Here is a 40,710-nt window from a genome sequence, read left to right as displayed (position 1 = left end):
CCGGCCCCCGCCCCCGCGCCCCCCGCCCCGCCGATCTAGGGCAGATCGTCGTGTTTGGAGATCAACTAGCGACGATAGTCCCTAGATCGGCGGGGCCGGCGGGGCCGGCGGGGCCGGCGGGGCCGGCGGGGCCGGCGGGGCCGGTCGGTGTTTAGACCTCGGTCAGGGTGGACAGTCGGCGCTCGACCACTGGGAGGACGTCGGCGACGGTGATCGGGCGGTTCAGCTCGGCGGTTAGCGAGGTGACGCCGGCGTCCCGGATGCCACACGGCACGATCCGGTCGAAGGACGTCAGGTCGCAGTCGCAGTTGATCGAGAAGCCGTGCAGGGTGACGCCCCGGGCCACCCGGATGCCGATGGCGGCTACCTTGCGGGCCGGCCCCCGGTCGTCTGCGGGCACCCAGACCCCGCTGCGCCCCTCGACCCGGCCGGCGGCCAGCCCGAACTCGGCGCACACGTCGATCAGGAGCTCTTCGGTGCGGCGGACGTAGGCGACCACGTCCACCGGGTCGGGCAGCCGCAGGATCGGGTAGCCGACGAGCTGCCCCGGCCCGTGCCAGGTGATCTTGCCGCCACGGTCGACGTCGACGACCGGGGTGCCGTCTGTCGGCCGGTCCCACGGCTCGGTGCGTTTGCCCGCGGTGTAGACGCTCGGGTGCTCCAGCAGCAGCACGGTGTCGCCGCGCTCGCCAGCCACCACCGACTCGTGCAGGCGCCGCTGCTCGTCCCAGGCGGCCTGGTAGTTGAGCAGGCCGGCACGGACGGCCGTCAGGCCGGAGGTCCTCGTCGTCACGTCCTTCAGCGTAGTCCCGTGACCGGCGAAGATCGCTGGTGAGCCGCCTCACCAGGGTGTGGCCACCCCTGGTCGTGGGGCCCGCTGTCGGCGGGCGTCAGGCCGCGGGGTCGGGCGTCAGGCCGGGGTCCGCGTTGGCGGCGGAACCGCGCCGGTGCCGACGGCGGACGAGCAGGGCGATGGCGAGCAGCGTCGGCACGGCCAGCGCGAGGTAGAGCCAGAGCGGGGCGGCGAACGGTGACGGACGGGGCTCCGGACCACCGAACGCGGCCCGGGTCAGCAGGTCACCCGGCACCGCCAGGTCGGTCGACCCGGCCGGTGCGGTCACCAGCACCTCTCGGCGGCCACCGGGCAGCAGCGCGGCGAGGATGGCCTGCCGGTCTGTGTCGGCCTCCGTCCCGCTGACCTCCTGCACCACCGGGTCGTGGCCGCGCCAACCGACGATCTTGTTGGTCGAGGCGGCGACCGGCAGTGGCTGGCCGACGGCTCGGCCGGTAGTGGCGTCCAGGAACTCGATCCGCATGGTCCGCGCCACCGTCTGCTCCGTCGTGCACCTGGGCCCCGCACAGCCGTCGAAGGCAAGGAGCGCGATCCGCCGGCCGTCCGGGTGCCAGGCGGCCGGGCCGGCCAGCATCCGCCGATCGCCCAGGTCGACCTGCCAGCGAATGCCGCCGCCGACCGGGTCGATGACGACCAGCCGCTGTCGTTCGGCTAGCGACGCGGTCACGTCGGGGGGACCGGTCACCGCCACGACGTCGCCACCGGGCGACCAGGCCGCCGCGTGGTGGGCGGCGAAGGTGCCGGCCGCGACGACCTGCTCGGTGCCCTGGTACGGGTCGATGACGAGCAGGTCGTCGGGCTTTTCCGGGTTGTTGAGCTGTTGGTTGTCCGGTCCGTAGGTGATCACTGTGTCGTCGTTGTCACGGGTGCCGAGCACGCGCCGCCCGTCCGGCGACCACGCCAGTGGGCCCACCCCGGGGCTCATGGTGCGGCGCTGCCGGCCGGTGGTGAGGTCCAGCAACTCGCCGGAGCGTGGCCGCAGGTAGTGCCGCCCGTCGGGGGATAGCAGCCCATGCCCCTCGCCGATGTGCAGCGGGATCAGCCGGTATGCGCCGTCCCGGTCGACCAGCGCCCCGGTCGACTCGAAGTAGCGGGTGCGGTCGGTGAAGAACACGAGCGCGGCCGGGCCGGCAGGCCGCTGCCCGACGGTGGCCTGCCACAGCCACGGATCGTGCACCCGGGACGGCACCGCGCCGGTCGTGTCACCGCTGGCCGCGCTGTCGGAGGCCGCGCCGTTGGAGGCGGTGGCGGCTGGCGCACTGAGCGCCACGAGCGCCAGCGCGACGCCGACGGCAGCGCCGCGCCACAGTCGCCTGCCGGTCTCTCGCATCACCCGATTAAACGCGACGAGGGCGGGTCCCGATGCCCCGGTCGGTCGCGCCGCCGCCTATCGGTCTGCCGGCGGGATGCGCCAGACCCAGACGTCGTCGACCCGCTGCGGCTCGCCGAACAGGGCGGTGGCGGTACGCCGGAGCGCCTCCTCGTCGACCTCGAACTTCGCGCCGTGCACCTGGTCGGTGAGCACCACCGTCTCGATCTGCCAGTGCTGCAGGTCGGAGCGGACCTCCCGGATGGTCCCGTCGGTGACGATCGGCACCATCCCGGTACGGCCGGCCTGGTCCATCAACGCGCTCAGGGTGCGCGGCACCGGGCCGATCCGGCCGCGCCCGTCCGGCCCGCCGGGGCCGAGGAAGAAGCCGCCCGGAATGGCGAACTCGCCCTGCCGGTGCGACAACGCGTACGCCTGCCAGCGCTGGCCGTCCGGGTAGATGTCCACGGGCAGCGGCAACGGGGTGAGCACCCCGCCCGGTGAGACGTAATCACGCCAGGTGCCGGAGGTGATGAACCGCGGGATGGGCTCCCGCTCGTCGGTGAGCAGCGGGGTGGGCAGCAGCGGAACCAGGGCGATCACGAACCCGAGTGCCCAGGCCAGCTCCGTGGAGCGGTGCCGGGGCGGCGCGGCGCGGAGCTGATCGACGGTGTACGCCAGCAACAGCCCGATCACCGGCGCGACCACCAGGGCCAGCCGGGCCGGCAGCGCGGCGTTCACCACCGGTAGTTGTGCGAGTAGGTCGAACGGCATGGGCAGATCGGTGCGTCGCCCGTCGACCTTGGCGACCGGGCCGAAGGAGAGCACCGTGAAGATCAGCGCGAGGGCGCCCAGCGCCCAGAGGGTGGCCCGGCGGCTCGCGTCGGCCTTCCGCCAGAGCGCGACGAAGCAGACGACGGTGAGCACCAGCAGGGGGATGCCGAAGAACGAGTTCTCCTCGGTCGGGTTCGGCGCCAGTGCGGTGCCCAGCCCGGCCTCGCCGGCCAGCGAACGGCGCGGGAAGGCGGCGAACGCCGCGATGTCCTCGGAGTGGACCAGCGGGTCGAAGCCGGTGCCGTGGAACCGTTGTGGCCCGGCGAAGTGCAACCACAGGGGGTACGACAGCAGCACGCCGGCCACCACGGCGGTCACCCCGAGCCCGCGCAGGAAGGTGGGCAGTGCGGCGCGTGCCTCGGCCCGGTTGACCGGGTGCAGTGCCCAGATGGCGACGAACAACCCGAGCGCCACCGCGGCGAAGAAGAGCCCTTCGGCGGCGATCGAGAAGGCCACCGCCACCAGTACGCCGAGGATCACTCCGTCGCGAAGCCAGTGCCCTGGACGGCGCAGCGCGAACAGCCGCCAGATCAGCAGCGGCACCAGCCAGCCGGCGGTCCAGTTCAGGTGAGCGTTGGCGTGCGAGACCATGCCGGGGGAGTAGGCGATGAACAGGGCGCCGATCCCAGCAGCCAGCCGGCTGCGGACCAGGTGCCGGGAGAGCAGCCAGTACCAGGTCAGCGCGGTGGCGAGCAGGTTCAGGGTGAGGATCACCAGGAACGTCGCCGGTGGCCCGATCAGGTACGTGAGCGGGGCGAAGACCACCGCGTACACCGTGATCGAGGTATTGACCGCGAGGTTCACGCCGTCCGGGACGTTGATCAGGTTCGTGAAGAGCGGGTTCTCCCCGTGGGTGACCGCGTGCCCGCCGAAGGCCAGCAGCCACTCGAAGAGCGCCTGGTCGCTGGAGTTGACGGTGATGGTCCGGGTGTTCGGGTCCCGCCACAGCCCACTGGTCACCCAGAGGGCGAGCGCGAGCGCCACCAGCGCGACGATCAGGTCGGCGCGGCGGTCCCGGGCGACGCGCGGCGGTGAGCCGGGTGCGGGCTCGGTGGCCAGAGATGGGGAGGACGGCACGCAGCGGACGTTACCAACCGGACCTGGGCGGGCCGGTCATACATGCAAGGAGGGGACCCCTGTTATCGCCTGAGGTAGAGGAGGGCACCTGCTTGACAGTCGATGGTCTGACGTACACAACGGTGGTCGTAAATGTGTGACTGTGCCCCATGTCATAGCGGCGACACATCGTCGTAACGTCACGGCAATTCGACCGTGACCCAGTTCACAGTCCGCCCCTCAGGAGGCCGTCCGTGCGCCGCTCCTCGTCCACTCTCACCCGGCTGATCGGTGCGGTCGCCGGGCTCGTCCTCGCCGCAGCGGGCGCGGTCGCCATCGCCGCACCCGCCCAGGCGGCCACCCTCACCCAGGTCACCGGGTTCGGCTCCAACCCGGGCAACCTCGCCATGTACGCCTACCGACCGGACAGCCTGCCGGCCAACTCCCCGGCGGTCGTGCTGCTGCACGGGTGCACCCAGAACGCCTCCGGCTACTTCGCCAACTCCGGGTGGCAGAAGTACGCCGACCAGTGGAAGTTCGCCCTGATCGTCGCCCAGCAGCCCTCCGGCAACAACGCCAACTCCTGCTTCAACTTCTTCGAGGCCGGAGACACCGCCCGGGGTCAGGGCGAGGCGCTGTCGATCAAGCAGATGGTCGACCACGCCAAAACGAACTTCGGGGTGAACGGATCCCGGGTCTTCGTCAGCGGTCTCTCCGCGGGTGGGGCGATGAGCGCGGTCATGCTGGCCACCTACCCGGACGTCTTCGCCGCTGGATCGATCATCGCGGGCATCCCGTACCGCTGCGCCACCAGCATGGTCAACGCGTTCAGCTGCATGAACCCGGGCTCGGACAAGACCCCGGCGGCCTGGGGCGACCTGGTCCGTGGCGCGTACTCCGGCTACAGCGGCCCCCGGCCCCGGGTGGCCATCTGGCACGGCACCTCGGACACGACGGTCACCCCGCTCAACGGCACCGAGTCCCGCGACCAGTGGACCAACGTGCGGGGGGTCTCGCAGACCCCGAGCAGCACCTCGTCGCTGCCCGGCAACACCAGCCTGGAGGTGTACGGCAACGACGACGTGCGGCTCTACCGGGTCTCCGGGATGGGCCACGGCACCCCGGTCGACCCGGGCTCCGGGGCCGAGCAGTGTGGCACCGCCGCCGCCTACTTCCTGGACACGATCTGCTCGACGTACCGCGACGCGCTCTTCTTCGGCCTGAACAGCGGCGGCACCACCCCCACCCCCACCCCGACCGCAACCCCGACGGCCACGCCCACCCCAACCCCCACCCCAACGGCCACCCCGACGCCGACCCCAACCCCGACCACGCCGCCGGTCTGCGTGACCGCCAGCAACTACGCACACGTCATCGCCGGCCGGGCGTACCAGTCGGGCGGCTACGCCTACGCGAACGGCTCCAACCAGCGGATGGGCCTCTACAACACCTTCTACACCAGCGCCCTCAAGCAGACCGCCCCCAACTACTGGGTAATCGGCTGCTAACCCACCCACCTCTGAGCCTGTTGATCAAGAGGTTTGCGTCATCCTGAAGCCGGATTCTGACGCAAACCTCTTGATCAACAAGGCTGTCAGGGGTTGAGGGCCGCCTGGAGGGCGCTGGGTAGGTTGGGGTGGCGGTAGGGGTAGGCGGCCCGGGTCAGGACGCCGGGCAGGACTCGGGTGCTGGTGAGGGCCTCGTGGGCGAAGCCGCCGAGGGCCACCTTGAGCGCCAGCGCGGGGATCGGGACGATCGCCGGCCGGTGCAACTGCCGGGCCAGCTCCCGGGTGAACTCGGCGTTGGTCACCGGGTTCGGTCCCACCACGTTGACCGGGCCGGCGATGTCGTCGCGGTCCAGCAGGAAGCGGATCGCCTCCAGCCAGTCGGCCATCGAGATCCACGGCAGCCACTGCCGGCCGCTGCCCAACCGGCCGGCGATGCCCAGCTTGAACGGCAGCAGCTGCGGCTTGAGCAGCCCGCCGTCGCGGTGCAGCGGTAGGCCGGTGCGTAGACGTACCACCCGTACCCCGGCGTCCTCGGCCGGTCGGGTCGCGGCCTCCCACACCCGGCAGACGTCGGCCAGGAAACCCTCGCCGGCCGGCGCGTCCTCCTCGACCACCCGGTCGCCGGTGTTGCCGTACCAACCCACGGCCGACGAGTTGAGCAGCACCCGGGGGCGCTCGGCGGCGGGAAGCCCGGCGAGGGTGGTCGCCAGCGTGGTGGTGCTGTCCACCCGGCTGGTGCGGATCAACCGCCGGTAGCCGTCGTTCCAGCGCTTGTCGCCGACGCCCGCGCCGGCCAGGTTGACCACCGCGTCCGCCTCGGCGACCGCGGCCGGGTCGAGCTGCCCGGCGGCGGGGTCCCACCGTCGCTCCTGCGGCGCGCGCGGCGCGCGACGAACCAACCGGGTGACCTGGTGCCCGTCAGCCGTGAGCCGGTCGGCCAGCCGGGTGCCGAGGAAGCCGGACGCGCCGGCCAGAAGGATCCGCATGCCCACATCTTCGCCCAGAACGCCGCCCACGGACGCGCCCCGGCCCACTCCTCGCCGATCTTGCACTTCGTGTCGCCGTTCTGCCCAGGTAAATCCGTTCTGTTGGGACAGCAACTGCAAGATCGGCGGGGTTGGGTGGGGGTTAGGCCGTGTGGGCCGGGCGTAGATCGGCTAGTAGTCGTTCCACCTCGGCGTATGACTCGGGGCTCAGCGGGCCTTGCTGCAGGGTTGTCAGGTTCTCCTCGGCCTGGGCCACGGTGCGCAGGCCGGGGATCGGGACGGTACGCGGGCTGCGGGCCAGCAGCCAGCCCAGCGCGCCCTGCGCGAGGGTTCGCCCGTCGGCGGTGAGTGCCGTCCGGACCTGATCGACCCGGGCCGCCCAGCGCGGCGTCGGGCGGCCGTCGGTGAACCACTCCAGCCACTCGGGCGCCCGGCCGCGCACGTCGTCCGCGCCGACCGCCCGGGTCGACCCGGTGAGCAGACCCATCGCCAGCGGCCCGCGGTTGAGGCTGGCCAGGTCATAGCCGTCGCAGACCGCCAGCACCGCCGCGTTGTCGCGCAGCACCGACTCGTCGTGCTGAATGGCGGCGCAGTGCGGGCCGGCAGCCGCGAACGCCTCCGCCGAGGCGGGGTCGTCGGTGCTCCAGCCGTACGCGCGAATCTTGCCCTGGGCGACCAGGTCCTCCAGGGTGCCGACCAGATCGAGCGCGGCGGGCACCGGCAGGTCGTTGATGTGCAGTTGGTAGAGGTCCACGTGGTCGGTGCCGAGCCGGCGCAGCGAATCCTCCAGGCTGCGCACCGCGAAGGCGGGGCTGGCGTCGGTGCCGAGTGCCCGCCGGGTGGCCTCCTCACTGACGTTGCCGAACTTGGTGGCGATCACCGCGCTGTCCCGCCGGCCGGCCAGGGCCCGGCCGAGGATCTGCTCGCTGTGCCCGGCGCCGTAGTTGCTGGCCGTGTCGAACAGGGTCACCCCGAGGTCGAGCGCCCGGTGGATGGTGCGGATCGACTCGTCGTCGTCCACCTCGCCCCAGCCGAACGGTTGCCCGTCGTCGCCCCAGAGCGGGCCGCCGATCGCCCAGCACCCCATCCCGATCGCGCTCACCTCGATGCCGCTGCGTCCCAGCGTCCGTGTCGTCGTCATGGTGACCAGCCTCCAACCTGGAGTGCGCTCCAGGTCAAGCACTATCATCTCGGGACATGAGCGGTTACGCCCCCTCGGAGGCCGCCCGCCGCAGCGGCTTCAGCCTCGACACCCTGCGGTACTACGAGAAGATCGGTCTGCTCGCCGACGTGGGACGCACGGCGGGCGGGCAGCGGGTCTTCACCGACGATGACCTGAGCTGGCTGCTGCTGTTCCGCTGCCTGCGCGACACCGGGATGCCGATCGCCCACATGTGCCGCTACGCGTCTCTGGCCCGCGAGGGCGAGCACACCGCCGACGAGCGGCGCGAGCTGCTGCAACACCACGCGGCGCGGGTCGAGGACCAGATGCGCCTGCTCCAGCGCCAGTACGACCACCTCCGGGAGAAGATCCGCTTCTACGAGCGGCTGCCCAGCCAGGAGCGGGAGGCCGAGCAGGCCACGGAAGCCACCCGTCCCGGGGTCTGAACGGGACAGCCGTCAGCCGGCGCCGTGCGGCGGCGCGGTCAGGCCGAGGAGTTCCTCGGCCGTTCCGGGTCGACCGGTGAGCGCGTTCAGCGCGGTGACCAGTCGCTTCTCCTCGTAGCGGAAGTGCGACTCCAGCAGCGCGGCCAACCCGTCCAGCTCGGCGCGCACCCGAGCGAGCGGCACTGGCGTGTCGCCGGCCAGCAGCGCCTCGACCCGCTCCAGGATCCCCGCCACCACCTCGTGGTCGACGATCAGGTTCGCGATGACCGGGCGCAGCTCGGGGATCTGGTCGGCCAGTAGCCGGAACGCGCCGCCGTCCTCACCGGTGTGGTGTCGGCCGAGGGCGGCGCAGAAGGTCAGGCAGTGCGCCCGCAGGTCCCGGGACGGGCGTGCGTCGCCCGTGGTGTCGAGGCTTTCCCTGAGACGGGCCAGTTCCGCGCTGAGCCAGAGGTGGATCTCGATCATCTGATTGCCGACGGCGGCGAGCCGACCGGCCGGTGAATCGGTTGGGTGCACGTTTGTCCCATGCTGTCCCCGCGCCTCCATGCCCACGGCGGCCTTCGTGCCGGGTGCACCGCGACGCTGCGCCGGAGTCTATCCCGACGGGGTTACGGCGTGGTCGGCTCGTCGGGCTCCCGCACGTCGTGCCAGCGCGCACGCCAGGCGGCCTCGTGGGCTTCGTGGGTGGTCCGCTCCTGAAAGACGGCGGCCCGCAGCGCGTGCCGGGAATTCGACATCACCAGCACCTCGACGGCCACCAGCCCCACGCAGATCACGGTCGCGAGGATGAGCGTGCCCAGCGCCGGCAGGTGCTGACCGATCGGGAGGGCCACCGCGAGCACCACGACGACGCCGACGCGGGTCCAGCTGACGGTGTGCAGGGTACGTAGTTGGAACAGCATGTTGACGGTGAAGTAGCAGATCAGCCCACCGAAGAGCATCGGCACGGCCGGTCCCTCGACCCGTTCGGTGATTCCGCCAGCCGGGTCGGTGACCTTGTGCAGGATCTCCTCGTTGCCGATCGAGAAGAGGATCACCCCGGCGATCATCGGCAGGTAGAGGTACGCGTACGCGTCGCGAGCCATCGCCACCCGGGGCTCACCCTCCGCCGCGTGCAGGGCGATCCGGGCGGCTGGCCCGATGAAGTCGAAGTGCGCCCACCACAGGGCGGCGGTGACCACGATGCCGAGCGTGGCAGCCGCCACCGCGGGCCAGGTGACCGGCTTGCCGAGCAGGTTGCCGCCCACGCCCGTGGAGATCACGGACTCGCCCAGCGCGATGATCAGGATGAGGTCGTAGCGCTCCGTCCAGTGCTCAGCGCTGGTCACCCCCCAGCCCCAGGTGCCGACGATGAAGCCGGTGGCGTACTGCACCACCACCACGGCGATCCACAGCCCGTCGCGGACCATGGCGGCGTCGTCCGGGTTGGTGATCTGCGGCGGGATCAGCGCGGCAGCCAGCAGAAGCACGATGCTCACCCCCAACTCCGGGGCGAACCGCCGCAGTTGCCGGCGCTCCTGCGGGCTGTCCCGCACCACATGCTGATAGAGGATCATGTGGACGGCCCGGACCACGACGTAGCTGACGGCCACCAGCATCGGGCCGCCGGCGCTCCCCTTCGGGTCGCTGAACGCCTGCGGCAGCGCCAGCGCGAACGCGAACAGGGCGGCCATCGCGATCACCATGAGCACCGGGACATAGCCCTCGCCGAGCCGGACCCGGGTGGCGACCAGGCTGTGCACCACCCAGATCCACCAGAGCACGGCGAGCACCAGGCCGGCGTGCAGCAGTTGCCGTCCGGAGATGTTCGCGGCGGTCGCCCGGGTGATGATGAAGAACGAGAAGACGAAGACCAGGTCGAAGAAAACCTCGAACTTGTCCACCCGGGCACCGGGAGCGATCGGGACGGCCGGTCCCAGCTGTCCACCCCGCCGGTAGCCGCCCACCGTCCCACTCTGGCAGCGTCCGGCCTGGTCGGAGGCCCGAACGGCGATGGCGATGCTGCCGAGCGTTACCACCGGCCCGAGGCGGGAAAACACCGAGACTGCGGCCTCCAGCAGCGGGCCGGTCGGTCCGCCTCACCCCGGACAAGGATGGACAATGACGACGAGCAACCCGATCATCACACCGTTCACGCACGAATCCACCGCCATGGACGTGGTCCAGGGCGTGGACCTCGGCGGCCGGCGGGTGATCGTCACCGGCGGGTCGTCCGGCATCGGCGTGGAGACCGCCCGCGCCCTCGCCAGCGCCGGCGCGGAGGTGACCCTGGCCGTCCGCAACACCGACGCCGGCCAGAAGGCCGCCGACGACATCACCGGCACCACCGGCAACGATCGCATCCTGGTAGCCCCGCTCGATCTCGCCGACCAGGACTCGGTCGCCGACTTCGTGGCCAACTGGGACGGCCCGCTGCACGTCCTGGTCAACAACGCCGGCATCATGGCCGCACCCCTGACCCGGACCCCGCAGGGCTGGGAGATGCAGTTCGCCACCAACCACCTGGGACACTTCGCGCTCGCCACCGGGCTGCGCCCGTCGCTCGCCGCCGGCGACGGGGCCCGGATCGTCTCGGTCAGCTCCGCCGCCCACCTGCGCTCACCGGTGGTCTTCGAGGACATCCAGTACGACAGCCGGGAGTACGAGCCGTGGCAGGCGTACGGGCAGTCCAAGACGGCCAACGTGCTGTTCGCCGTGGAGGCGACCCGGCGCTGGGCCGACGACGGCATCACGGCCAACGCGCTGATGCCCGGCGCGATCCAGACCAACCTGCAGCGCTATGTCAGCGAGGAGGAGCTGAACCGGCTCCGCGCGGGCAACGCGGCGGCGTGGAAGACCGTCGAGCAGGGTGCCTCGACCTCGGTCCTGGTCGCCGCCTCGCCGCTGCTCGACGGGGTGGGTGGTCGGTACTTCGAGGACAACCAGGAAGCCGGCCTGGTCCAGCCCGGCGAGCGGAAGGGCGTCGCACCGTACGCGCTGGACCCGGAGGCCGCCGAGCAGCTCTGGCAGGTCTCGACCACGCTGTTGAAGAGCTGAGAATCGCAGACGACAGGGCGCCCCGGTCGACGACCGGGGCGCCCTTCGGCGTTGGTGCAGATCAGGCCAGGCCCAGCTCCGACTCGAAGTTGCCGGCCTCCAGCCGCTCCTTGACCGCAGACAGGAAGCGGGCCGCGTCGGCGCCGTCGATCAGGCGGTGGTCGTAGGACATAGCCAGGTAGACCATCGACCGGACCGCGACGACCTCGCCCAGCTCCGGATCGTTGACCACGACCGGCCGCTTGACCACGGCACCCGTGCCGAGCATCGCCGACTGCGGCGACGGCACGATCGGGGTGTCGAAGAGCGCACCCCGGCTGCCCGTGTTGGTCAGCGTGAAGGTCGCCCCGGCGAGCTCGTCCGGGCTGACCTTGTTGGTGCGGGTCCGCTCCGCCAGGTCGGCAACCCGCTTGGCGATGCCGCCCAGGTTGAGGTCACCGGCGTTGTGGATGACCGGCGTCAACAGCCCACGCTCGGTGTCCACGGCGATGCCGAGGTGCTCCGCGTCCGGGTAGGTGATCGTCCCCTCGGTCAGATCCATCCGGGCGTTGACGACCGGGTACGTCTGGAGCGCCTCGACCGCGGCGAGGGCGAAGAACGGCAGGAACGACAGCTTCACGCCGTGCCGCTGCTGGAAGGAGTCCTTCGCCTGCGCCCGCAGCTTGGCGACCCGGGTGACGTCCACCTCGACCACCGTGGTGAGCTGCGCCATTTCGTGCAGCGACTCGTGCAGCCGCTTGGCGATGGCCTTGCGGATGCGGGGGAGCTTCTCGGTGGTGCCCCGCTTGCCACTCGGCTGCGGCTTTGCGGCCGGCTTGGCCGGAGCCGCCGACGGCGCGGCAGCAGGCTGCGGAGCGGCGGGAGCGGCCTGGGCCGCCTTCGCCTTCTCGGCAGCCTCCAGCACGTCCTGCTTGCGGATCCGGCCACCCACGCCGGTGCCGTTGAGCGTGGACAGGTCGACGCCGTGCTCGCTGGCCAGCTTGCGCACCAGCGGAGTGACGTACCCAGCGGCCTCCTCGCCGCCACCCTGAGCCGGGGCGGACGGGCGCGGCGGCGTCGCGGCCGGCGCGGCCGGCTGCGAGGCCTGCTCGGTCTTCACCGGCTGCGACGAGCTCTCGGTCTCGGCGGCCGGCTCGTTGTACGACATGCCCGGCGTCGGCTCCTCGGCCTTCGGCGCAGGCTTCGGCTCGGGCTTGGGCGCCGGCTTGGCCTCCGCCTTCGGCTCGGGCTTCGGCTCGGGCTCCGCCTGGGCGGGAGCCCCGCCAGCGGCACCGATGATCGCCAGGTCGGCGCCGACCGCGGCGGTCTCGTCCTCGGCGACCTTGATCTCCAGCACCGTGCCGGCGACCGGAGACGGAATCTCGGTGTCCACCTTGTCGGTGGAGACCTCCAACAGCGGCTCGTCGACCTCGATGGTCTCGCCGACCTGCTTGAGCCAGCGGGTGACCGTACCCTCGGTGACGCTCTCACCCAGGGCCGGCATCTTCACCGCGGTGCCCTCGCCCGAACCGGCGGCGGCCGGGGCCGGGGCCTCATCCTGGGCCACGTCGTCCTGGGCCACCTGGTCGGCGGTGCCCTCGGCGGCGGCGGTCGGCTCGGCGGCCGGCTCGACCGACTCGGCCGGGGCCTCCTCCTGCGGGGCGGCCTCGCCACCGCCGGTCGACTCGCCCTCACCGGAGATGACGGCCAGCTCGCTGCCGACCTCGGCAGTCTCGTCCTCGCCGACGACGATCCGGCTCAGCACACCCGCCGCGGGCGACGGGATCTCGGTGTCGACCTTGTCGGTCGAGACCTCGAGGAGGGGCTCGTCGACCTCGACCGTGTCGCCCTCCTGCTTGAGCCAGCGCGTGACGGTGCCCTCGGTGACGCTCTCGCCGAGCCGGGGCATGGTGACCGATACCGGCATTTTCTGAGACTCCTTCATTCCCCTGGTGGGATCTTCGCCCGTCGCCGGACGCCGCGGTTGGATGATCAGGCGTGCGAGTGCAGCGGCTTGCCGGCGAGGGCCAGGTGCGCCTCGCCCAGGGCCTCGTTCTGAGTCGGGTGGGCGTGCACGAGCTGGGCGACCTCCGCCGGGTAGGCCTCCCAGTTGTAGATGAGCTGCGCCTCACCGATCAGCTCACCCACCCGGGCGCCGACCATGTGCACGCCGACCACCGGGCCGTCCTCCACCCGGACCAGCTTCACGAAGCCGGTGGTCTTGAGGATCTGGCTCTTGCCGTTACCACCGAGCGGGTAGTTGTACGACTGGACCTTGTCGGCGCCGTACTGCTCCTTGGCCTTCGCCTCGGTGAGACCCACCGACGCCAGCTCCGGGTCGCAGTAGGTGACCCGCGGGATGCCGACCTCGTCGATCACGGCGGGGGTCTGGCCGGCGATCTCCTCGGCCACGAAGATGCCCTGCTGGAAGCCTCGGTGCGCGAGCTGGAGGCCGGGCACGATGTCGCCGACCGCGTAGACGTTCGGCACGCTGGTGCGCAGCCGCTCGTCGGTCAGCACGTAGCCGCGGTCCATCGTGACGCCCTGCTCCTCGTACCCGAGGTTGGCGGTGTTCGGGCCGCGACCGACGGCGACGAGCAGCAGCTCCGCCTCGACGGTGTCGCCGCCCTGGATGGTGAGCTTGACGCCGCTCTCGGTCTTCTCGACCTTCTCGAACGGCTTGCCGACCTTGAAGTTGATCTTCCGCTTGCGGAACGCCCGCTCCAGCGCCTTCGACGACTCCTCGTCCTCGGCGGCGACCAGTCGGGGCAGCGCCTCGACGATCGTCACGTCCACACCGAAGGACTTCCACACACTGGCGAACTCGACGCCGATGACGCCGCCACCGAGCACGATCACCGACGACGGCACCCGGTCCATCGTGAGGGCGTGGTCGCTGGTGATGATCCGCTCGCCGTCGACCTCCAGGCCGGGCAGGCTCTTGGCGTACGAGCCGGAGGCCAGGACCACGTTGCGGCCGGTGTAGCGCTTGCCGTCCACCTCGACCACGTTCTTGCCGACCAGCTTGCCGGCGCCCGCGACGAAGGTGATGTTCTTCGAGCCGCCCACCAGGCCCTGCAGACCCTTGTACAGGCGGGAGATCACACCGTCCTTGTACGAGTTGACGCCGGCCATGTCGATGCCGATCAGCTCGGCCTTCACACCGAACTGCTCCGACTCGCGGGCCTGGTCGGCGATCTCGGCCGCGTGCAGGAGTGCCTTCGTCGGGATGCAGCCGTTGTGCAGGCAGGTCCCGCCGAGCTTGCCCTTCTCGATCAGCGCGACGGAGAGGTCCAACTGGGCGGCGCGCAGGGCCGTCGCGTAGCCGCCGCTGCCACCTCCGAGAATGACGATGTCGAAGGTCGCTTCGTTCGGCTCGCTCACGCTCAACTCCCAGGTCGCGTCGCTGCTTCGGGGGTCACGGAGGTGTAACACGGACACACCCCACCTCGGTCATCTTGTCACCACTGGGCACAGGGTACGTACTGAGGTGCCCAACGACACGTCCACGAGACGTACCCTTGGCATCCTTGTCGATGACGCAACGTGGGGGAGTGGTCTGTGGGGTTGTTCCGGCGCCGCAAACAGGCGGGTGTGCCGAGCCATGACCGTGCGGCCGATCGTGGCGACCTCGACCATCTGGAGAACTTCATCCGGAGCCGGCGTGGCGTCGAGGCGTTCATCGAGCCGCGCACGACGGTGACGGAGACGACGGTGATCCTGATCGCCGACGACGGGGAGTGGACCCGTCGCCGCATCGACGGCCCGGACGGCGCCCGACGATTCGCGTACCGGATGGGCATCCCGGTGTATGACGTCCGGCTGATGGGCTACCCGCAGCGGATGCGCGACTTCAACGAGCGCCGCAAGCGTCGCCCCGAGCGGTACTGAAGATGCGCGGAGGGGCCCCGGCGTCAACGCCGGGGCCCCTCCGCACGTCCGTCAGCCGTTGGTCGCGACGTCCTCGACGAGTTGGACGAGGGTGCGGACCGGGACGCCCGTGCCGCCCTTGGTCCAGTAGCCGGCCGGCTCACCGGAGTGGTAACCCGGCCCGGCGATGTCGATGTGCGCCCAGGCCACGTCGTCGGTCACGAACTCGCGCAGGAACACCCCGCCCTGCAGCATGTGCCCGGCCCGGTCCATCCCCGCGTTGACCTGCGAGATGTCCGCCACGTCGGAGTCCATGCCCTTGCGCACGTCGTCCGGCAGCGGCATCGGCCAGGCCGGCTCGCCGACGGAGTCGCCGACCGTCCGGACCCGCTCGCACAGCTCCGGAGTGCCCATCACGCCGGCCATCCGCTTGCCGAGCGCGATCACCTGACCGCCGGTCAGCGTGGACGTCTCGAACAGGTAGTCCGTGCCGTCCTCGCAGGCGCGGGCGATGGCGTCGCCCAGGATCATCCGGCCCTCGGCGTCGGTGTTGAGCACCTCGACCCGCTTGCCGTTGTACATGGTGATCACGTCACCCGGCCGGTAGCTGGTGCCCGACGGCATGTTCTCCGCCATCGGCAGGTAGGCGCTGACCGTCACCGCCGGCTTGAGCGCGGCGATCGCCAGCATGGCCGCGCCCACCGCCGCCGCGCCGGCCATGTCGGACTTCATCTCCCACATGCCCTGCGCCGGCTTGATCGAGATGCCACCGGTGTCGAAGGTGATGCCCTTGCCGACCAGCGCGACGCGCTTGCCGTTGCCGCCGCCCTGCGGGGTGTAGGTCAGCTTCACCAGCCGCGGCGGAGCCTCCGAGCCCTGCCCGACCGCGACGATGCCGCCGTACCCGCCAGCGGCCAGCGCCGCCTCGTCCAGCACCTCGACATCGAGGCCCGCGTCACGGGCGGCGCCGACGACCGCGTCGGCGAACGACGGCGGACGCAGCTCGTTCGGCGCGGTGTTCACCCAGTCCCGGCTGAGCCGGACCGCGCCCGCCACCACCTGCGCCCGGGTGACCTCCGCCTGGGCGCCCGCGTCGCTGGCGTCCGGCACCGCGATGAGCACCTCGGCCACCGGCTCCCGCCGGGTCGGCTGGGGGCGGGTCTTGTAGCCGGCGAACCGGTACCCGCCGAGCAGCGCACCCTCGGCGACCGCGCGCAGCGCGGCCGAGGCGTCCTCGTCGTCCGGCAGCGGCATGGCCAGCGCGACCTTCGGCGCCCCCGCCAGGGCTCGGATCGCCGAACCGGCGGCCCGGCGCAGCGTCTCCGGGGCCGGGGCGGCTCCCAACGGCTCCGGGCCGAGCCCGACCGCGACGACCAGCGGGGCGGTCACGGTGCCCAGCGTGGCCAGCTTGATGACCTCACCCGGCCCACCGGTCGCGCCGAGCAGCGCCAGGGTCTCGGTCAGCTTGCCGTCGAACGCGACGGCGATGCTCTCCGCGCCGCTGGCGAGCAGCAGGGTGCCGGCGAGGCCGCTGGTGGCGCCCTGCTCTCCGGTCTGGCTGTGCACGCCGATCACGATCGCGTCGACGGCGAGCTCGGCCGGGTCGGTGTCGACCAGGCTCAGGTTGGTGGTGCGGGGTGAAGTCACTGAAGCTACTCCGGGCGGGCCGGGCCGGTCGCGGCGTCGCGTACCAGCGGTGAAGGTCTCCGGCGGAACCTACCCGCCGGACGTCATGGCTGTCCCGCCGACAGCGCCAGCGGGCTCCCGCCGATGCTAACCAGCTACGTTGCCCCCGGTAAGTTGCCACCCATGACCGACGTGACCTCCGACGCCGCCGCGACCCGGCTGCGCCGTTCCCCGCTGCACGAGCGGCACCTCGCCGCCGGCGCCAAGTTCGCCCCCTTCGGGGGCTGGGAGATGCCGCTGGAGTACGCCGGCGGCGGGGTGCTCAAGGAGCACACCTCGGTGCGGGGCGCGGTCGGAGTCTTCGACGTGTCGCACCTGGGTAAGGTCCGGGTGAGCGGCCCCGGCGCGGCCGACTTCGTCAACGCCTGCCTCAGCAACGACCTCGGCCGGATCGGCCCGGGGCGGGCGCAGTACACGCTCTGCTGCGACGACGCCACCGGCGGTGTGGTGGACGACATCATCGCCTACCTGTACGCCGAGGACCACGTCTTCCTCATCCCGAACGCGGCGAACACCACCGAGGTGGTGCGCCGGTTGCGCGCCGCCGCGCCCGCGCAGGTCACCGTCACCGACGAACACGAGGCGTACGCGGTGCTCGCCGTGCAGGGCCCCCGCTCGGCCGAGTTGCTGGCCGCCCTCGACCTGCCCACCGAGCACGGCTACATGAGCTTCTCCGCCGCGAGCCTGGCCGGGGTGGAGCTGACCGTCTGCCGAACCGGCTACACGGGCGAGCTGGGCTACGAGTTGGTGGTGCCGGCGGAGCACGCGGTGACCGTCTGGGACGCGCTCTTCGCCGCCGGTGCGGCGTTCGAGCTGCGCGCCTGCGGCCTGGCCGCCCGGGACACGCTGCGTACCGAGATGGGCTACCCGCTGCACGGGCAGGACCTCTCCCTGGACATCAGCCCGGTGCAGGCCCGCTCCGGCTGGGCGGTCGGTTGGGACAAGCCGGCCTTCTGGGGGCGCGACGCGCTGCTCGCCGAGAAGGCCGCCGGCCCCCGGCGTACGCTGCGCGGCCTGGTGGCCGTCGACCGGGCCATTCCGCGGCCCGGGATGACCCTGCACGTCGGCGACACCCAGGTCGGCACGGTAACCAGCGGCACCTTCAGCCCGACGAGGAAGCAGGGCATCGCGCTGGCCCTGCTGAACACCGACGCCAACCTGGCCGACGGCGACGAGGTCGAGATCGACATCCGAGGCCGCCGAGCCCCCCTAAAGTTGACAAAACCCCCCTTCGTCAACCCCTCAGTCAAGTAACCCACCCCACACCCCCCCACCCCCACCCCCACCCCCTCCCAGGCCCCACCCCGCCGTCAACCCTGTTGATCAAGAGGTTTGCGTCATTCTCGCGCGGAATTCTGACGCAAACCTCTTGATCAACAGGGGGTTGCTTTAGGGGTGCGAGGGGTGCGAGGGGTGCGGGGTTAGGGGGCTTTGGGGGTTGGGGGTTCGCCGGAGTCCAGGACCGCTTGCGTCCAGCCGCCCTCGATGACGCCGGTGGCGTCCAGCACCGCCCAGTCGACCACCTCGGTCGCCTCGACCACCACGGGCGCGCCGATCCGGACCGCCGGGTCGGTGGCGGCGTCGCTGGCGCTCACGCCGACGATCCGCTCCGAGGTCTCCCATGAGGTGACGCCCGCCCAGACGTACTCCGGGCCGTCGTCGCCGGGCAGGCCGTACTTGACCACCAGCTGCGACTCCGCGGGAAGTTGGCCGGCGACGAACCGGGCCCGCGCGTCACCCAGCGCGGCCCGGGCGGTGGCGACCGCCCGGCTCATCGCGTCGCCGGAGCGGGCGTAGCGCACGTCCGGCTGGATCCCGGAGAACAACGTGGCGCAGGCGGCGGCGTAGTAGCGCCCGTCCGGACCCGGGTGCCCGACCGGCGGGCGCAGGCTCAGGAACGAGTCGGCCTCCGGGTCGGTGGCCGGGTCCAGTTCCAGGCGCAGCAGCACCGGGGCGGTGGCGCCGTGCTGCTCCGGGTTGCCGTACGCCACAGCGATGTCGTGCCCGGTGACCGTGGCCAGCACCGGCAGTTGCACGAACGCCGGCACCTCCTCGCCGGTGAGCCCGTCGGTCCAGTCCCGCAGCAGCCGGCGTGCCGCACCGGTCATCACCGCACCCCAGGCGCGGGTGAGGTGGTCGGGCACCCCCTGGGTCTGCAACTCCAGCAGCCCGAAGCGGCGCAGCCCCTTGGTGGTGAACCACAGCCCCTCAGTGTCCGAGGAGTACGGCACCAGCACCCAGTCGACCAGCCGGATGCGGCCCTGCTCGTCGGGGAGTGACCGCAGCGCGGTCGCCGGGTCGAGGAACTGCAGGCCGAAGACGTCCACCACGTCGCTGCCGACGGATTCCGCCACGGCAGCCGCGACCGCTCGGGCCGCCCACTCGTGCGCGGGCGGCCAGCCGGGCCGGTACTCGGCCTGAACGACCACCAGGTGGGTCGCCGCGGCCAGCCGGGCCAGTTGCTCCTCGGTGGCGCCGAACGCGGTGAGCAGGTCCGGTGGCAGCTCGGGGAACTCGGAGATGGGACGGGTGTCCACGCTCATCAGCGGGCTGTCCAGCATCTGCCGGGCCAGCCCGTGCACCGGCTCGGCCAGCCGGCCGGTCAGTGCCGCCACCGCGGTCTTCGCGCTGACCTTCGGTAGCCCCGCCATCGGCACCAGGTAGGTCGCGCTGAGCGACTCCGGCACCGGTACGGGCAGGAAGTCGTCCGTGATGAGCATTGGGGTCCCCCGGTGGCCGTGCCGGTGCTGTCGAGCCGAACGCTACCCGGCCCGTCGCGCCCGGTTCAGCCGGACAGCACCAGACCCAGGTAGACCAGCGTGGTGACCACCTCGACGGTCGCGCCGAGGACGTCGCCGGTTATCCCGCCGAGTCGGCGTACCACGTGGGTCAGCAGCGGCACCGCGACGGCGAGCGCGGCGGCGACGGCCAGCGGCCCCTGCCACGGGCGGCCCGGCACCGCGGGCACCGCCAGCAGCGCGACGGCGACCGCGCCGGCGGCCAGTGCCACCGGGCCGACCGTGCCGGCCACCAGCGCGCCGAGCCCGTCCGGCCGGGCCGCCGGCACTCCCCGCCGGCAGGCCACCGTCACGCCGAACCGCCCGGCGGCGGTCGCCGCGACCACCGCCGCGAGACACGCCGGCCAGGACCGCCCCGCCAGGTCCGCGAGCGCCGCCGCCTGCACCAGAAGTACGACCACCAGGGCGACCACCCCGAACGGGCCGACGTCCGGCTTTTTCATGATCTCTAAAGCGGCCGCACCCCGGCGGTACGAGCCGAGCGCGTCCACGGTGTCGGCCAGCCCGTCCAGGTGCAGCCCTCGCGTGAACAGCGCGGCGGCGCCGACCGTCACGCCGGCGGCCACCAGCGGAGGAGCGAACGCGCCGGCCAGCAGCAGTACGCCGGCCAGCAGCGCGCCGAGCAGCGCGCCGACCACCGGGGCGAGTGCCATCGCGGTGCCGGCCACCGGGCGATCGATCCGTCCGGCTCGCACCGGCAGCGTGGTGAACGTGGTGACCGCCAGCCGGGTTCCCGCGAGGAACCGCGACTCAGCCGGCACGCCAGCCCGACGCCGGCTGTTCGTCCGCCCCGGTGCTGGCCGGTCCCGGACCGGCCGGCTCCGGCTCGGCGAACTCCGGGTCGGTGTAGCCCGGCTCGGCGTACTCCCGGTCGGTGTAGCCCGGCTCGGTGTACTCCGGGTCCGGGAAGCCCGGCTCGGTGGACTCCGACTCGTCGGCGGCCTGGTCCGGCTCCCCGTCGCCACCGAGCGACGGGTGAACCGGCAGCGCGGCGGCCAGCGCCAGCACCGAGCGCAGCAGCGGGAGCGCGACCAGCGCGTTCGCGCCCTCGCCGAGATCCAGCCGCAGGTCGAACAGCGGGGTGAGGCCGAGCACGTCGGCGGCGAGCCGCACCGCCGGGTGTCCGCCGTGGTCGGCGAGCAGGCACCAGTGCCGTGCCTGCCCGGCCAGGTCGCGGCTGACCATGCCGGCGGCCACCCCGACCGGGCCGTCGAGCAGCACCGGCACGCGGCGGGCCGTGGCGCCGAGCAGCACGCCGGTGGCGACCGCCACGTCGCCGCCGCCCAGCTCGGCCAGAATGTCCTTGGCGCCGCGCGACGAGCGGCGGGTGCGGTGCAGGGCGTCGCGTACCGCCGCGCAGCGGATCATCCACGCCGCGTCGTCGATCTCACCGGAGTCGGTGATCACCCGGCCCAGCACGGCGGGCGGCTCCGCGCCCGCGGTCGCGGCGAGCACCGCCGCTGCCGCCGCCTCGGTGCCGGCTCCGCACGCCCCCAGCACCAGCAGCTGTACGCCGGCGTCGGCGGCCTGCTCGGCCAGCCGCCAGCCGTAGCGCAGCGCGGATTCCACCTGCTCCAGCGAGAGCGCAGGCTGGTCCTCCATCGGCGCGGCGGCCGGAGTGTCCACCACCTGCAGGCTGGCGCCACTCTCGGCGGCCAGCCGCGCCAACGCGCCCTGGCCGGCGCGGGCCTGCGCGGCCCGGCGCGCCGACTCACCGGCGACGGTGCCGGCCGATGCCCCGCCGGCGTGGTCGCCGTGCAGCAGCAGCACCCGCACCGAGCCCCAGGCCTGGGGGGTCGACGTGCCCTGGGTGGTGGCGGCGAAGCCGACCACCCGGTCCAGCACGCCCAGCCCGGCGCCCGGTACGTCCAGCGTGGCCAGACGGTCCACCGCCTGCGGGCCCGCGTACTCGTCGGGCATCGGCAGCTCCATGCCCGGCTGGATGACCAGCCCGGTGGCCACCATCGGCAGCGCCATGGTCGGCGCGGCCCACGGGTTGCCGGGCTCCTGGTTCGGGGCGGCCGGCGGCGTGTGGGTCAGCACGTCGGGCAGCTGCACCTCGGGGGTGGGCTGGGCGTCGCCCAGGCTCGCCACGACCGGTGCGGTCGCGGTGGCCGAAGGCACGGTCGTCGCAGCGGGGGCCGCCGGCACGGTCGTGGTGGCGACCGGCTTCAGCCAGACCGGCTGGCCGGCGACGACCAGCGCCACCGCGTCGCAGGCGTCGGCGACCGTGCGGTTGGCCGCGCCCAACGCGTCGGTGAACGCCCGACCCAGAGGGGTGGTCGGCACCAGCGACAGCCCCACCTCGGGGCTCACCAGCACCACCCGCGCCGAGCAGGTGCGGATCGCCTCACCCAGCTCCGCGATCGTCGCCACGTCGTCGGCGGGCTGGTGATCCGGGTCGAGCAGCACGGTCACCCAGCCGCCCAGGTCGTCCACGAGCAGCGTCTCGTTGGGTTCGGCGGTCGCGAGCACGTCGGCCAGCCGCCGCGGCTCAGCGGCGGTCTCCTCGGTGGTCCAGCTGCCTGGCCGTCGGGCGCGGTGCGCCGCCAGCCGGGTCGCCCACTCGGTGTCCTCCGGGTCGCCCTCGGGCGCGGTGGCGAGGTAGCGGACCACTGGCGCGTCGGCGACCAGGGACTCGGCGAACTCGGACTTGCCGGACCGGATACCGCCGAGCACCAGGACCGTGTTCCACCCGTCTACGGACATGCCCGTACCTTAAGGCCGCCGGAGGTTCCGGTGCCTGCCGGCCCGGTGCTCGCCGTTGTTCAGTCGCAGTGTTCGAACCCGCTGCCGTAACTGACCCCGCCGGTGGCGCCGCCCCATTTCACGCACGTGCCGGCGGCACTGGCCCGCACCGGCCCGGCGTAGTAGTCGAAAGACCCCTTGTCGGTGCTGCGGGCACGCCCCTGCACCTCCAGGTAGGCCGACGCCGCCGATTTCGTGCCCACCGCGGTGTCCTTGAGGGTGACCACGCAGTTGTTGCCGGTGCCCGAGTGGTACATCAGGAAGACCCGGCCCCTGCGGTGGCCGTCACCGCTGGTCAGCGTCGCCGAGTCGATCACCTGGTAGCCGCTGCCGCACGCCTGCGCCGCCGTGTACGGATTGGGCCGGCCAGCCGCGCTGCCGGTGGGCGTCGGTCGGCTGCTGGCCGACCCTGTCGGCGTGCTCCCGGGTGCCGTGGTGCCTGGGGCCGGGTCACCGCTGGTCGACGCGCCGGGCTGGACGCCAGTGCCGGTGGGCGCGGCAGACGGGGTGCGGCTGGCGACCGGCGTACCGCTGGGCTGGGGCCCTCCGGTGACCGCGTCCCCGACCGGCAGCGGGACGTCCGCGGCCGACGCCGACTCGCCGGCCAGCGCCGGCGGACGGTCCGTCCCACCCGGCTCCTGGCCGGCCCGCAGAGCCGCCACGGCCACGACGATCAGCGCTACGAGAGCGACCGCGCCGGCCCCGATCAGCAGTCGCCGGTGCCGGCCGGACGACCCCTTCCGGAACACGTCCTCCCGGGTCGACCCCGGCCCCGTCATCGACGAGGCCGCGGAGCCCGCCGGCGCGCGTACGGCGGCGGCCCCGGTCTGCGCGGGCTGCCCGGTCGGCCTCGGCCCGGCTGAGGGCGTCGATGCGGCCGGCGGCGCGGGGATCGGGACGGGGATCGGGACGGGCGGCGTAGCGGCCGGGGTGGCCGGAAGGGCTGAGGGCGGCGTCCCGGGGGTGGGAGCGGCCACCGCCCACGGTGGCCGGGCGGCGACCGGGATGCTGGCCAGGGTCGCGTCGCGGGCATCGGCGGCGGCAGCGGCCAGCTCAGCGGCGCTGCCGAACCGGTCCGACGGACGCTTGGCCAGCGCGCGGGCGACCAGGGCGGCGACCGTCGGTGGGGTGTCCGGCGGCAGTGGCGCCGGATCCTCCTGAGCGTGCCGCAGCGCCACCGCGAGAGGGTTGTCGCCGTGGAAGGGCGGCTGCTCGGCGAGGCAGAAGTACGCCACCGCGCCGAGCGCGTAGATGTCGGTGGCGGCCGAGACCGGCTGCCCGGTGGCTTGCTCGGGGGACATGTACGAGGCGGTGCCGAGCACCATGTTCGCGGCGGTGAGCCCGGCCATGCTGCGGGACCGGGCGATGCCGAAGTCGACCAGCACCACCCTGCCGTCCGCTTTGACCAGCAGGTTGCCCGGCTTCACATCCCGGTGCACGATGCCGGCGAGGTGAGCGGTGTGCAGCGCGTCCGCGGCCTGAGCCAGCACCGACATGGTGGTGGCCGGATCCAACCGCCCCACCGCGCGTACCCGGGCGGACAACGGCTCGCCCTCGACGTACTCCATCACCAGGTAGTCGACCCGGCTGCCGTCGGCGAGCTCGGCCTGCCCCACGTCGTGCACCGCGACCACGCCGGGATGCCGCAGCGCGGCCAGCATCCGCGCCTCGGCCCGGAACCGCGCGGTGAACTCGGGGTCGGCGACCAGCGAGGGCAGCAGCACCTTCACCGCGACCTCGCGTTCCAGCAGCACGTCCGTGCCGCGCCAGACCGCGCCCATCCCGCCCGTCGCCACCCGCTCGCCCAGCCGGTACCGGTCGCCGAGCAGCACTCCCCGTGTCAGCACCGGGTCACCGTACCGGCCGGTGCCGACGGAGATTGATCAACCCGTGGGTAGCGGCCGAGGGCGAGCGAGCGGCCGTTGCGCGCCGGGCCGACTACGCTGGCGAGGGTTCGTCCCACGGGGACTTCAGCGGCGAGGGGAGACGCGGCATGGCGTGGAGCTGGCGGTACGAGGGCACGGATGGCCAGACGATCGAAGGACCGGCGGAGTCGTTCAGCAGCCAGGCCGACGCCGAATCCTGGATCGGCCAGAGCTGGCGGGAGCTCGCGGCGTCCGGCGTCACCTCGGTCGCGCTCCTGGAGGACGACCGGGTGGAGTACCGGATGAGCCTGCTGCCAACGGCCGAGTGATGGCCTACGACCGGCCGGGCGCCGAAGGGCTGGTCCTCGGCGTACCCAGGGCGGCGTTTCGGCCCAGCCCGGTCTTCCTCGGCCTGGTCGCCCTCTTCGCGGTCAGCGGGGTGCTGGCCTGGAACGGTTACGGCAGCGTCCGGTTCAACGTGTTCCTCTTCGTGGTGTCCGGCTGGCTGGTGTCGCTCTGCCTGCACGAGTACGCCCACGCGGTGGTGGCCTACCGGGCCGGCGACCGGGACATCGCCCACCGCGGCTACCTGACGCTCAACCCGTTGAAGTACACCCACCCGTTGCTGTCGATCGTGCTGCCGGTGGTGGTGGTGCTGCTCGGCGGCATCGGCCTGCCCGGCGGAGCGGTCTGGGTGGACCGGCACGCCATCCCGGGTCGACTGCGGCACACCCTGGTCAGCCTCGCCGGCCCGGCCACCAACGTGTTGTTCACGCTGGTGCTGGTGGCGGTCGTGCGGATCGGCACCCAGTCGGGTGGCCCGGTGGAGTTCTGGGCCGGCGTGGCGCTGCTCGCCTTCCTGCAGCTCACCGCCAGTGTGCTGAACCTGCTGCCGGTGCCCGGCCTGGACGGCGGCAACATGATCCAGCCGTGGCTCAACCCGCAGTGGCGCAAGATGTACGACCTGTTCGCCCCGTACGGTTTCATTCTGCTGTTCGCGCTGCTGTGGAACCCGCGCATCGGCGGCTGGTTCTTCGACGGTGTCTTCGCGGTCGGTGACCTGCTCGGCCTGCCGTCGTGGCTCTACGCGACAGGCCTAGACCTAATCCGCTTCTGGCAAAGCTGACCCCGCCGCCCCCGCCCCGCCGCCCCCGCCCCGCCGCCCCCCGCCCCGTCGATCTAGGGCATATCGCTGCGTGTTGATCTCCGTCAGCAGCGATATGCCCTAGATCAACGCGGGCGGGGGCGGTGCGGGCGGGGCGGCGCGGGCGGGCGGGGCGGCGGGGGCGGGGCTGGGCGTTACGGGCGTTGGGCTGGGGACTCGGTCTTTGCCGCGTCCCGCTCCGTTACCGGCTCGACGATCTCGTCGATCGCCTTGAGCAGCTCGGCGTCGAGCTTCACCCCTGCCGCCTTCACGTTGTCGTGCACCTGCTCGGGGCGGGATGCGCCGATGATCGCCGACGAGACGTTCGGGTTCTGCAACACCCACGCCACGGCGAGTTGGGCCATGCTGAGCCCGGCCTGCTCGGCGAGGGGCTTGAGCTGCTGGACCCGGGTGAGCACGTCGTCGGTCATGAACCGGGAGATGAAGCCCGCACCCGACTTCTCGTCGGTGGCGCGGGAACCGGCCGGCGGCGGCTGCCCCGGCAGGTACTTGCCGGAGAGCACGCCCTGCGCCATCGGCGACCAGACGATCTGCCCGATGCCCAGCTCCTCGCTGGCCGGTACGACCTCGGTCTCGATGACCCGCCAGAGCATCGAGTACTGCGGCTGGTTGGAGACCAGCGGGATGTGCAGCTCCCGGGCGAGGGGGTGGGCGGCGCGCAGCTGCGCGGCGGTCCATTCGGAGACGCCGATGTAGTGCGCCTTCCCGGAGTGGACGACGTCGGCGAACGCCTCCATCGTCTCTTCCAGCGGGGTGCTGTTGTCGTAGCGGTGGGCCTGGTAGAGGTCCACGTAGTCGGTGCGCAGCCGGCGCAGCGAGCCGTTGATCGACTCCATGATGTGCTTGCGGGACAGGCCACGGTCGTTACGGCCCGGCCCGGTCGGCCAGTAGACCTTGGTGAAGATCTCCAACCCTTCGCGGCGCTCGTTCTGCAACGCCCGGCCGAGCACGTCCTCGGCCCGGGTGCCGGCGTACACGTCGGCGGTGTCGAAGGTGGTGATCCCCGCGTCGAGGGCAGCCCGCACGCAGGCGAACGCGGCGTCCTCCTCGACCTGCGAACCGTGGGTGATCCAGTTGCCGTACGAGATCTCGCTGACCATCAGGCCGGAACGGCCCAGGTGTCGGAATTCCATGTACTGACCCTAGCCCCGGCGGATTAACAGCGCCGATCGGCCGCTCAGAGCACCGGATTGGCGTCGGTGAGTAGCCGGTCGATCTCCGCCAGCACCTCGGCGCGATCGCGGTGCACCGGGTCGATCAGCGGCTCGCCGCCCCGGTCCAGGGCGCCCCACCGCCCGGTACCGTTGCCGACCAGGAACGCCACCGGGTGGATGACCAGCATCGGATGTGTCGGCGGGACGAGCACCGCCCCGGTGCGGTCCACCACACCACGTCGGCCGGCCACGTCGACCACGGCGAGCCCCTCGTCGGTGAAACCGTCGACCGGCTGGCCGTCGGCCAACTCGGTGACGAACCCGTGGTAGCGGGTGGGCACGACGATCCGGCCGGTCCGGTCGACCGCCCCCCATCCCTCGCGCCGAACCGCGGCCAGCCCACGGCGGAACGGTCGTACCTCGGCGAAGTTGGGCGCGACCTGCACCTCGCCGGTCGCGTCGATCGCCGTCCAACCGCCCTCGCCGACCACCCACGCCAGGCCGTCGCTGAACGGGCGCGCTGTCCGGTAGGACGGCGGGATCACCGTCGTACCGAGCGGGTTGATCAGCGACCACCGGTCGGTGTCCGGCCGGCGGACCCAGGCCAACCCGTCGTGGAACGGCTGCACCTCGGCGTACCGGGCGGGGATGACCAGGTCGCCGTCCTGGCCGGTGTAACCCCACAGCGGCCCGTCCCGGTCCGGCAGCGGGGGCCGGTCCCGGTCGAGCACCTGGTCCCGACCCCGGGGGTACGGCCCGAAGCCGCCCGCCGTGGCCCGGGCGGTGACGGCGTCGAGGGCCACCCGGATCCGGTCCAGCAGTTCGGCGTCACCGGCACCCCGGAGATCGAGCGCCTTCTCGAAGTGCTGGCAGGCCTCCATCAGCCGATCCTGGTCGTAACACGACCGCCCGGCGTGCTCGTGCAGTGCGGCCCGCAACCGGTCGGGCAGCTCGACCGAGTTGGCCTGGGCGAAAAGCTGGTCAGCCTCGGCGAAGTCGCCGCGCCAGCGCAGAACGTGGGCCAGCCGGGCCTGGGCCAGCGCCGTCCGGCGCAGCTCGCCGGTGGCCTCGGCGTAGGTGAGGGCGAGCCGACCGTCGGCCAGCGCGTCGTCCAGGTCGCCGAGGATCCGCGAGGCCACCGCCCGCAGGCTGAGCAACCGGGCCCGGGCGCGGTTGTCGATGGCCGAGCCCAACTTCGCGGTCAGCCGCCGCCGGATGGCCCGCAGGTTGTCCGGCTCCGTCAGTTCCTCGCGCAGGGTGACCGGGTCCAACCGCCAGCGGTACGCCGCCAGCACCTGCTCCGGATCGCCCTCGTCGGCCAGCGACGGACGGGTCGCCGCCGGTGGTGCGTCGCTGGGTGGTGCGTCGCTGTGTGGTACGCCGCTGGGTGGTGCGTCGCTGGGTGGTGCTGAAACCGGCATGCTCTCCCCGTCCGAGCCGGTCCTCGGGCTCGGAACGGCTGAGGCGGGTGCCGCGGACACGGGTGCTGTCGACGCGGGCGGAGCGGACACGGGTGCTGTCGACGCGGGTGCTGGGAAGGTCGGTGGTGCGGAGACGGGCGCTGGGGCGAGCGGTGGGGCCGGCGCGGGTGGCGCGGAGATGGGTGCCGCGGACAGGGGCGCTGCCGATGCGAGTGGCGCGGACTCGGGCGCTGTCGACGCGGGCGGTGCTGACACGGGCATTGCCGACACGGGCATTGCCGACGCGGGCGGTGCTGACGCGGGCGGTGCTGACGCGGGCGGTGCTGACGCGGGCGGTGCTGACGCGGGCGGTGCTGACACGGGCGCCGGGGAGGCCGGCGGTGCCGGCGCGGGTGGTGCGGATACGGGCGCCGGGGAGGCCGGCGGTGCCGACGCGGGAGGCGCGGATACAGGTGCTGCGGCGTATGGCAGCGCGGGTGCTGGCGGAGCGGAGAGGGGTGTCACGGGCGGAGCCGAGACCGGCGGCGCGGGGGGCGCAGAGACCGGCGGGGCCGAGAACGGCACTGCCGAGATGGGAGGGTCCGCGTCGTCAGACGTTACGGGTAGGGCTGGCAGCGCGGCGGCGACCGACCAGTCGTCGGCTCGCGAACCAGCCAACGGGGCGGGGGTGCTCCGACCGTCCGTAGCGTACGACGATCGGTCGTACGGGGTGGCCTCGTCCGTCGGGTCGTGCTCGACCGGATCGATGTCCCCGATGGTCCGAGCGGTGACTGGCTGATGCTCGGCCTCGGCCTCGGCCTCGGCGGCGGCTTCGGTCTGGTGGTGCCGCATCGCGGTGGCAGGTGCGCCGGAGACGGGCCGGTTGCGCTCCACCGATTCCGGCTCGAGAGCTGCTGGTTGTGCATCGTCGACCAGGTCGTCCGCCCAGGTACGGGGGGCGCCGGAGATTGGGCGTGCGGGCGGTGCGGAGACCGGCTCGGGGGAGTGGTTCGGTGTCGACCCGTCCGAGTGCTCGTCGGTCACATCGCGGCGGACGTCGGCGGTCGGTGTCGACGGGTCCCGGTCCGCTATGGCCGGTGCGGTGGTGAGGTACGGGTCGCTGGCCGTCGACTCACCGTCGGCCGAGTCGGACGACTGCCGGTCCGACGCCGGCTCACCCTGGTCGGACTCGGCCGGCTGAGCGGGGCTGAACCACGCGTCCGGCCCGCGGGTGCCAGGAACCGCGTCCGGCTCGCGAGAGGGTGCCACCGGCCCTTCCGAGGGGGGCGGGGGTACGTAGCGACGCGGTGTACCAGGCGCCAACGGGAGCGCCAGTTCGACGTCCTCCGCCGGGGGCTGCTGGGTCGCAGGCGTAGGGGCGGGCCGGGTAGCCGGTGGGGCCGGGACCTGCCAGGCGGGCGGCGGCGTGACCGGCGGCCGTGCGTCCGCCGTCGGATTCGACCGCTCCGGCGAGTGGGGCCGCTCGGGCGAGACCGGCCGCTCCGACGAGTGGGGCCGGTCCGGCGAGTGGGGCCGCTCCGGTGAGGGTGGGCGGCGGTCGGTCGGCGCGGTGCTGGCCAGCGGGTCGCCGGTCCGGCGGCGGTCCGGGTTCGGCTCCCCGCCGCGCTGCTGGTCCACCGGACGGTCCCCGGTGTCCGGGCCGGGGTAACGCGGCGGTGGGGTGGGGTGCGCCTCGGCAGCCGGTGCCGGTTCGGTCGGCGTCCGGCGCCCAGGCGACAGCGGGGCATCCGACCGCTCGTCGGCGATCGGCGGGTCCACGGGCGCTGGCAGGTACTCCAGCCGCAGCCGTGCGGCTGGAGGACCCGAGACGGGCACGTCCATCGCCGGGGAAACCGGGGAGGCGGACACCGGCCGGTCCCGGCCGGGTGCGGCGGGGGAGACGGGCACAGGCGACACCGGTCGCTCCGGAGCGACCGGTGGGACTGGCATGGCCCGGCCTGACGTGGCCGGTGCCGGCGGAGCCGTCGCGGCTGGGTGTACCGGTCGCTCGTCGTACCGCGACGGGGTGGTCGCCGGCCGCTCTTCGTGGCGCGACGGGGTGGCCGCCGGCCGCTCGGGCCGGGCGGCCGGCCGCGACGGGATGCCCGGCTCGGCGCTGCGGCGTGGGTCTGCGGTGCGATGTGGCTCGGCGCTGCGATCTGGCTCCGAGCTGCGACGCGGCTCGGCGGTGCGGTGCGGGTCGGTCGTGCGGTGCGGGTCGGTCGTGCGGGGTGGGTCTGTGGTGCGGTTTGGGTCCGCGGTGCGATGTGGGCCCGCGGTGCGATGTGGGTCGGTCGTGCGGTGTGGGTCCCCGGTGCGGTGCTGGTCGGTGCGATGGCCCGGCTCCCGGGTGCGGTCCGGGCGCACTGGACCCGGTGGCGGCCAGGGCAGGCCGCCGTCCGGCCGCTGGCCCGGCTGCGGCCGAGGCGCGCGGTATCCGTCCTCGCGGTATCCGTCCTCGCGCTGTCCGTTCTCGCGGTGCCCGTTCTCGCGGTGCCCGTTCTCGCGGTGTCCGTCCGGGTGGGCCTCCTCGCGGGTACGCCGGTCCGGGTACGCCTCGGCGCGGGCCGCCGCCTCACGGGGCTGCTGCCAAAGGGGGTCGGTGTCGGGTCGACGCCGATCGTCGTCGCGGCGGGGCTGCTCCGGCATCTCCGGCTCGGGCCGGCGCCGTCGTCCATCGTTGGGCGACTGTGCCGCGCCGACTCCCTCGTCCGCGCGGTAGCGCCGCTCCGGGCGACGGACGTCGTCGGCGGCCCGGTCCGGGTACCCGTCGGCGCGGTACCGCGCGCGGCCGTCCACGGGCGCCCACTGGTCGGCCCCGTCGGGGGTCCGGTCGTCGGCCGTCCGGCCATCCTGGTCCCGGGTGGGCCGGCCGCCGTAACCGTCGCTGGGGTGCCGCTCGTGTCCAGCGGCCGGTCGCTCCTGCGTGCCGCGCCGACGCGGCGCCTCGTCCGGCTCCGGCACCCAGCCGGAATCGGGCCGGGGCGCGGGAGAGAAGGGCGCGGGGGAAACCGGTGGGGTGCCCGGGTAACCCCGGTCCCGCTCGGTTGGCTCCTGCCGCGGGCGGCGGCTGTCGTACCGCTCGGAGGCGGGCTGGTCCCGGTGCCAGGCGGCCTCCCGCGCCGGTCCCCGCTCGTCGGCGGGGCGTCGGTCGGACCAGGCGGTACGCCGGTCCGACTCGGGGGATCGGCGATCGTCGCGCCGGGGCGGTTCGGGTAGGGGCCGGCGGTACGGCTCATGGTCGTAGCTGCGGGAGTCCGCACTGTCGGGCCGGCCGTAGGCGGACGCGTCGGCTGAACGATCCTCGCTGCGGGACCGACCGTAGGTTGGTGTCTCTCCCGGCTCGTCGTCCACCCAGGACCGGCTGTGGGGTGCCGGCTCTGCCGGCGGTTCGTCGGCCCAGGACCGGCCGAGGTACGTGCCGTCCGGGCGGGTGGGCGCGAGCGGCGGCACCTCGGCTCGGCCGGTCACCGTCGCCCGGCCGCGCGGTGGCGGTTGGTGGGGCATGCCGATGTCGCCGGGGTAGCGCTGGCCGGGGAACTGGGCGTGCCACTCGGTGGTCGGTTCGACCACCCAGGACGGCTCGTTCGGGTCTGACCACCGGTCGGTGTAGCGGCCGTTCATCCGCCGAGCCCGTCGCCACACCCGACCGCTCGGCCGATCCTCGCCGGAGGCGAGCTTTCCGCGACCGCAGCCGAGTGACCGCCGGGCGTCCGGTCGCCGCCTGCCACGCCCCAGTGGCCGGCTCGCGTCCGCTCGCTCACGGCGTTGTCACCTCGTTGCAAATTGTCGCGCTGGGGCCTCGCGTGCCGGTCAGGTCACCCGCTCCGGCAGGCCGTGGCTGCGGATGGAGGGTAACGGCGTGGGCTCGCTCACCGCCACTGTGGCGCTGCCCATGGGCGCAAACGTTATCCCATTGGTTTCGGACATTTGGTCCTATAATCGAATCTGGTGCCCGACATATCGCACCCGAAGACCGCCGGCCCGGGCGAGACCGCACCCTCGGTCAGGGATGCTCCATGATGAGGACGGCGAACGTGCCCGGGGCGAGCGCCTCGTACCGGTGCGGGGCGTCGCCCGGGAACGTGGCGTAGTCACCGGGGTCGAGTTCGACCGGAGCCGTCTCAGGGCCTACCCGCAGTCGGCCGGCGGCGACCACCACGTGCTCGACACTGCGGGAGGTGTGCCCGTCCGCGGCTCGGATCGCGCCCGGCTCCAACTCGATCAGGTAGACGTCCCGGCGCAGGTGTGCCGCACCGGCGCTGAGCAGTGTGCCGTTGAAGTCGGCCTGCTCGGAGCGGACCCGAGGGCCGTCCCCTGCCCGGATCACCCGTACGCCCTCGTCGGCCGGCTCCACCAGCCGGCTGAGCGGCACGCCGAGTGCGACGCCCAGCGCCCAGAGCGTCTCCACGCTCGGGTTGCCGGTGCCCGACTCCAGTTGGGAGAGGGTGGACTTGGCCACCCCGGCTCGACGGGCGAGCTCGGTCAGCGAGATACCGACCCGTTCCCGCTCCCGGCGCAGGGCGGCGGCGATGGTGGCCAGCGGGGCAGCCGGTTCCGGAGGCATGCGTTCGCTCCCATGGGATCAACGTTCGGGTTGACGAACAGCGACAGCCTGTTCAGCAAGACGACCCATGCGTACGGTACAACGAACAGCCCGACGTCCGGATGATTCGGGACGTGCTTGCCCTCGGAGCGGCCACGACGGCCGTGGGTGCCGGCCAGGCCTGCGGGGTCAGACCTTGTCGCCGAGCTTGACCTGAGGGGCCGGAGCGCGCATCCGCCGGAAGGTGATCGAGCGCATGACCGCGTAGAGGTAGAGCGAGCCCATCCGCTGACCGGTCTTCGGGAAGCGCTCCCGGACCAGCTTGCTGATCTTGCGGCAGATCAGCACCGAGTCGATGACGACGCCCAGCGCCAACGCGCCCCAGAGCACGTTGGAGATCAACCGGACCAGCGGCGGCATGGCCGCGTTCGACCCGATCAGCACGATCAGCGCGCCGCCGAAGAACCAGGTGCCGACGGTACGCCGGGAGTCGACCACGTTGCGGGCCAGTAGCCGCTCCGGGCCGCGGTCGCGGGGGCCGCCCTCGCGGCGGAACTCCGACGCGGCCTCGGCGCGCAGTTGGCGGCGACGCTCCCGCTCCTCCTCCTTGGTGAGGGGGCGGGTGGGGCCGGCTGGGCGGCGGCCGGCGGTCGGCCGCTTCGGCGTCTCCCGACCCTTGGCCGGGGTGTAGCCCCGGGAGCGCTCAGCGGCGTCCTCGGGGGTCACCGAGGTGACGGCCTCGTCGACGAGGTCGGTGGACTTGCGGCGAAAGAGCGACGGCACCCGGCAAGGGTAGCCAACGGTCCGCGCCCGGTGCACATCGCGGTGCACCGGGCCCGAACGGCTTCAGATCGCTGCGCGGCGTCAGACCGGCCTTCATTCGGTTTGGAGCGCCGCCTGAGGCGCGGAGGCCGAATCATGGCCGCCAGCCGAGCTGGAGTTGTCGCAGCGAACGAGAGGTGGTGGAGGTTACGGACGCTCGGTGTGCGCGCCCAGGTCGGCGAGCTTCGCCTCGAAGTCCTCGTAGCCCCGGTTGATCAGGTCGACGCCGTACACCCGGGAGGTGCCCTCGGCCGCGAGCGCCGCGATCAGGTGGCTGAACCCGGCCCGCAGGTCCGGGATGACCAGGTCGGCGGCGTGCAGCTTGCTCGGCCCGGCGATGACCGCCGAGTGCTTGAAGTTGCGCCGGCCGAAGCGGCACGGGGTGCCGCCGAGGCAGTCCCGGTAGACCTGGATGTTCGCGCCCATCGAGTTCAACGCCTCGGTGTAGCCCAGCCGCTGCTCGTAGACCGTCTCGTGGACGATCGACAGGCCACGGGCCTGGGTGAGCGCCACGACCAAGGGCTGCTGCCAGTCGGTCATGAAGCCGGGGTGTACGTCGGTCTCCAGCGCCACGGCGTTCAGCTCGCCGCCCGGGTGCCAGAACCGGATGCCACCCTCCTGGCCGAGGTCGCCCAGCTTCGGCGGTCGGGCGTCGGTGACCTCGTACTCGCCGCCGACCGAGCGGAAGACGTTCAGGAAGGTCATCATGTCGGCCTGCTGTGCGCCGAGCACCTCGACGTCACCACGGGTGGCCAGGGCGGCTGCCGCCCAGCTCGCCGCCTCGATCCGATCCGGGATCGGCCGGTGGGTGTAGCCGTGCAGCTTCGGCACGCCCTGAATCTCGATCACCCGGTCGGTGTGGACCTTGATGATCGCGCCCATCTTCTGCAGGATGCAGATCAGGTCGATGATCTCCGGCTCCACCGCGGCGTTGCGCAGCTCGGTGACGCCCTCGGCCATCACCGCGGTCAGCAGCACCTGCTCGGTGGCGCCGACGCTCGGGTACGGCAGGGCGAACTTCGTCCCGTGCAGCCCGTTCGGCGCGGACAGGTGCAGCCCCTCGGGCCGCTTCTCGACCGTGGCGCCGAACTCGCGCAGCGCCTGGAGGTGGAAGTCGATCGGGCGCGGGCCGATGTGGCAGCCGCCCAGATCCGGGATGAACGCGTGCCCGAGCCGGTGCAGCAGCGGGCCGCAGAACAGGATCGGGATCCGGCTGGAGCCGGCGTGCACGTTGATCTGGTCGGTGCTGGCGCTCTCGACGTTCGCGGGATCGAAGACGAGCTCGCCGTCCTCGGCGCCGTCGGTCACCTTGACGCCGTGCAGGCCGAGCAGACCCCGGACCACCTCGACGTCGCGGATCTTCGGCACGTCGAACAATCGGCTCGGGCTGTCGCCGAGCAGTGCGGCGACCATCGCCTTCGAAACCAGGTTCTTCGCGCCGCGCACGCGGATCCGCCCTTCGAGCGGAGTGCCTCCGTGAACGACCAGGACGTCGTCGGTCAACGCAACCTCCAGCGCGTCGGTGCTGCTGTGTTGATGGTGGGGTGCCTGAGCCTTCTCGCTACCCCGGATGCGGCCATATCGAAACGGCCCGCGTGTGTCATCGCTCCGGCAGCATAGCCCTCGGTGACGAAAAAGGACTCGGTCACATCGGCGTGTGTGGCATTAATCGGTGATCCGGCACTTTTGCGTACCAAGAGCGCTACAGATCGTGATCAGGACGCCGCCGCCGGCGGCGGCGTGTCCGCGCCGGGCAGAGCGAGCATCTGGTCCAGCGCTACCCGGGCGTGGTGCGCGGTGCCGGCGTCCACCGTGATCTGGTTGACGACCCGGCCCGCGACCAGCTCCTCAAGAGCCCAGACCAGGTGCGGCAGATCGATCCGGTTCATCGTCGAGCAGTAGCAGACGGCCTTGTCCAGGAACGTGATCTGCTTGTCCGGGTGCGCCAGCGCGAGCCGGCGGACCAGGTTCAGCTCGGTGCCGAGCGCCCACGCCGAGCCGGCGGGAGCCGCCTCGATCGTCTTGATGATGTATTCGGTGGAGCCGACGTAGTCGGCAGCGGTGACGACCTCGTGCCGGCACTCCGGGTGGACCAGCACGTTGACCCCGGGCACCCGCTCCCGTACGTCGTTGACGCTGTCCAACGTGAACCGGCCGTGCACCGAGCAGTGGCCCCGCCAGAGGATCATCTTGGCGTCGCGCAACTGCTCCGGCGTGAGCCCGCCACTGGGCTTGTGCGGGTCGTAGAGCACGCAGTCGTCCAGCGAGAGGCCCATCTCCAGCACCGCCGTGTTGCGGCCCAGGTGCTGATCGGGCAGGAAGAACACCTTCGAGCCCTGCTCGAACGCCCAGTCCAGGGCGCGCTTGGCGTTGGAGGAGGTGCAGACCACGCCCCCGTTGCGGCCCACGAAGCCCTTGATGTCGGCCGAGGAGTTCATGTACGTCACCGGCACGGTCTCGCCGGCGATGCCCAGCTCGGTCAGCGTGTCCCACGCGGCCTCGACCTGGCCCAGGACCGCCATGTCCGCCATCGAGCAGCCCGCCGCAAGATCGGGCAGGATCACCCGCTGGGCGTCGGTGGTGAGGATGTCGGCGCTCTCGGCCATGAAGTGCACACCGCAGAAGACGATGTACTCCGCGTCCGGACGCGCCGCGGCCTCCCGGGCCAGCTTGAAGGAGTCGCCGGTCACGTCGGCGAACTGGATCACCTCGTCGCGCTGGTAGTGGTGCCCCAACACGAAGACCTTGCTCCCCAGCTTCGCCTTCGCGGCCGTGGCGCGGGCCACCAGATCCGGATCGCTGGGCGCCGGCAGGTCGCCCGGACACTCGACGCCGCGCTCGGTGTCGGGGTCGCTGCCCCGGCCGAGCAGCAGCAGAGCCGTAGCCGTGTTCGAGGGTTCCACCCAGGTCGAAGTCACGTAGCCCATGGTCCCACAGCGCGGGCGCGACGCAGCTTCCCTCGGTGTGGGCTGCCACACTGCTCGGCATGCGCGTGCTGCTCTGCCCGGACAAGTTCGCCGGCACCCTGCCCGCTCCGGAGGTGGCCGCCGCGGTGGCCGCCGGCTGGCGCACCGTCACCGACGAGGACGACCTGCTGATCCGGCCGCTCGCCGACGGCGGGCCGGGTTTCGTGGAGGTGCTCGCCGAGGCCCTTGGCGGCCGGCTGGTGCCGGTGTCGACGGTCGACCCACTGGGCCGGCCGGCGGCCGGTGAGATCCTGCTCACCGCCGACGGGGCGACCGCCTATCTGGAGAGCGCCCAGGCGTGCGGGCTGCACCTGCTCTCCGCAACCGAACGCGACCCGAAGACCACCACCTCGTACGGGCTGGGCCTGTTGGTGGCCGCCGCGGTGGAGAGCGGTGCCCGGACGGTGGTGATCGGGCTGGGTGGTTCCGGTACCAACGACGCCGGAGCCGGAATGCTCGCCGCGCTGGGCGTGACCCCGCTCGATGCCACGGGTGCCGCGCTGCCGTACGGCGGGGCGGCGTTGGCCCTGGTCGACGCCCTCGACGGCGCACCCCGGCTGCGGGGCGTCCGGCTGGTCGCGGCCACCGACGTGGACAACCCGCTGCTCGGCCTGCACGGCGCGAGCAACGTGTTCGGCCCGCAGAAGGGCGCCGACCGTGCTGACGTGCTGCTGCTCGACGCCGCGCTGGAGCGCTTCGCGGCGGTGCTGGAACGGGATCTGCCCGACTGCCCGGCGGGGCTCGGCACGCTGCCCGGGGGTGGGGCCGCCGGTGGCATCGGCGCGGCGCTGCTCGCCCTGGGCGGCGGCTGCGAGTCGGGCATCGGCCTCGTCACCCGGGCCACCCGACTGGACGCCGCCCTGGACACCGCCGACCTGGTGATCACCGGTGAGGGGTCGTTCGACCACCAGTCGCTGCGGGGCAAGGTGGTCGCCGGGGTGGCCGGCGCAGCCCGCGACCGGGGAGTCCCCTGCGTGGTGGTTGCCGGGCAGGTGAGCACCGGCCGCCGGGAGGCCGCCTCGGCCGGGGTGACCGACGCGTACAGCCTGGTCGAGCACTTCGGCGGCGAGGAGCGCGGCGGGCTCGACGCCGCGCTGAGCCGGCCCGCGGAGGGGCTACGTGAGCTGGGCGCCCGGTTGGCCCGGCAGTGGAGCCGCTGAGCGTTTCGGCCGCCCGGCCGACCCGCGCACGACCGGGTCGACCTGCGGCGGCGGTCACGGCACGCGGGTGAGCCCGGCCGGGGCGGCGTACGATCGGCAGAGGACCACAACCGGGAATCACTGGACGGCGCGCGGCGTTGGCCAGTGCGTCCGGACCCAAACCGCGCAGGGAGACTTCCACGTGACCACGCCAGCGCAGACCGAGTCGACCGAGGCCCAGGCCCCTACTTCCGTCGTCCTCACCGACGTCGCGGCTGAGAAGGTCAAGGCCCTGATCGAGCAGGAAGGCCGCGACGACCTGCGGCTCCGCGTCGCCGTGCAGCCGGGCGGCTGCTCCGGCCTGCGGTACCAGCTCTTCTTCGACGAGCGTTCGCTCGACGGTGATGTCGTCACCGATTTCGGTGGTGTCGGGGTCGTCGTCGACCGCATGAGCGCTCCGTACCTTTCCGGCGCGACGATCGACTTCGCCGACCGGATCGACGCCCAGGGCTTCACCATCGACAACCCCAACGCGGGCAGCTCCTGCGCCTGCGGTGACTCGTTCAACTGAGTCACACCACACCAGCACGACGGGGCCGTCCTTCGGGACGGCCCCGTCGTCGTATCACTGGGAGCGGTTCCGGGGTGGCCCTGGCAGGTCGGTTGCCGTTGTCCCACCGACCGCTCACCGTCGAGTTGCCGGGCCGGTAGGCTGACCGCGCTCTGCTCCCGACCCCGAGGGTTCACATGAAGATCGCCGTCACCGGCTCGATCGCCACCGATCACCTGATGAGCTTTCCTGGTCGCTTCGCCGACCAGCTCATCGCCGATCAACTGCACAAGGTGTCCCTCTCCTTCCTGGTGGACGACCTGGTGCTCCGCCGCGGCGGCGTGGCGGCGAACATCTCCTTCGGCATGGGTCAGCTCGGGCTGCGCCCGGTGCTGCTCGGCGCGGTGGGGGCGGACTTCGCCGACTACCGCTCCTGGCTGGAGCGCCACGGCGTGGACTGCGACTCGGTGCACATCAGCGAGGTGGCGCACACCGCCCGGTTCGTGTGCACCACCGACACGGACATGTGCCAGATCGCGTCGTTCTACGCCGGTGCGATGAGCGAGGCGCGCAACATCGAGCTCGCCCCGGTCGCCGACCGGCTCGGCGGGCTGGACCTGGTGCTGGTCAGCGCCAACGACCCCGAGGCGATGCTGCGGCACTCGGCCGAGTGCCGCACCCGTGGGTACGCGTTCGCCGCCGACCCGTCCCAGCAGCTCGCCCGGATGGGCGGCGAGGACGTGGTGGCGCTGATCGAAGGCGCCGAGTACCTGATGACCAACGACTACGAGAAGTCGCTGCTGCAGAGCAAGGCCGGGCTGAGCGACGACCAGCTGCTGGACCTGGTCAAGGTGCGGGTCACCACGCTGGGCAAGCACGGTGTGGAGATCGCCGGGCGTGGCATCGACCCGATCCACGTACCGATCGCACGGGAGATCCGGGCGGTCGACCCGACCGGGGTGGGCGACGGCTTCCGGGCCGGCTTCTTCACCGCGCTCTCCTGGGGGCTGGGCCTGGAGCGGGCCGCCCAGGTCGGCTCGCTGCTCGCCACGCTGGTCCTGGAGACGGTCGGGACCCAGGAGTACGACGTCCGCCGCGACCTGTTCGTCAAGCGCCTCGCCGAGTCCTACGGCGACACCGCCGCCGACGAGATCCGCGTCCACCTCCTGCCGTAACCCCAAACCCGTAACCCCGTACGCCGATCATGGAGTAGTGGTGGCCTGATTGCCGCTGTACGCGGCTTTTGTGCCCCACCACAACTCCATGATCGGCGGGGTTGACGGGGTCAGTGGGTGCGGCGGATGTCGTAGGCGGGGCCTTCGGGGCCCTTGATGGCGGCTACGAACTCCTGGCCTCGCATTCGGCACCAGGCGGGGATGTCCACCGCTGCGGCCGGATCGTCGGCGAGCACCCGGACCACCGTGCCGACCGGCACCTGGGGCATCCGTCGAGCCGCCGCGATCACCGGCAGCGGGCAGCGCTGGCCCCGGCAGTCGAGCACCTCGCCCGGCATCGTCACAGCCCCACCACCCCGGCCTCGGCGCGCAGGTCGGCGACGATCCCGGGCAGCTCGGTGAGGAACCTCTCGACGTCCGCCTCGGTCGTCTCCCGGTGCAGGCTGACCCGCACGTTGCCGTGCGAGAGCACCCCCATCGCCTCCAGCACGTGCGACGGGCGCAGCGTGGACGAGGTGCAGGACGAGCCGGACGACACGGCGAAGCCCCGCCGGTCCAGTGCGTGCAGCAGCGCCTCGCCGTCGACGTACAGGCACGAGAAGGTGACCAGGTGGGGGAGCCGGAGCACCGGGTCACCGACCACCTCCACGTCGGGCACCTCCGCCGCGACCCGCGCCCGGATCCGGTCCACCAACGGGCTCAACCGGGTCGCCTCGGCCGCAGCGTCGGCCGCCGCCGCCCGCAGGCTCGCCGCCGCCGCCACCACCGCGGGCAGGTTCACCACCCCGGGGGTACGCCCACCCTCCCGCTCGTCGGCCGGCCAGGGTGACTCCCAGCGGGTGCCCTTGCGGACCGCCAGCACCCCCACCCCGGGTGGGCCGCCCCACTTGTGAGCGCTGGCGGTGAGCACCGACCAGCCGGCCGGCAGGGGCACGCGGCCGACCGACTGCGCGGCGTCCACGTAGAGCGGCACCCCCACATCGGCGCAGGTGGCGGCCGCCTCGGCGACCGGTTGCGCGGTGCCCACCTCGTGACTGGCGGTGATCAGCGCGGCCAACGCGACACCGGGAGCCCGAACGGCGGCCGACCACGCGGCCAGGTCCAGTCGGCCCAACCGGTCAACCGGCACCGCGGTGGCGGCCCCGCCCGCCGCGACGTGCCGCTCCGCGGCGTGCAGCACCGCCGAGTGCTCGATCGCCGAGTGCACCAGCGTCGACCCGATCCGGCGCCGCCCCGCGAGGCCTCCGAGCACCGCACCATGGGCTGCGGTCGTACCGCTGGGGGTGAAGGACACCTCATCGGCGCGGACGCCGAGCGTCAGCGCGGTGGCCTCGCGGGCGGCGTCGAGCAGCTGTCGTGCCCGGCGGGCCTGGGCGTAGAGCTTGCCCGGGTCGGCCCAGCCGTCGTCGAGGGCGGCCAGCAGCGCCTGCCGGGCGACCGGATGCATCGGCGCGGCGGTCGCCGCGTCCAGGTAGACCGGGGATGCGCTCACGGTGTCACCTTTGTTCGCGGCTGCGGGGCTCGCGGACCCGGCTCGCTCCTCGCACTCGCGGGGCCGCCTTTTGTTCGCGGCTGCGGGGCTCGCGGACCCGGCTCGCTCCTCGCACTCGCGGGGCCGCCTTTTGTTCGCGGCTGCGGGGCTCGCGGACCCGGCTCT

General features: G+C 72.7%; 33 protein-coding genes and 1 pseudogene. 12 read left to right on the top strand and 22 right to left on the bottom strand.

The window, feature by feature from the left end; all coding sequences use genetic code 11:
- Nucleotides 1-151: 151 nt before the first annotated feature.
- The 3 genes from lipB to ABZS37_RS29650 form a co-directional block, all read right to left on the bottom strand.
- Nucleotides 152-793, bottom strand: a complete 642-nt coding sequence (gene lipB, locus ABZS37_RS29660) for a lipoyl(octanoyl) transferase LipB (protein ID WP_355174378.1) — start codon at nt 791-793, stop codon at nt 152-154.
- Between the two features lie 97 nt (nt 794-890).
- Nucleotides 891-2,183: a hypothetical protein gene (locus ABZS37_RS29655; RefSeq protein WP_355174376.1), complete on the bottom strand. Its 1,293-nt coding sequence runs from the start codon at nt 2,181-2,183 to the stop codon at nt 891-893.
- Between the two features lie 57 nt (nt 2,184-2,240).
- A complete protein-coding gene (locus ABZS37_RS29650) occupies nt 2,241-4,073 on the bottom strand; it encodes a DUF2079 domain-containing protein (RefSeq protein ID WP_355174374.1) in 1,833 nt (610 codons plus the stop codon).
- Nucleotides 4,074-4,306: 233 nt separating this feature from the next.
- Here ABZS37_RS29650 and ABZS37_RS29645 point away from each other — a divergent pair, with 233 nt between their 5' ends.
- Nucleotides 4,307-5,560 carry a PHB depolymerase family esterase gene (locus ABZS37_RS29645; protein ID WP_355174372.1) on the top strand — a complete coding sequence of 418 codons (1,254 nt, stop codon included), beginning with the start codon at nt 4,307-4,309 and terminating at the stop codon, nt 5,558-5,560.
- Between the two features lie 86 nt (nt 5,561-5,646).
- On the opposite strand, the gene ABZS37_RS29640 is transcribed toward ABZS37_RS29645, so the two are convergent.
- Nucleotides 5,647-6,546 carry a TIGR01777 family oxidoreductase gene (locus tag ABZS37_RS29640; protein WP_355174370.1) on the bottom strand — a complete coding sequence of 300 codons (900 nt, stop codon included), beginning with the start codon at nt 6,544-6,546 and terminating at the stop codon, nt 5,647-5,649.
- A 142-nt stretch (nt 6,547-6,688) separates the two neighbouring features.
- On the bottom strand, nt 6,689-7,687 hold the full coding sequence (locus ABZS37_RS29635; RefSeq protein WP_355174368.1) for an aldo/keto reductase: 999 nt from the start codon (nt 7,685-7,687) through the stop codon (nt 6,689-6,691).
- 56 nt (nt 7,688-7,743) lie between these two features.
- Between ABZS37_RS29635 and ABZS37_RS29630 the strand changes: the two genes are divergently transcribed.
- Nucleotides 7,744-8,154 carry a MerR family transcriptional regulator gene (locus tag ABZS37_RS29630; protein WP_355174366.1) on the top strand — a complete coding sequence of 137 codons (411 nt, stop codon included), beginning with the start codon at nt 7,744-7,746 and terminating at the stop codon, nt 8,152-8,154.
- 12 nt (nt 8,155-8,166) lie between these two features.
- Here the strand turns inward: ABZS37_RS29630 and ABZS37_RS29625 are convergent, their stop codons facing one another.
- Together ABZS37_RS29625 and ABZS37_RS29620 are read right to left on the bottom strand one after the other, a co-directional pair.
- Nucleotides 8,167-8,670 carry a hemerythrin domain-containing protein gene (locus ABZS37_RS29625; RefSeq protein WP_355174364.1) on the bottom strand — a complete coding sequence of 168 codons (504 nt, stop codon included), beginning with the start codon at nt 8,668-8,670 and terminating at the stop codon, nt 8,167-8,169.
- A gap of 92 nt (nt 8,671-8,762) precedes the next feature.
- Nucleotides 8,763-10,100, bottom strand: coding sequence for a low temperature requirement protein A (locus ABZS37_RS29620; RefSeq protein ID WP_355174362.1), 1,338 nt, complete (start codon nt 10,098-10,100; stop codon nt 8,763-8,765).
- A gap of 154 nt (nt 10,101-10,254) precedes the next feature.
- Here ABZS37_RS29620 and ABZS37_RS29615 point away from each other — a divergent pair, with 154 nt between their 5' ends.
- The gene (locus tag ABZS37_RS29615; RefSeq protein WP_355174360.1) at nt 10,255-11,190 is read left to right on the top strand and encodes an SDR family NAD(P)-dependent oxidoreductase; all 936 of its coding nucleotides are present in this window, start codon (nt 10,255-10,257) and stop codon (nt 11,188-11,190) included.
- A 61-nt stretch (nt 11,191-11,251) separates the two neighbouring features.
- Here the strand turns inward: ABZS37_RS29615 and sucB are convergent, their stop codons facing one another.
- Nucleotides 11,252-13,096, bottom strand: coding sequence for a 2-oxoglutarate dehydrogenase, E2 component, dihydrolipoamide succinyltransferase (sucB, locus tag ABZS37_RS29610; protein ID WP_355174358.1), 1,845 nt, complete (start codon nt 13,094-13,096; stop codon nt 11,252-11,254).
- Between the two features lie 65 nt (nt 13,097-13,161).
- Nucleotides 13,162-14,553: a dihydrolipoyl dehydrogenase gene (gene lpdA / locus ABZS37_RS29605; RefSeq protein ID WP_355174356.1), complete on the bottom strand. Its 1,392-nt coding sequence runs from the start codon at nt 14,551-14,553 to the stop codon at nt 13,162-13,164.
- 177 nt (nt 14,554-14,730) lie between these two features.
- On the opposite strand from lpdA, the gene ABZS37_RS29600 reads away from it, so the two are divergent.
- Nucleotides 14,731-15,060: a hypothetical protein gene (locus ABZS37_RS29600; protein ID WP_355174354.1), complete on the top strand. Its 330-nt coding sequence runs from the start codon at nt 14,731-14,733 to the stop codon at nt 15,058-15,060.
- A 51-nt stretch (nt 15,061-15,111) separates the two neighbouring features.
- Here the strand turns inward: ABZS37_RS29600 and ABZS37_RS29595 are convergent, their stop codons facing one another.
- Nucleotides 15,112-16,686 carry a leucyl aminopeptidase gene (locus ABZS37_RS29595; RefSeq protein ID WP_355174352.1) on the bottom strand — a complete coding sequence of 525 codons (1,575 nt, stop codon included), beginning with the start codon at nt 16,684-16,686 and terminating at the stop codon, nt 15,112-15,114.
- 162 nt (nt 16,687-16,848) lie between these two features.
- On the opposite strand from ABZS37_RS29595, the gene gcvT reads away from it, so the two are divergent.
- Entirely contained in the window at nt 16,849-17,979 is a 1,131-nt protein-coding gene (gene gcvT, locus ABZS37_RS29590) for a glycine cleavage system aminomethyltransferase GcvT (RefSeq protein WP_355174350.1), read from the top strand.
- Between the two features lie 167 nt (nt 17,980-18,146).
- On the opposite strand, the gene ABZS37_RS29585 is transcribed toward gcvT, so the two are convergent.
- The 4 genes and pseudogenes from ABZS37_RS29585 to ABZS37_RS29570 all read right to left on the bottom strand — a co-directional run.
- A complete protein-coding gene (locus ABZS37_RS29585) occupies nt 18,147-19,445 on the bottom strand; it encodes a DUF2314 domain-containing protein (protein ID WP_355174348.1) in 1,299 nt (432 codons plus the stop codon).
- Between the two features lie 65 nt (nt 19,446-19,510).
- A complete protein-coding gene (locus ABZS37_RS29580; RefSeq protein ID WP_355174346.1) occupies nt 19,511-20,284 on the bottom strand; it encodes an adenosylcobinamide-GDP ribazoletransferase in 774 nt (257 codons plus the stop codon).
- Nucleotides 20,274-22,232 carry a bifunctional adenosylcobinamide kinase/adenosylcobinamide-phosphate guanylyltransferase gene (locus ABZS37_RS29575; protein ID WP_355174344.1) on the bottom strand — a complete coding sequence of 653 codons (1,959 nt, stop codon included), beginning with the start codon at nt 22,230-22,232 and terminating at the stop codon, nt 20,274-20,276. The genes ABZS37_RS29580 and ABZS37_RS29575 overlap by 11 nt, the downstream gene beginning before the upstream one ends.
- 434 nt (nt 22,233-22,666) lie before the next feature.
- Nucleotides 22,667-24,118, bottom strand: a pseudogene (locus tag ABZS37_RS29570) (protein kinase); the annotation flags it as partial.
- Between the two features lie 146 nt (nt 24,119-24,264).
- Here ABZS37_RS29570 and ABZS37_RS29565 point away from each other — a divergent pair.
- Both ABZS37_RS29565 and ABZS37_RS29560 read left to right on the top strand, forming a co-directional pair.
- Entirely contained in the window at nt 24,265-24,465 is a 201-nt protein-coding gene (locus ABZS37_RS29565) for a hypothetical protein (RefSeq protein ID WP_354994943.1), read from the top strand.
- Nucleotides 24,465-25,262, top strand: a complete 798-nt coding sequence (locus ABZS37_RS29560; RefSeq protein WP_355174342.1) for a site-2 protease family protein — start codon at nt 24,465-24,467, stop codon at nt 25,260-25,262. The genes ABZS37_RS29565 and ABZS37_RS29560 overlap by 1 nt, the downstream gene beginning before the upstream one ends.
- Before the next feature lie 173 nt (nt 25,263-25,435).
- Here the strand turns inward: ABZS37_RS29560 and ABZS37_RS29555 are convergent, their stop codons facing one another.
- Together ABZS37_RS29555 and ABZS37_RS29550 are read right to left on the bottom strand one after the other, a co-directional pair.
- Nucleotides 25,436-26,434: an aldo/keto reductase family protein gene (locus ABZS37_RS29555; protein WP_354994941.1), complete on the bottom strand. Its 999-nt coding sequence runs from the start codon at nt 26,432-26,434 to the stop codon at nt 25,436-25,438.
- Between the two features lie 44 nt (nt 26,435-26,478).
- The gene (locus ABZS37_RS29550; RefSeq protein ID WP_355174340.1) at nt 26,479-27,876 is read right to left on the bottom strand and encodes a WG repeat-containing protein; all 1,398 of its coding nucleotides are present in this window, start codon (nt 27,874-27,876) and stop codon (nt 26,479-26,481) included.
- 206 nt (nt 27,877-28,082) lie between these two features.
- Between ABZS37_RS29550 and ABZS37_RS29545 the strand changes: the two genes are divergently transcribed.
- Nucleotides 28,083-28,562, top strand: coding sequence for a pentapeptide repeat-containing protein (locus ABZS37_RS29545; RefSeq protein WP_355174338.1), 480 nt, complete (start codon nt 28,083-28,085; stop codon nt 28,560-28,562).
- 719 nt (nt 28,563-29,281) lie between these two features.
- Entirely contained in the window at nt 29,282-29,524 is a 243-nt protein-coding gene (locus ABZS37_RS29540; protein ID WP_355174336.1) for a hypothetical protein, read from the top strand.
- A 2,337-nt stretch (nt 29,525-31,861) separates the two neighbouring features.
- On the opposite strand, the gene ABZS37_RS29535 is transcribed toward ABZS37_RS29540, so the two are convergent.
- The 4 genes from ABZS37_RS29535 to nadA form a co-directional block, all read right to left on the bottom strand.
- Nucleotides 31,862-32,422, bottom strand: coding sequence for an XRE family transcriptional regulator (locus ABZS37_RS29535; protein WP_355174334.1), 561 nt, complete (start codon nt 32,420-32,422; stop codon nt 31,862-31,864).
- A 168-nt stretch (nt 32,423-32,590) separates the two neighbouring features.
- The gene (locus ABZS37_RS29530; RefSeq protein WP_355174332.1) at nt 32,591-33,184 is read right to left on the bottom strand and encodes a DUF3043 domain-containing protein; all 594 of its coding nucleotides are present in this window, start codon (nt 33,182-33,184) and stop codon (nt 32,591-32,593) included.
- A gap of 186 nt (nt 33,185-33,370) precedes the next feature.
- Entirely contained in the window at nt 33,371-34,726 is a 1,356-nt protein-coding gene (gene murA, locus ABZS37_RS29525) for a UDP-N-acetylglucosamine 1-carboxyvinyltransferase (protein ID WP_354994937.1), read from the bottom strand.
- A gap of 212 nt (nt 34,727-34,938) precedes the next feature.
- The gene (gene nadA, locus ABZS37_RS29520) at nt 34,939-36,141 is read right to left on the bottom strand and encodes a quinolinate synthase NadA (protein WP_355174330.1); all 1,203 of its coding nucleotides are present in this window, start codon (nt 36,139-36,141) and stop codon (nt 34,939-34,941) included.
- Between the two features lie 68 nt (nt 36,142-36,209).
- On the opposite strand from nadA, the gene ABZS37_RS29515 reads away from it, so the two are divergent.
- The 3 genes from ABZS37_RS29515 to ABZS37_RS29505 all read left to right on the top strand — a co-directional run bounded on the left by ABZS37_RS29515 (nt 36,210) and on the right by ABZS37_RS29505 (nt 39,053).
- On the top strand, nt 36,210-37,349 hold the full coding sequence (locus tag ABZS37_RS29515; RefSeq protein ID WP_355174382.1) for a glycerate kinase: 1,140 nt from the start codon (nt 36,210-36,212) through the stop codon (nt 37,347-37,349).
- Between the two features lie 181 nt (nt 37,350-37,530).
- Nucleotides 37,531-37,899, top strand: a complete 369-nt coding sequence (gene erpA / locus ABZS37_RS29510; RefSeq protein ID WP_354994935.1) for an iron-sulfur cluster insertion protein ErpA — start codon at nt 37,531-37,533, stop codon at nt 37,897-37,899.
- 176 nt (nt 37,900-38,075) lie between these two features.
- Nucleotides 38,076-39,053, top strand: a complete 978-nt coding sequence (locus ABZS37_RS29505) for a carbohydrate kinase family protein (RefSeq protein ID WP_355174328.1) — start codon at nt 38,076-38,078, stop codon at nt 39,051-39,053.
- A gap of 110 nt (nt 39,054-39,163) precedes the next feature.
- On the opposite strand, the gene ABZS37_RS29500 is transcribed toward ABZS37_RS29505, so the two are convergent.
- Together ABZS37_RS29500 and ABZS37_RS29495 are read right to left on the bottom strand one after the other, a co-directional pair.
- Nucleotides 39,164-39,397: a sulfurtransferase TusA family protein gene (locus ABZS37_RS29500; RefSeq protein ID WP_355174326.1), complete on the bottom strand. Its 234-nt coding sequence runs from the start codon at nt 39,395-39,397 to the stop codon at nt 39,164-39,166.
- Nucleotides 39,394-40,545, bottom strand: coding sequence for an aminotransferase class V-fold PLP-dependent enzyme (locus ABZS37_RS29495; RefSeq protein ID WP_355174324.1), 1,152 nt, complete (start codon nt 40,543-40,545; stop codon nt 39,394-39,396). The genes ABZS37_RS29500 and ABZS37_RS29495 overlap by 4 nt, the downstream gene beginning before the upstream one ends.
- Between the last annotated feature and the right edge of the window lie 165 nt (nt 40,546-40,710).

Origin of the sequence: Micromonospora sp. NPDC005413 (assembly GCF_040606435.1) — a bacterium.
In the GTDB taxonomy this organism is placed as follows: domain Bacteria; phylum Actinomycetota; class Actinomycetes; order Mycobacteriales; family Micromonosporaceae; genus Micromonospora.
Note: the sequence above shows the minus strand (reverse complement) of the source record. Positions and strands in the feature narration are given on the sequence as shown.

Bases quoted from the DNA above. Each gene is read 5' to 3' on its own strand.
- ABZS37_RS29655 (WP_355174376.1), bottom strand. From the start codon at position 2,183: ATGCGAGAGACCGGCAGGCGACTGTGGCGCGGCGCTGCCGTCGGCGTC.
- ABZS37_RS29640 (WP_355174370.1), bottom strand. From the start codon at position 6,546: ATGCGGATCCTTCTGGCCGGCGCGTCCGGCTTCCTCGGCACCCGGCTG.
- ABZS37_RS29635 (WP_355174368.1), bottom strand. From the start codon at position 7,687: ATGACGACGACACGGACGCTGGGACGCAGCGGCATCGAGGTGAGCGCG.
- ABZS37_RS29630 (WP_355174366.1), top strand. From the start codon at position 7,744: ATGAGCGGTTACGCCCCCTCGGAGGCCGCCCGCCGCAGCGGCTTCAGC.
- ABZS37_RS29615 (WP_355174360.1), top strand. From the start codon at position 10,255: ATGACGACGAGCAACCCGATCATCACACCGTTCACGCACGAATCCACC.
- sucB (WP_355174358.1), bottom strand. From the start codon at position 13,096: ATGCCGGTATCGGTCACCATGCCCCGGCTCGGCGAGAGCGTCACCGAG.
- gcvT (WP_355174350.1), top strand. From the start codon at position 16,849: ATGACCGACGTGACCTCCGACGCCGCCGCGACCCGGCTGCGCCGTTCC.
- ABZS37_RS29585 (WP_355174348.1), bottom strand. From the start codon at position 19,445: ATGCTCATCACGGACGACTTCCTGCCCGTACCGGTGCCGGAGTCGCTC.
- ABZS37_RS29575 (WP_355174344.1), bottom strand. From the start codon at position 22,232: ATGTCCGTAGACGGGTGGAACACGGTCCTGGTGCTCGGCGGTATCCGG.
- ABZS37_RS29565 (WP_354994943.1), top strand. From the start codon at position 24,265: ATGGCGTGGAGCTGGCGGTACGAGGGCACGGATGGCCAGACGATCGAA.
- ABZS37_RS29560 (WP_355174342.1), top strand. From the start codon at position 24,465: ATGGCCTACGACCGGCCGGGCGCCGAAGGGCTGGTCCTCGGCGTACCC.
- ABZS37_RS29555 (WP_354994941.1), bottom strand. From the start codon at position 26,434: ATGGAATTCCGACACCTGGGCCGTTCCGGCCTGATGGTCAGCGAGATC.
- ABZS37_RS29550 (WP_355174340.1), bottom strand. From the start codon at position 27,876: ATGCCGGTTTCAGCACCACCCAGCGACGCACCACCCAGCGGCGTACCA.
- ABZS37_RS29545 (WP_355174338.1), top strand. From the start codon at position 28,083: ATGCGAGTGGCGCGGACTCGGGCGCTGTCGACGCGGGCGGTGCTGACA.
- ABZS37_RS29535 (WP_355174334.1), bottom strand. From the start codon at position 32,422: ATGCCTCCGGAACCGGCTGCCCCGCTGGCCACCATCGCCGCCGCCCTG.
- ABZS37_RS29515 (WP_355174382.1), top strand. From the start codon at position 36,210: ATGCGCGTGCTGCTCTGCCCGGACAAGTTCGCCGGCACCCTGCCCGCT.
- ABZS37_RS29505 (WP_355174328.1), top strand. From the start codon at position 38,076: ATGAAGATCGCCGTCACCGGCTCGATCGCCACCGATCACCTGATGAGC.